The 57,671-nt window shown below is 70.5% G+C and carries 48 protein-coding genes and 4 pseudogenes; 25 read left to right on the forward strand and 27 right to left on the reverse strand.

Annotation, left to right across the window (positions count from 1 at the left end; genetic code table 11):
- Positions 1-187 precede the first annotated feature (187 nt).
- The 7 genes and pseudogenes from ACFYZE_RS32235 to ACFYZE_RS32265 all read right to left on the reverse strand — a co-directional run bounded on the left by ACFYZE_RS32235 (position 188) and on the right by ACFYZE_RS32265 (position 7,407).
- Positions 188-352, reverse strand: coding sequence for a hypothetical protein (locus ACFYZE_RS32235; RefSeq protein ID WP_389002191.1), 165 nt, complete (start codon positions 350-352; stop codon positions 188-190).
- A 49-nt stretch (positions 353-401) separates the two neighbouring features.
- Positions 402-557, reverse strand: a pseudogene (locus ACFYZE_RS32240) (AzlC family ABC transporter permease); the annotation flags it as partial.
- A gap of 620 nt (positions 558-1,177) precedes the next feature.
- Positions 1,178-1,378: a hypothetical protein gene (locus ACFYZE_RS32245; RefSeq protein WP_389001941.1), complete on the reverse strand. Its 201-nt coding sequence runs from the start codon at positions 1,376-1,378 to the stop codon at positions 1,178-1,180.
- Positions 1,379-1,777: 399 nt separating this feature from the next.
- Positions 1,778-3,928, reverse strand: coding sequence for an RNA polymerase recycling motor ATPase HelR (gene helR / locus ACFYZE_RS32250; RefSeq protein WP_389001944.1), 2,151 nt, complete (start codon positions 3,926-3,928; stop codon positions 1,778-1,780).
- Positions 3,929-3,964: 36 nt separating this feature from the next.
- Complete coding sequence (locus tag ACFYZE_RS32255; protein ID WP_389001946.1) at positions 3,965-5,176, reverse strand: glycosyltransferase; 1,212 nt, start codon at positions 5,174-5,176, stop codon at positions 3,965-3,967.
- Positions 5,177-5,413: 237 nt separating this feature from the next.
- The gene (locus tag ACFYZE_RS32260) at positions 5,414-6,748 is read right to left on the reverse strand and encodes an MFS transporter (protein ID WP_389001949.1); all 1,335 of its coding nucleotides are present in this window, start codon (positions 6,746-6,748) and stop codon (positions 5,414-5,416) included.
- Positions 6,745-7,407 (reverse strand): ArsR/SmtB family transcription factor, encoded by a 663-nt coding sequence (locus ACFYZE_RS32265; protein WP_389001951.1) that lies wholly within the window; start codon positions 7,405-7,407, stop codon positions 6,745-6,747. Before ACFYZE_RS32265 ends, ACFYZE_RS32260 begins: the two co-directional genes overlap by 4 nt.
- Before the next feature lie 114 nt (positions 7,408-7,521).
- Here ACFYZE_RS32265 and ACFYZE_RS32270 point away from each other — a divergent pair, with 114 nt between their 5' ends.
- Positions 7,522-8,427, forward strand: a complete 906-nt coding sequence (locus tag ACFYZE_RS32270; protein WP_389001954.1) for an aminoglycoside phosphotransferase family protein — start codon at positions 7,522-7,524, stop codon at positions 8,425-8,427.
- Between the two features lie 192 nt (positions 8,428-8,619).
- On the opposite strand, the pseudogene ACFYZE_RS32275 reads toward ACFYZE_RS32270, so the two are convergent.
- Positions 8,620-8,821: pseudogene (locus ACFYZE_RS32275) on the reverse strand (VOC family protein); the annotation flags it as partial.
- A 50-nt stretch (positions 8,822-8,871) separates the two neighbouring features.
- Positions 8,872-9,333 (reverse strand): hypothetical protein, encoded by a 462-nt coding sequence (locus tag ACFYZE_RS32280; protein ID WP_389001957.1) that lies wholly within the window; start codon positions 9,331-9,333, stop codon positions 8,872-8,874.
- Positions 9,334-9,384: 51 nt separating this feature from the next.
- Between ACFYZE_RS32280 and ACFYZE_RS32285 the strand changes: the two genes are divergently transcribed.
- The 3 genes from ACFYZE_RS32285 to ACFYZE_RS32295 all read left to right on the forward strand — a co-directional run bounded on the left by ACFYZE_RS32285 (position 9,385) and on the right by ACFYZE_RS32295 (position 11,924).
- A complete protein-coding gene (locus ACFYZE_RS32285) occupies positions 9,385-10,575 on the forward strand; it encodes an alginate lyase family protein (protein WP_389001960.1) in 1,191 nt (396 codons plus the stop codon).
- Positions 10,576-10,653: 78 nt separating this feature from the next.
- Positions 10,654-11,625 (forward strand): aminoglycoside phosphotransferase family protein, encoded by a 972-nt coding sequence (locus ACFYZE_RS32290; RefSeq protein ID WP_389001962.1) that lies wholly within the window; start codon positions 10,654-10,656, stop codon positions 11,623-11,625.
- Positions 11,626-11,768: 143 nt separating this feature from the next.
- Positions 11,769-11,924, forward strand: a complete 156-nt coding sequence (locus tag ACFYZE_RS32295) for a hypothetical protein (protein WP_389001965.1) — start codon at positions 11,769-11,771, stop codon at positions 11,922-11,924.
- Positions 11,925-11,975: 51 nt separating this feature from the next.
- Here ACFYZE_RS32295 and ACFYZE_RS32300 read toward each other — a convergent pair whose 3' ends face one another.
- Positions 11,976-14,366 (reverse strand): ATP-binding cassette domain-containing protein, encoded by a 2,391-nt coding sequence (locus ACFYZE_RS32300; protein WP_389001968.1) that lies wholly within the window; start codon positions 14,364-14,366, stop codon positions 11,976-11,978.
- A gap of 706 nt (positions 14,367-15,072) precedes the next feature.
- Entirely contained in the window at positions 15,073-15,810 is a 738-nt protein-coding gene (locus tag ACFYZE_RS32305; RefSeq protein ID WP_389001971.1) for a helix-turn-helix transcriptional regulator, read from the reverse strand.
- Positions 15,811-16,041: 231 nt separating this feature from the next.
- On the opposite strand from ACFYZE_RS32305, the gene ACFYZE_RS32310 reads away from it, so the two are divergent.
- The 4 genes and pseudogenes from ACFYZE_RS32310 to ACFYZE_RS32325 form a co-directional block, all read left to right on the forward strand.
- Positions 16,042-16,869, forward strand: a complete 828-nt coding sequence (locus ACFYZE_RS32310; RefSeq protein ID WP_389001974.1) for a ZIP family metal transporter — start codon at positions 16,042-16,044, stop codon at positions 16,867-16,869.
- 336 nt (positions 16,870-17,205) lie between these two features.
- Positions 17,206-17,832: a hypothetical protein gene (locus ACFYZE_RS32315; RefSeq protein WP_389001977.1), complete on the forward strand. Its 627-nt coding sequence runs from the start codon at positions 17,206-17,208 to the stop codon at positions 17,830-17,832.
- A gap of 282 nt (positions 17,833-18,114) precedes the next feature.
- On the forward strand, positions 18,115-18,483 hold the full coding sequence (locus ACFYZE_RS32320) for a hypothetical protein (protein WP_389001980.1): 369 nt from the start codon (positions 18,115-18,117) through the stop codon (positions 18,481-18,483).
- Positions 18,449-18,598: pseudogene (locus tag ACFYZE_RS32325) on the forward strand (DUF664 domain-containing protein); the annotation flags it as partial. The gene ACFYZE_RS32320 and the pseudogene ACFYZE_RS32325, both read left to right, overlap by 35 nt.
- 160 nt (positions 18,599-18,758) lie before the next feature.
- Here ACFYZE_RS32325 and ACFYZE_RS32330 read toward each other — a convergent pair.
- Positions 18,759-19,709, reverse strand: coding sequence for a hypothetical protein (locus ACFYZE_RS32330; RefSeq protein ID WP_389001983.1), 951 nt, complete (start codon positions 19,707-19,709; stop codon positions 18,759-18,761).
- Between the two features lie 82 nt (positions 19,710-19,791).
- Positions 19,792-20,298, reverse strand: a complete 507-nt coding sequence (locus ACFYZE_RS32335; RefSeq protein ID WP_389001986.1) for a hypothetical protein — start codon at positions 20,296-20,298, stop codon at positions 19,792-19,794.
- Between the two features lie 271 nt (positions 20,299-20,569).
- Between ACFYZE_RS32335 and ACFYZE_RS32340 the strand changes: the two genes are divergently transcribed.
- The 7 genes from ACFYZE_RS32340 (at position 20,570) to sbnA (ending at position 30,530) form a co-directional block, all read left to right on the forward strand.
- Positions 20,570-21,157 carry an RNA polymerase sigma factor gene (locus ACFYZE_RS32340; RefSeq protein ID WP_389001988.1) on the forward strand — a complete coding sequence of 196 codons (588 nt, stop codon included), beginning with the start codon at positions 20,570-20,572 and terminating at the stop codon, positions 21,155-21,157.
- A 1-nt stretch (position 21,158) separates the two neighbouring features.
- Positions 21,159-21,908, forward strand: coding sequence for an anti-sigma factor family protein (locus tag ACFYZE_RS32345; protein ID WP_389001990.1), 750 nt, complete (start codon positions 21,159-21,161; stop codon positions 21,906-21,908).
- 369 nt (positions 21,909-22,277) lie between these two features.
- Positions 22,278-24,752: a Pls/PosA family non-ribosomal peptide synthetase gene (locus ACFYZE_RS32350; protein WP_389001993.1), complete on the forward strand. Its 2,475-nt coding sequence runs from the start codon at positions 22,278-22,280 to the stop codon at positions 24,750-24,752.
- A complete protein-coding gene (locus tag ACFYZE_RS32355) occupies positions 24,749-27,343 on the forward strand; it encodes an amino acid adenylation domain-containing protein (protein ID WP_389001997.1) in 2,595 nt (864 codons plus the stop codon). Before ACFYZE_RS32350 ends, ACFYZE_RS32355 begins: the two co-directional genes overlap by 4 nt.
- 20 nt (positions 27,344-27,363) lie before the next feature.
- Positions 27,364-28,368, forward strand: a complete 1,005-nt coding sequence (locus tag ACFYZE_RS32360) for a TauD/TfdA family dioxygenase (protein ID WP_389002000.1) — start codon at positions 27,364-27,366, stop codon at positions 28,366-28,368.
- Positions 28,365-29,435 carry a 2,3-diaminopropionate biosynthesis protein SbnB gene (gene sbnB, locus ACFYZE_RS32365; RefSeq protein ID WP_389002003.1) on the forward strand — a complete coding sequence of 357 codons (1,071 nt, stop codon included), beginning with the start codon at positions 28,365-28,367 and terminating at the stop codon, positions 29,433-29,435. The genes ACFYZE_RS32360 and sbnB overlap by 4 nt, the downstream gene beginning before the upstream one ends.
- A gap of 51 nt (positions 29,436-29,486) precedes the next feature.
- On the forward strand, positions 29,487-30,530 hold the full coding sequence (gene sbnA / locus ACFYZE_RS32370) for a 2,3-diaminopropionate biosynthesis protein SbnA (protein ID WP_389002006.1): 1,044 nt from the start codon (positions 29,487-29,489) through the stop codon (positions 30,528-30,530).
- Positions 30,531-30,576: 46 nt separating this feature from the next.
- Here the strand turns inward: sbnA and ACFYZE_RS32375 are convergent, their stop codons facing one another.
- From ACFYZE_RS32375 to ACFYZE_RS32385, 3 genes are all read right to left on the reverse strand, one after another.
- Entirely contained in the window at positions 30,577-31,320 is a 744-nt protein-coding gene (locus tag ACFYZE_RS32375; RefSeq protein ID WP_389002009.1) for a 4'-phosphopantetheinyl transferase, read from the reverse strand.
- Positions 31,321-31,467: 147 nt separating this feature from the next.
- Complete coding sequence (locus ACFYZE_RS32380; protein ID WP_389002012.1) at positions 31,468-32,379, reverse strand: YegS/Rv2252/BmrU family lipid kinase; 912 nt, start codon at positions 32,377-32,379, stop codon at positions 31,468-31,470.
- Positions 32,380-32,438: 59 nt separating this feature from the next.
- Positions 32,439-34,034, reverse strand: coding sequence for an FAD-binding oxidoreductase (locus ACFYZE_RS32385; protein WP_389002015.1), 1,596 nt, complete (start codon positions 34,032-34,034; stop codon positions 32,439-32,441).
- Between the two features lie 114 nt (positions 34,035-34,148).
- Between ACFYZE_RS32385 and ACFYZE_RS32390 the strand changes: the two genes are divergently transcribed.
- From ACFYZE_RS32390 to ACFYZE_RS32405, 4 genes are all read left to right on the forward strand, one after another.
- Entirely contained in the window at positions 34,149-34,748 is a 600-nt protein-coding gene (locus tag ACFYZE_RS32390; RefSeq protein ID WP_389002018.1) for a TetR/AcrR family transcriptional regulator, read from the forward strand.
- Positions 34,745-36,343, forward strand: a complete 1,599-nt coding sequence (locus ACFYZE_RS32395) for a glycerol-3-phosphate dehydrogenase/oxidase (protein ID WP_389002021.1) — start codon at positions 34,745-34,747, stop codon at positions 36,341-36,343. Before ACFYZE_RS32390 ends, ACFYZE_RS32395 begins: the two co-directional genes overlap by 4 nt.
- 119 nt (positions 36,344-36,462) lie before the next feature.
- Complete coding sequence (locus ACFYZE_RS32400; protein ID WP_389002023.1) at positions 36,463-37,341, forward strand: MBL fold metallo-hydrolase; 879 nt, start codon at positions 36,463-36,465, stop codon at positions 37,339-37,341.
- Positions 37,342-37,480: 139 nt separating this feature from the next.
- A complete protein-coding gene (locus ACFYZE_RS32405; protein WP_389002026.1) occupies positions 37,481-38,206 on the forward strand; it encodes a FadR/GntR family transcriptional regulator in 726 nt (241 codons plus the stop codon).
- Between the two features lie 26 nt (positions 38,207-38,232).
- On the opposite strand, the gene ACFYZE_RS32410 is transcribed toward ACFYZE_RS32405, so the two are convergent.
- The 8 genes from ACFYZE_RS32410 to ACFYZE_RS32445 form a co-directional block, all read right to left on the reverse strand.
- Positions 38,233-40,089, reverse strand: coding sequence for a GMC family oxidoreductase N-terminal domain-containing protein (locus ACFYZE_RS32410; protein WP_389002029.1), 1,857 nt, complete (start codon positions 40,087-40,089; stop codon positions 38,233-38,235).
- Positions 40,086-41,474 carry a hypothetical protein gene (locus ACFYZE_RS32415; protein WP_389002032.1) on the reverse strand — a complete coding sequence of 463 codons (1,389 nt, stop codon included), beginning with the start codon at positions 41,472-41,474 and terminating at the stop codon, positions 40,086-40,088. The genes ACFYZE_RS32410 and ACFYZE_RS32415 overlap by 4 nt, the downstream gene beginning before the upstream one ends.
- A 287-nt stretch (positions 41,475-41,761) precedes the next feature.
- Positions 41,762-42,805 carry a zinc-dependent alcohol dehydrogenase family protein gene (locus ACFYZE_RS32420; protein ID WP_389002035.1) on the reverse strand — a complete coding sequence of 348 codons (1,044 nt, stop codon included), beginning with the start codon at positions 42,803-42,805 and terminating at the stop codon, positions 41,762-41,764.
- A gap of 212 nt (positions 42,806-43,017) precedes the next feature.
- The gene (locus ACFYZE_RS32425; RefSeq protein WP_389002038.1) at positions 43,018-45,273 is read right to left on the reverse strand and encodes an FUSC family protein; all 2,256 of its coding nucleotides are present in this window, start codon (positions 45,271-45,273) and stop codon (positions 43,018-43,020) included.
- Positions 45,274-45,475: 202 nt separating this feature from the next.
- Positions 45,476-46,849 (reverse strand): VWA domain-containing protein, encoded by a 1,374-nt coding sequence (locus tag ACFYZE_RS32430; protein ID WP_389002041.1) that lies wholly within the window; start codon positions 46,847-46,849, stop codon positions 45,476-45,478.
- Positions 46,846-47,703, reverse strand: coding sequence for an AAA family ATPase (locus ACFYZE_RS32435; protein ID WP_389002182.1), 858 nt, complete (start codon positions 47,701-47,703; stop codon positions 46,846-46,848). The genes ACFYZE_RS32430 and ACFYZE_RS32435 overlap by 4 nt, the downstream gene beginning before the upstream one ends.
- A 145-nt stretch (positions 47,704-47,848) precedes the next feature.
- A complete protein-coding gene (locus ACFYZE_RS32440) occupies positions 47,849-48,307 on the reverse strand; it encodes an SRPBCC family protein (RefSeq protein WP_389002044.1) in 459 nt (152 codons plus the stop codon).
- Between the two features lie 465 nt (positions 48,308-48,772).
- Positions 48,773-48,988, reverse strand: coding sequence for a hypothetical protein (locus ACFYZE_RS32445; RefSeq protein ID WP_389002047.1), 216 nt, complete (start codon positions 48,986-48,988; stop codon positions 48,773-48,775).
- Between the two features lie 572 nt (positions 48,989-49,560).
- Here ACFYZE_RS32445 and ACFYZE_RS32450 point away from each other — a divergent pair.
- Positions 49,561-49,806 (forward strand): annotated as a pseudogene (locus ACFYZE_RS32450) (transcriptional regulator); the annotation flags it as partial.
- A gap of 7 nt (positions 49,807-49,813) precedes the next feature.
- A complete protein-coding gene (locus tag ACFYZE_RS32455) occupies positions 49,814-50,239 on the forward strand; it encodes a DUF2255 family protein (RefSeq protein WP_389002050.1) in 426 nt (141 codons plus the stop codon).
- Between the two features lie 62 nt (positions 50,240-50,301).
- Here ACFYZE_RS32455 and ACFYZE_RS32460 read toward each other — a convergent pair whose 3' ends face one another.
- A complete protein-coding gene (locus tag ACFYZE_RS32460; protein ID WP_389002052.1) occupies positions 50,302-51,468 on the reverse strand; it encodes a glutamate--cysteine ligase in 1,167 nt (388 codons plus the stop codon).
- 383 nt (positions 51,469-51,851) lie between these two features.
- On the opposite strand from ACFYZE_RS32460, the gene ACFYZE_RS32465 reads away from it, so the two are divergent.
- Positions 51,852-52,133 carry a hypothetical protein gene (locus tag ACFYZE_RS32465; RefSeq protein WP_389002055.1) on the forward strand — a complete coding sequence of 94 codons (282 nt, stop codon included), beginning with the start codon at positions 51,852-51,854 and terminating at the stop codon, positions 52,131-52,133.
- A gap of 218 nt (positions 52,134-52,351) precedes the next feature.
- Complete coding sequence (locus tag ACFYZE_RS32470; RefSeq protein WP_389002058.1) at positions 52,352-54,124, forward strand: SpoIIE family protein phosphatase; 1,773 nt, start codon at positions 52,352-52,354, stop codon at positions 54,122-54,124.
- Positions 54,125-54,244: 120 nt separating this feature from the next.
- Here the strand turns inward: ACFYZE_RS32470 and ACFYZE_RS32475 are convergent, their stop codons facing one another.
- Positions 54,245-54,802 carry a hypothetical protein gene (locus tag ACFYZE_RS32475; RefSeq protein ID WP_389002061.1) on the reverse strand — a complete coding sequence of 186 codons (558 nt, stop codon included), beginning with the start codon at positions 54,800-54,802 and terminating at the stop codon, positions 54,245-54,247.
- Between the two features lie 229 nt (positions 54,803-55,031).
- Entirely contained in the window at positions 55,032-55,697 is a 666-nt protein-coding gene (locus ACFYZE_RS32480; protein WP_389002064.1) for a hemerythrin domain-containing protein, read from the reverse strand.
- Between the two features lie 300 nt (positions 55,698-55,997).
- On the opposite strand from ACFYZE_RS32480, the gene ACFYZE_RS32485 reads away from it, so the two are divergent.
- Together ACFYZE_RS32485 and ACFYZE_RS32490 are read left to right on the forward strand one after the other, a co-directional pair.
- A complete protein-coding gene (locus ACFYZE_RS32485) occupies positions 55,998-57,059 on the forward strand; it encodes a type III polyketide synthase (RefSeq protein WP_389002066.1) in 1,062 nt (353 codons plus the stop codon).
- Positions 57,060-57,080: 21 nt separating this feature from the next.
- Entirely contained in the window at positions 57,081-57,659 is a 579-nt protein-coding gene (locus ACFYZE_RS32490; protein ID WP_389002069.1) for an isoprenylcysteine carboxyl methyltransferase family protein, read from the forward strand.
- Positions 57,660-57,671 lie beyond the last annotated feature (12 nt).

Consider the following 57,671-nt stretch of genomic DNA (forward strand, 5'->3'; position numbering starts at 1 on the left):
CTACACCCCTGTCGGTCGTGGTGGCACATCACCATGCACAGCATCCTTCAGCAACACCGAGCGTCACCGCACCACAAAAGTTGGGCCAGAACCGGACAACCGGAGGCACATCTCCTGTTATTCCGGCCGAGGCCCTTCATGACTGCCCTTCACGGGGTGATGTGCGGCACACGGTCGGGCGGTCGGTTCACAGGGCATTGAGCAGGACGACGTAGACAACGGTGCCGATACCGACGCTGAGGATGGTGCGCCGGCCGAGGCCCAGGTGTACGCCGATGGTGACGGCGACGGCGAGCAGGGCGTACCGGGCGCCGTGCGCGTCCTTGGTTACGTGCCGCGCGCAGGGAGGCATTGACGGCGTAAGCCTCGTCGATCATGGCGTACATCGCATACGCCTTGGCCACCGGGTGCTTCACCAGGTGCAGCGGGAACGAGAACGCGTAGAACACGTGCCGGAAGTTGACCAACAGGACGGTCACCGCCACCGCGGCGAGCGGGGTGACGGCGGCCACCATGCCGACCAGCAGCAGTTCCAGTGAGCCGGCGAACGTCGACATGGACAGGGCGGGAGTCAGCCACCAGGGGCAGTCCTGCCTGCAGGATCAGCAGGCCCGGCGCGATGCCGAGGGGAAAGATCCCGAGGCAGGCCGAGAAGGAGTCGAGCACGCCCTCGGTGATCTGCCGGCGCCGGGTCGTCGCACTTCACGATGAAGACCGTCAAGCCCGGCCCGTAGGGGACCGGAGCCGACGATCGCGCGCCGCCCGTCTGCGGTCAGGCGGTGAGCCCGGCGTCGCGGCAGCGCCTCCGCCGCCTGCCGGTGGGCCACAGCCGAGGCCGGCGCCGGGTACGCCGCCACCTCTCTGCAGCCATTCCTCACTCTCGGTGGAGCCGCCATCGCCCTTGTCCCGGTCATCGCGATCGGTGTCGCAGTGCCGTGGGTCAAGCACAGGCGCGGACGGCCTACCGAGGCGCGGACGGCCTGCGTGACCGGTGGTGCCCCGTCAGCGGGCGCCGACGAGGCGACAGGCCTACTGGGCTTCGACGCCGGCCACGGCGCTGGCTGCCGGGCATCGAGCGCAGGCGGCTGAGCCACGCCGTGAAGGGGACCGCTCACCACCGGATCGCCGCCGAACCGCGCGCCAGGCGGGACGCCGTCGATCGGCTGCCGGCTCCTCGCTACGCGGAAGCCACGACTTGGCCGGACATGACCTGGGGAGGGTTGGGGAGCAGCGACGCGAGGTTGTCCCGTACGAAGGCCGCCGCCTTCTTGATCGATTCCTCGGCCCCCTCCTCGTTTTCGAAGACAGTGGTCGAGACCATGACTCCGTCTCCGGCGTCGACCCAGTAGTAGGCGAGGAGCCCCGGGATCTGGCGCATGAGTGGCACGAAACCCTCACTCACCCTACGCCCTGCCTCCTCCGGATCGGTCACCCCTTCGTACCGCCTGATGGCTGCGTACACGTTGCTCTCCTCACGAGTCCGGGGCATCATCTGCTGCCCGCAGACGCCGTACCCCTGCGACCCCCGCTCCGCTCACGATTCGTCGGTCAATCACCGGAAGGGGCCGGCCCGTGGTCCGAATGGCGGCCTTCACTGTCGCGGCTGCGCCTGCGGCATGGCACGCGCGAAGCGCCGTCTCGCAGCAGGCCGGCGAAGCCGACGTACACCGTTGGTGCTCCCCAGCCCAGGAACGAGCGGCAGGGCGCGGGCGGCGAGCCCGGGCCCTGCCGTCATGCTCACCGACTCGGCCGGGAGCGGGCGTTCGTCCGGCCGGGGTCAGGAGCTCGTGAGGATGACGAGTTGCCGGGTCGCTCGGGTCATCGCGACATAGCGGTCGACCGCTCCCTCGACGCCCTTGCCGAACCCCTCCGGGTCGACGAGGACGACCAGGTCGAACTCCAGCCCCTTCGCCAGCTCCGGCGTCAGCGACCGGACGCGGGACGTCTCCCGGAACGCGGGGTCGCCGATGACGCAGGCGATCCCGTCGGCATGCGCGACGAGCCAGGCGTCGAGGACCGGGCTCAGATCCGAAACGGACCCGTGCACGACGGGGACGCCGTTGCTGCGGATGGAGGTCGGCACGTTGGCGTCGGGGAGTACGGCCCGAATGACCGGCTCGGCCTCTGCCATGATCTCTTCCGGCGTCCGGTAGTTGATGCTCAGTGAGGCCAGGCTGATCCGGTCGAGCCCGATCCGCTCGAGCCGTTCCTGCCACGATTCTGCGAATCCGTGTCTGGCCTGGGCGCGGTCCCCGACGATGGTGAAGCTCCGGGACGGGCACCGGAGCAGCAGCATCTGCCACTCCGCGTCGGTCAGTTCCTGAGCCTCGTCCACGACGATGTGCGCGAACGGGCCGGCGAGCAGGTCGGGTTCGGTCCGCGGCAGCGTGTCCTCGTCGACCAGGCTGTTCTGCAGGTCCTGCCCGGTCAGCATCGTCATCAGCATGCCCTGCCAGTCGTCGTCGGTCCTGAGCAGGTTCTCGGTGACCTGGGCCCGGTACTCGCGCTCGGCGGCGACCGCGGCCTCCTGCCGGCGCCTGTGCCGGGACGCCTCCGGGTCGCCGAGCCGCTGCCGTGCCGCGTCCAGGAGGGGCAGATCGGACACCGTCCAGGCCTGGGGGTCCGCGCGCTGCAGCTTGCGGACCTCGTCGGGACCGAGCCAGGGAGCGCACATCCGCAGGTAGGCCGGTACCGACCACAGGTCTCCGACGAGATCGGCCGCCTCGAGCAGCGGCCACGCACGGCCGAGGGCCGCGTTCAGCTCCTCGTCGTGCCGCAGCGCCCTGCGGAACAGGTCGGGCGAGACGTCGCCGTCGTACTTGTCCCTCAGGATCGCGACCAGCTTCTCCCAGACCTGGTCTCGGGCCTCGTTGTGCGGAGTGCCCGGCTCGGGCGCCTCGAAGGCCTCGGCCCAGTCGTCGGCGGTGAGCCGGATGTCGGACCAGTCGACCGTGACCGTCATCCCCTCGGTTGGCGGCTCCTCGTAGAACCGAACGGCCCGCTCGATCGCCCTCACCATGTCCGCGGTCGACTTCAGGCGGGCCACCTCCGGGTCGGTCTCGACCACCGCCCCCGCTCCCTCGGCGACGAGGTCCCGCAGGACGCAGGTCTGCACGCCCTCCTCGCCGAGGCTGGGCAGGACGTCGGAGACGTACGCCAGATACGGCCGGTGCGGACCGACGAACAGCACACCGCCGCGGCGGTGTCCCAGGCGGGGGTCGGAGTAGAGGAGGTGGGCGGCGCGGTGGAGGGCGACGACCGTCTTGCCCGTGCCCGGACCGCCGTCGACGACGAGGGCGCCCCGGGATCCGGCCCGGATGATGGCGTCCTGGTCGGCCTGGATGGTGGCGAGCACGTCCCGCATCCGCTCCGACCTGTTGGTACCCAGGCTGGCGATGAACGCGGACTGGTCGTCGAGCGCCGCGTGCCCTTCGAGCCCGTCGGCGGTGAACACCTCGTCCCAGTAGTCGCTGATCCGGCCGCCGGTCCAGCGATACCGGCGGCGACTGGCCAGACCCATCGGATTGGCGTGGGTCGCCGCGAAGAACGGCTCGGCCGCCGGGGAGCGCCAGTCGACCAGCAGCCGGCGGCCCTCGTTGTCGGTGAGGCCCAGTCGTCCGACGTACACGGGGTCGGGGTCGTCCGCGCGCACCATGTGCCCGAGGCACAGGTCCAGGCCGAAGCGGCGCAGGGTGCGCAGCCGGCCGTTCAGCCGGTGGACCTCGATGTCCCGGTCCATCGCCTGCTGGCCCGTGCCGCCGGGCGCCTTGAGTTCGGCGTCGAGGCGGTCGGACAGTTCGGTGATCGTCAGATCGAGGCTCTCCGCGATGGCCGCGAACTGCCGCTCGTCGCGGGCGATCAGCGCCGGGTCGGCCTTGGGGGAGAGGTGGTCAGGAAGGTCGAAGGCGCTGGTGGTCAGGGGGTTCACGTCATCAGCTCCGATGTGGTTCGCCAACGGTCCTGCTCAGCCCGCCGCGTCGAGCAGCAGCTTCGCGGCCACCGTCGCTCCGTCGGGGCGGATCGTCCCGGCCACGGCGGCCGCTCGTGCGCGGGTCTCGGGGGTCAGGGCCGTCCTGAGCGCGGCCGACAGCGACTGGACGGTCGGGCTCGGACCGTTGTGTGCCGCGCCGATGCCCAGCTCGGCCACGCGGCCGGCCCAGTACGGCTGGTCCACGATCTGGGGCACGACCACCTGGGGCGCGCCGGCCCGGGCGGCCGTCGTGGTCGTGCCCGCGCCGCCGTGGTGGACGACGGCGGCCACCCGTGGGAACAGCGCCTGATGGTTGACCTCCCCGACGACGAAGCAGTCGTCCCGGTCGTCGATCAGGGCCAGGTCGGCCCAGCCGCGCCCGACGAGGACCCGGCGGCCCTGCTCGCGGACCGCCTCGATGGCCACGCGGGCGACGTCCGGCGAGCCGTGCATGCGCATGCTGCCGAAGCCCACGTACACCGGCGGTTCGCCGGCCTCCAGGAACGTCAACAGCTCGCCCGGCAGCGGGCGTTCGTCCGGCAGCACCCACGCGCCGGTCGGCACGACGTCCAGGTCCGTGAGGTCCAGCCGCGGCTCCAGGACCGGGTCCACCGCAAGCCACGGGTGGTCGGTGTGGACATGGTCGCGGACGTTGTCCACCGGCGGCAGGCCGATCGACGCCCGGTGGTTGTTGAGCGCCTCGCCGTACAGCGCGTTCACCTTCTCGGCGTCGAGGGCCCAGAGCACCCGGTTGTCGGTCTCGCCCGGCGGGAACGGCTTGCCCGGCCGTCCCGGCGGCGGGTAGTGCGCCGACGGCAGCGAGAACGGATGGAAGCACGCGCAGACGTAGCGGATACCCAGCTTCTCGGTCACCGACCGCGCGCCGGCCGGCATCAGGCCGGTCGCCACCAGCGCGTCGCATCCCTCGGCCGCCTCGGCGACCGGGCCGAAGTGGGCGTCGACCAACTCGGCCGCGACCCTGAAGGCGTCCTCGGGCGTCGGCGGCTTCGCCCCGCTCACCAGCGCGCGCACCGACGGGCCGAACGGCACGTGCTCGATACCGAGACCGTTCAGCAGCTCGGCGAACTCCTCGTCCGGTGGAGCGCACACCAGCGCCTCGGCGCCGAGCTCCCGGAGCGCCACCGCGAGGGCCGCCACGGGTTCGACGTCTCCGCGCGACCCATAACTCATCAAAAGAACACGCACTTCGCGATTCCCCCATTTCCGCAGCATCTGACCTTCGGCCGACGATTCTGCGGTACGACGGGGGCCTTGCCGCAAGCCCCCCGGTGCGCTATACGTTAAGAGTGGCAAGGAGTGGCCTCCTTGCCTTTCCCCTTTTGTCGTCCACTGCGGATGGACAAGCCCCTCGGGAAGCGGCGCCACGCCGGGTACGGCGGTAGGGCCGCCCCCAGTATCTCTGCCCCTCCCGTCGCGCAGGCGTCATGCCGTGAGACGCGCACTGGTCGACTGCGCGTCCTCCTCAGGCGGTTTCTGGACGCCTCGTCCGCCCACGCGGTCCATCTCGCGCCATTCCGGCCGCAGCCCGGCCAGGTTGGTGGTGAGGAAGTACGCGGCTCCACCGGCGAGGAGCACCGGCACAAGCCCGGCGGAGGCCACCGCCGCCCCAGCGATGAGTCCACCCAGAGGGATGCCGGCCCAGGCCAGCGAGTCGCCGAGGGCGTTGACCCGGCCCAGCATCCGGCGCGGCACCCGCTCGAAGAGCACGGCCCCCAGCACCGGGTTGAGGAAGCCCGCACCGAAACCACTGACCGCGAACACGGCCAGTACCGCTCCCATCGGCGCGTCGAAGGCGAGGACCAGGAATCTCGGCGCCCCGGCCAGCAGGAATCCGGTGAAGAACACCACCCGACGCCGCAGCCGGTGCGCGGCCATCGCGGCGACCAGGCTGCCACCGACCGCAGCGGCCCCGCCCACGCTGCCCACCAGGCCGATCGCGGCGGGCCCGTTGCCGGACTCTCTGGCCCAGACGGGGATGAGCACCGTGGTGAACCCCGCGTCCAGGAGGTTGGTGATGCCGACCATGACGATGACGGTGAGCAGCAACAACTCGCCGCGAAGGAAGGTGAAGCCCTCGCCGAACCGCCGCCAGTATCCCGGCCCCGTCGCCCCGGCTTGCGACGCGGTTTCCTCGAACGCGTGCCCTATGCCGCGCGGCAGCGCGACCGCGATGATCAACGATCCGAGCGCGAAGCAGCCCGCGTTGACGACAAGTCCCGAGAGCGGGCCGAGCAGCGCCACCAGCGAGCCACCGGCCGCGGGGCCGATGGTGGCTGCGAGCCGCTCGGTCACACCGGCCAGACCGGTGGCTCGTTCCAGTGGCACCCGGCCGCGCTCGGCTGCCTCCGGAACCATCACCTCCTTGGCCAGGTCGCCGGGGCCGCGGACCGCGCCGATGAGGGCGACCAGGGCGAGCAGGAGCGGAAAGGAGAGCAGATGCAGGGCATGGAACAGGGGAATCGCGGCGGCGGCGGTGGCGCTGGCCAGATCGGTGGTCCAGGAGACGGACCGCGGACCGATCCGGTCCACGAGTGGCCCGGTGAACGCCTTGACCACCACGTACGGGGCCATCTCGCAGAAGGCGACCAGTCCGGTCCGGGTGGCGCTGCCAGTGGTGACGAGCACGAACCAGGGCAGTGCGACGGCCGAGACCCGCGTACCGGTGAGCGACACGGCGATGGCGGCCAGTACCCCGCCCAGCGGGCGTAAGGACCGCTTGCCGGGTATGCCGTCGGAGCCCGCAGCACTCTGCGTCACGATGTCCCCGCTCCTGTCGCTGTCCCAGAACCGGGATGCAACTGCGGTGGGGGCGCGTCCAGTTCGGGCAACAGATACGTGACGACACCGACCCGCTCGGCTCCGTCGGGGGCAGTCGCGGCCGCCTCCGGCGTATCACGGCGATAGCGGGCGATGACGGCCCTCAACTCCTCGCGCAGGGCCACGGCTTCTTCGGGTGTGAGCCGCAGAGCCCAGTCGCTCATGTCGAAGGTGTCCCGCCACGCACGTGGCATGGTCTGCAGTTCGTTGAGCATCTTCTGGGCGCGCAGGGTGTAGGTGGCGGCGACGGACTGCAGATAGGCCAGTGTGGCCTCGGGCTCTCGATCGGCCAGATCCCGGTCGTTGAACTCCGTCATCCGATGCACCGAACGCCACCAGCGCTCGCGCGCGTTGCCGCGTGCCGTGTCCTCCTCGACGAAGCCGGCCGCCCCGAGCCGGCGCAGGTGGTAGCTGGCCGTGCCGGAGTTCACGCCGAGTCGTTCCGCGAGACGGGTGGCGGTCGACGGGCCGTGCTTCCGGAGCAGCCCGACCAACTGCACGCGCACCGGGTGCGCCAGGGCGCGCAGCCCCTTGGCATCCAGAACGACCGCGTCTCCTTCGAGTCGAAGGGCGCCCGGCCCGGCACTTGTGTCAGTCATGTCGCGCACTCTAGACCGCAAACGGTTCTTCGCGAAGACTTCTTCGCGAAGAACCGTTTGCGGTTTCGGTCAGGCCTAGGATGCGAAGGACTGCACCGACCACCTGCGGGGGACGTGTTGAGAGAGTTGGCCTGTGTCGCGCCGGAGGTCCGGGAACGGCTTGTCGCGCGGTTCGGAGCCGAGGTTCTGGCCTGGTGCGATGAGTTGCCGGCTCTCGTCGGCGAACTCGCGGCTCGGTGGAACCTGGATCCCGTCGCGACCGGCGGGGGAGGCACCTCACGGGTGTTCCGCTGCTTGAGACGTGACACGGGCACCTCGGCGTGGCTGAAACTCACACCGCAGCCCGCCATCGCCCGAGAGGAAGCCGAAGCGCTGCGGGCGTGGGCGGAGACGCCGTCGGTTGTCACCCTGCTGGCCGACGACCCCGCCGCCGGTGCCCTGTTGCTGGAGGACGTCGAGCCGGGAGTGCCGGTGCGGCAGCTCTCCTGGGACTTGCCCGGGGTCGCGACGCTGCTGCGGGACCTTCGGGGCGCTGCTCATGTGCCGGGGGAGTACTCGGTACTGCTGCCTCTCTCACACCGGATCAACTTCGTGTTCGACTTGACCGACCGAAGGCTGGCGGCGGCGGGCGTGGACGGTCTGTTCGCCCCGGCGGTGCTCGACCAGGCCAGGGCGGCGGCCCTGGAACTCGCCACCAGTGGAACCGCGGGACTCGTCCATGGTGATCTGCACGCGGCCAACGTCCTGTCCGGTCCGGGCGCCCGCATGGTGGCGATCGACCCGAGACCCACGTGGGGCGACCCTGACTTCGACGCTGTGGACTGGGTACTTGCGGGAGTCACAAGCTTCGCTGTGTTGGAGCAGAGGATCGAGCAACTGGCCAGCATGGTCCCCGGCCAGTCTCCCGATCGGGTGCTGCGATGGTGCCGAGCCCTGGCCGCCGTCAACGCGGTCCCAGGAGTGTGCGCGGGGCGGGACGACGCGGAAACTCAGTTCCTCCTGCTCCTGGCCGGCGGCTGATCGGCTGTGGACACGTCCAGCCACAGACGGGCAAACAAGCACGTGAAGCCTCTGGCAGTGCCGGATGTCTTGGTCGAAAATCCGTCTACCAGGGGCTTCACTTCTGCGCCAGGTCAACTGTGAGGCTGCTGAAGCAGGCTGAAGTCTCTCACTGGTTACCGGTCTGGTACGGGCTGACCCCGACCAGCACTGTCAGCTGGTTGTCCTGAAAACAGGAACATTGCTGCGTCCGTGGTCTCGACCGCTGAGCTCGGCGTCGAGCGTCTCCTGCCACACGCATGACTTCGGCGTACACAGAGTCCTGCAGCCGCTACCACATCTCGTCTTCCGCGACATCCTCAACGCGGCTGACCACCCACCAGATATTGCCGAACGGGTCGTTATTGGACGCCCCTGAGCCGGACCGCAGAAAGGCGATTCCTCCAACTGGTCGTGAACACGACCTCAGTCAAAATCCAGAGGGAAGATGGCATCGTTGAGTTCACCGTCGAGATCGCCTCCGACCGTAATGTTGTTGGTCTGATTGATGGTGATGCTCTTATTGCCATCGCCGACCTGACAGGTGATCTGCTCGGCCAGTTCGGTCCCGACCGAGTTGGTCAGGTCGGTGTCCGCCTCGGGCTCTGAGCACGCGCTGGCCGGTGAGGCGCCACCGAGCAGGGCGACGGCCGTCACGGCCGTTGCCACTCCAATTTGAATGTGCTGACGCACGTTTGCCTCCATGGTCCTGATTTTCAAGCTGACAGGTTGATCATCATGAAGTATGACCAAATTATCGCGTCGCTTTGACGCGCATTCGGGTGAAGTAAATGCCGTCCGCTTGCAGGTGTATCGCCCCAAGTGACGCGACTCCGCGGTGGTTGATGTATTGACATGTTCATGGATGATCTCTATGGTCCAGACCATGCTCCCTCATTCGGAACTGCGTACTTATACGTGAACGAAAGAGGTCATCGGATGGCACGAACCAGAACCGCACTGCTCAGTGTTCTCGCCCTGCTGGCCGTCCTGCTGAACCTTCAGATCACGGGCCCGGCTGCGCAGGCGACGGCCGCACCGACCACCTTCACCCACCCCGGTGTGCTGGTGAGCAGGGCCCAACTCGACTACGCCCGCTCGAAGGTGCAGACCGGCGCGCAGCCGTGGAAGGCCGCGTACGACGCCATGATGGCCAGCTCCTACGCCTCGCTGTCACGTACCGCCAAACCGCGCGCCGTCGTGGAGTGCGGATCGTCGTCCAATCCCAACTACGGCTGCACCGACGAGCGTCAGGACGCCATCGCCGCCTACACCGACGCGCTCGCCTGGTACTTCACCCGGGACAGCAGATACGCCAAGAAGTCGATCGAGATCATGGACGCATGGTCGGCGACCATCACCGATCACACCAACAGCAATGCCCCGCTGCAGACCGGCTGGGCCGGATCCACCTGGCCGCGCGCCGCTGAGATCATCAAGTACACCTACGACGGCGGCTGGCCGGGCGCCGGCCGCTTCGCGACCATGCTGCGCACCGTGTACCTCCCCGAGGTGATCAACGGCGCAGCGACCAAGAACGGCAACTGGGAACTGGTCATGACCGAGGCGGCGATCGGCATCTCCGTCTTCATCGAGGACCGGGCCGGCTATGACAAGGCGGTCAGCACCTACCTGGCCCGAGTCCCCGCCTACATCTACTTGACCAGTGACGGGGACCTGCCCACCCCGCCCGCGAACAGCAGCATCGACACCAGCGCCGAGATCATCAAGTACTGGCAGGGCCAGAGCACCTTCGTCGACGGCCTCGCCCAGGAAACCTGCCGCGACTTCGGGCACACCGGCTGGGGCCTCGCCTCCGTGGCGGACATCGCCGAAACCAGCCGCATCCAGGGCCAGGACCTCTATCCGAAGATCCAGGACCGGCTGCGTCACGCCCTGGGCTTCCACACCTCCTACGAGAACGGCACCGCGGCACCTTCCTGGCTGTGCGGCGGCTCGGTCAAGACAGGCCTCGGCCGGGTCACGGAGGTCGGCTTCAACGCCCTGCACAACCGGCTCGGCATCAGCATGTCCAACACCCAGAAGTACACCGAAGCACACCGGCCGTCCGGCACGGACAACTACTTCAACGCCTGGACGACCCTCACGCACGCGGACAACCCGAACTGACCATCGCCGGCAGCGGTTTGGCCGAAAGCTGTGTCCCGCGCCCGGCGTCCGTGTCACGCAGCCGCGTAAGGTTCCCGAATGATCGATGTACCGGAAGCGTTCGCGCGGACCACGGTGGAGCGTGAAGGGGAGGCGGGAACGGCATGGCTCGCCGAACTGCCCCGGATCGTGGATCAGTTGCTGCGGCGCTGGGGATGTGGACTGGACGGCGAGGTCGTGCACGGGGGTGTCGGGATCATCGTCCCGGTCCGACGGGGAGACGGCGCCACAGCAGTCGTGAAGGTGTCGTTTCCTCATCCCGGCAACGTCCATGAGCCGGATGCGTTCGTGGCCTGGGGCGGGCGCGGAGCCGTCCTGCTGCACGAGCGCGATGACGATCGTTTCGCGATGCTGCTCGAGCGGGTCCACACGTCGACCTTGGCGGAGGTCGAGGAAGGCGATGAGGTGGTGACGGTCGCGGGGCGGATCTGTCGCCGCCTGGCTGTTCCCGCCCCGCCCGGCCTGCCCCGGCTGCGTGAGCGGGCCGATGTCTGGGAGGAGCAGCTGCGCAAGGACGCCGCGGAACTGGCTGACGCTTTGCCGCGTCATGTCGTGGACGCCGCCGTGGCGACCGTCCGAGATCTGGGTCGTGAACAGCCGGACCTTCTCGTGCACGGCGACCTCCACGCCAGGAACATCCTGCGCGGCGACCGCGAGCCCTGGCTGGCCGTCGATCCCAAGGGGTATGTGGGAGATCCCGCCTACGACGGCGGCACACTGCTCAAGTCGCGGGCCCTGACGCTCCTCGAGGCGGACGACCTGCGTCGGGCTGTCCACCGCGTTCTGGACGTCTTCGCCGAGACGGCGGAAGTCGATCGCGCGCCTGTCCGGCGCTGGGCCCAGTTCCACGCCGTTCAGGCAGCGTTCTGGGGCCGCCGCCATGGATTCCGGAGGGCCCGCGGCGGGCCGCGACGGGACTGGCTCACCGAATTCGTGGACCACCTGGCACTGTTGCTCACAGAAGGCGCGCAGCCGCGATCCGGCAGTCCGGGTAGGGCGCATCAGGACTGATCGGACGGCAGCTGCTCGCTCATGGCTTCGGCGAGTTGGGACTCCGTAGGATGTTCGGGCTGCCGGCGTCAGACGTTCGGCCGTCGCCGACAGCCCGAACTTCGGGCTGTCACCGCCAGACGGACCTCAGCTGCCACACGTGCGTGCCGCTGGGTCACCTCACCGCCGACGACACCGGCGCCCACACCCCGCCGAGCGGCTACGCCTGCGCCGCCCCGGGACCTGTTCCGCTGCCCGTGGACGGCGATCCGCGCAAGACGAAGCCGGTCCTGGTGGTCGATCCGACCCCCGGCACCTGACCCGATTCGGCCTGGGGAGAGTCCGCCCCACGGTGACCGCGGGCGCCCCGCTCAATTGCCGACGTAGTCCGCGAGGTGCTCGCCGGTGAGGGTGGAGCGGGCGGCGACGAGGTCGGCAGGTGTGCCTTCGAAGACGATCCGGCCGCCGTCGTGGCCGGCGCCGGGGCCGAGGTCGACGATCCAGTCGGCGTGCGCCATGACGGCCTGGTGGTGCTCGACGACGATGACCGACTTGCCGGAGTCGACGAGCCGGTCGAGCAACCCGAGCAACTGCTCCACGTCGGCGAGGTGCAGGCCGGCGGTCGGCTCGTCGAGGACGTAGACGCCGCCCTTCTCGGCCATGTGGGTGGCCAGCTTGAGCCGCTGCCGCTCGCCGCCGGACAGCGTGGTGAGGGGCTGGCCGAGGGTGAGGTAGCCGAGCCCGACGTCGGCGAGCCGGTGCAGGATGGCGTGCGCGGCCGGCGTGCGGGCCTCGCCTGCACCGAAGAACTCCTCGGCCTCGGCCACCGGCATCGCGAGCACCTCGCTGATGTCGCGGCCACCGAGGTGATACTCCAGCACCGATGCCTGGAACCGCTTGCCCTCGCACTCCTCACAGGTGGTGGCGACACCGGCCATCATCGCCAGGTCGGTGTAGACGACGCCGGCGCCGTTGCAGGTGGGGCAGGCGCCCTCGGAGTTGGCACTGAACAGTGCCGGCTTCACGCCGTTCGCTTTGGCGAAGGCCTTCCGGATCGGGTCGAGGAGCCCCGTGTACGTTGCGGGGTTGCTACGCCGGGAGCCACGGATCGGGCTCTGGTCGATCGACACCACACCCGCGCCGGCAGGGATCGACCCGTGGACGAGGGAACTCTTGCCGGAGCCGGCGACGCCGGTGACGACGACCAGCACCCCGAGGGGGATGTCGACGTCGACGCCCTTCAGGTTGTGCGTCCTCGCACCACGGATCTCAAGAGCGCCGGTGGGCTTCCGCACCGTGTCCTTGAGCGCGGCCCGGTCGTCGAAATGGCGGCCCGTGATGGTGCCGCCGGCACGCAGGCCCTCGACGGTGCCCTCGAAGCAGACGGAGCCGCCTGCCGTACCGGCGCCCGGGCCGAGGTCGACGACGTGGTCGGCGATCGCGATCACCTCCGGCTTGTGCTCCACGACGAGCACCGTGTTGCCCTTGTCCCGCAGCCGCAGCAGCAGGTTGTTCATCCGCTGGATGTCATGGGGATGCAGGCCCGTGGTGGGCTCGTCGAAGACGTAGGTCACGTCGGTGAGTGGGGAGCCGAGGTGGCGGATCATCTTGACGCGCTGCGCCTCGCCGCCCGACAGCGTGCCCGACGGCCGGTCGAGCGAGAGATAGCCGAGGCCGATCTCCGCGAACGAGTCGAGCGTGTGCTGGAGCTTCGCGAGCAGCGGGGCCACCGACGGCTCGTCCAGGCCGCGGACCCACTCCGCCAGGTCGCTGATCTGCATCGCACAGGCGTCGGCGATGCTGATTCCCTTGATCTTGGACGACCGGGCCGCCTCGCTCAGCCGGGTGCCGCCGCAGTCGGGGCAGGCGGTGAACGTGACCGCCCGGTCCACGAACGCCCGGATGTGCGGCTGCATCGCTTCGCGGTCCTTGGCGAGGAAGGATTTCTGGACCCGAAGGATCAGCCCTTCATAGGTCATGTTGATGCCGCTGATCTTCATCCTGGCCGGCTCGCGGTGGAGGAAGTCGTGCAGTTCGGTCTCGGTGTAGTCGCGGATCGGCTTGTCCGGGTCGAGGAGACCCGAGTCCTTGTAGAGCCGCATGTTCCAGCCGCCCGCGTTGTAGCCGGGGATCGTGATCGCACCCTCGGAGAGCGACTTGGTCTCGTCGTAGAGCTGGGTGAGGTCGATGTCGGTCACCGTGCCCCGGCCTTCGCAGCGCGGGCACATGCCGCCGGTGATCTGGAAGTCGCGCCGCTCCTTCACGGTCTTCCCACCGCGCTCGAGTGTGACCGCGCCCGCCCCGCTGATCGACGCGACGTTGAAGGAGAACGCCTGGGGCGAGCCGATGTGCGGCTGCCCGAGCCGGCTGAAGAGGATGCGCAGCATCGCGTTGGCGTCGGTCGCGGTGCCGACCGTCGAGCGGGGGTCGGCACCCATGCGCTGCTGGTCGACGATGATCGCGGTGGTCAGCCCGTCGAGGACGTCGACCTCGGGCCGGGCGAGCGTCGGCATGAAGCCCTGCACGAAGGCGCTGTAGGTCTCGTTGATCAGCCGCTGCGACTCCGCGGCGATCGTGTCGAACACCAGAGAGCTCTTGCCCGAGCCGGAGACACCGGTGAACACCGTCAGCCGGCGCTTCGGTATCTCGACGCTGACATCCTTGAGATTGTTCTCGCGCGCGCCGAGCACGCGGATCAGATCGTGGCTGTCGGCGAGGTGCGGCGCAGCCGACTGCGTGTCCGTCCTCGTGGCCATGCTCATGGTGTCTCCATCTGTCGGGCGGGCCGCCTTCGCGGTCTCCGTGGGATCGCCTGGCTCGATCAGACCGGCTTCGAGCGTAACGGCTGGCCTTCCTCGTGCCGGGCTGATCGGCGGGGCCGACCGTGGTCGATGCATCCCGCCGTGTCCACGTCGCGATCCTCGAAGGAAAGGTGGAATCCGTGGAGGTCACCCTAGGTGAACCTCGATGACCGGCGCTTCTCGAATCCTGATCGGTCACGATGGCCGGCCGACGGTTCCGGGCCGTGGGGACGGAGATCGGAGCGGATCGGGGGCAACCGGTGGTATGTGCCCGTCCTGGAGGAGTACGTCGTTCGCGTTCGCAGACGGCGACGCCCACGGCTCCTATTTCACCAATAAATGTTGGTCTTATTGAGGGCGGGTCGTCAAGACACCGAGACGCATGAGGTGAGGGAACGCCTGTGCGCGTAACAGGCTGGAGTTGCAGGGGTCCTGTGGCGCCTCACCGGCTGCGCCACCCGACGCCGCCATCGGCCCCAGTCGGCGTTGCGGGCGCGCGAGCTCGTGGCGGGCGTGCGGAGGGCGTCGAGGTTCCAGCAGGTACTCCCGTGAGCACGTAGGGGGCTTCCCAGGCGGGACCTGGCGCGGGATCCCCCGGCCGGTGACGGGCAGCCGCACGGCATCGACGAAGGATGCTTCAGGGTGCAGGCCGCGTCCTACCGCCGGCTCACCGCGCGCAGGTGGTTCCCGGTGCCGAGGGGCCTTCGGAGGCGCCGTCCGCGCGCAGTTCGACGCAGCACGCGTCGGGTCGCGGGGCGAGCACCGCTGTGGTCTTGTCGCTTCCCAGGCCGTGCAGATAGCCGGCCAGGAAAGCCTGGTTGACGGCGCAGACCAGTTCCGGAGCCTTGGCCGCCAGGGGGTGGAAGGGGCAGTTGCGCAGCCGCAGCAGGGCGGGAGCGGCACGCTCCGGCTCGTACCCGAACTCCTCGAGCGTGTCGGCGGCCAGGCTCAGCCCCCGCTCGGCGCCGAGCCGGCCGGGGCGTGTCCGTGCGCGTTCGGCGCCGCCCAGGCTTTCCCCGCGCCGGTATGCCACGCGGAGCGCGGCGTCACGGGCGGATTCGGCCTCGGTCTCGGTCAGCACGGCCTCGGTCAGGACGTCGGCGAGCATTCCGTAGCGACGCTCGGGGATGCTCACCGAGATGGCATCGCTCACCGGCTCGTAGACCTTGGGCCTGCGGCCGACCTTGCGAATGCCGACGGGAGATTCGTAGTGGGCGTGGAGCAGGCCGACGGCCACCATCTTGTCCAGGTGGAACGCGGCCAGCTTGCGGGAGATCCCGACGCTGTCGGCCACTTCCTCGCGCGTGACCGGGCGCCGCTCCTGCCGGATGAACTCGAACATACGGCGGCGCAGATCGTCGCCGAGGGCGGCGAGGGTGGTCAGCGAGGTGTGATCCAATCCCACGACTCCATCATATGGCCAAGGAGATTAGGTGAAACCGTCGAAATCCCGCTTCTTTCGGTGGTGGCCTCCTTGGGTTGGGACCGGCCGTCCGAGGGAGGGCCCGAACGGCTTGCCGCACCACTCGGTAATGAGATCGCCAAGCTTCTTTGAAGTCGGACCCCTGGAGTTGTTAGGTAAGGCTCGCCTGACTTAAGTTCAGCGCGTCCCCGCACGTCAGACCGGAGCTTCCCCATGTCCAGCGCGAACATCGCCCTGCTCGGTGCGATCGCAGGTTTCACCATCTATCTCGGCCTCCCGATCGGCCGCCTGCGCACCCCCACCCCCCGTCTCAAGGCGGCCCTGAACGCCGTGGCCATCGGCATCCTGACCTTCCTCGTGTGGGATGTCCTCACCCATGCCTGGGAGCCGGTCGACGAGGCGCTGGCCAAGCACGAGTGGGCAACGGTCGCGTCCGGGGGCGCCACCCTGGCCGCGGGCCTGACGATCGGACTCGCCGGGCTCGTGCACTACGACGCCTGGATCGCGCGCCGTCGGTCCGCCGCGGCGCGGCCCGCGGGGCCCGGTGCCGCCGCCACCGCCGAACTGGCACCCAAGACGCGCAGTCAGGCCGGCTCCCTGGCACTGATGATCGCCACCGGCATCGGCCTGCACAACTTCGCCGAGGGCCTGGCCATCGGCAACTCCGCCGCCAAGGGCGAGCTTTCCCTCGCCCTCCTGCTGATCATCGGGTTCGGCCTGCACAACGCCACCGAGGGCTTCGGTATCGTCGCCCCCCTGGCCGCCGAGGGCGAACGCCCCTCCTGGCTCACCTTGCTGTGGCTCGGCCTGATCGGCGGCGGCCCCACCTTCCTCGGCACACTCGCCGGCCAGCACCTGGTCGAGGACACCTTGTCGATCGCCTTCCTGGGCCTCGCCGCCGGGTCCATCCTCTACGTGGTCATCGAACTGCTGGCCGTCGCCCGCAGGACCGGACTCAAGACCCTCACCACCTGGTGCATCCTGCTGGGTCTGCTCCTCGGCTTCGCCACGGACGCGGTGGTCACGGCCGCCGGCGCCTGACCCGCCGACCGTGCATCCGGGGTGCAGGCGTCGCCTGAATCCGCCTGCCGTGCACCCGGGGTCCGGGCGCATCCCGCAGGCATCCCCGTAGCCGCCATCCGGGAATGTCACGGGAGGGCGGGCCGACGCCGTTCCCCCGAACAGGTCCGCGAGGTGAGTGAGCGTCGTTCGGCCACCTCATCAGGCACGATGCGACGACGGTGGGACCGCTGGCGAATTCGTCGGGTGATCGACCGGTTGCACAGGGTCACGACTTCTTACACGGTGGTCCAAGATCCTAGGTTCACCGAAAGGACACCCATGTTTGGTCTGCCCACACGACGTACCGCTTGCACCGTGCTCTGCGCCGCTTTCATGGTCGGTGTCGCCGGCCCCGTAGCAGTGGCGGGTGACTCGGCCGGCGAGCGCAGCCATGTGGCCTCTCCGCACACACCCGTCGCCGGCGCGGACGCGCTTGCGGCACAGCTCAGAAGCCTTCGCGACCCCCGGCTCGCCCCGGTGGCCGACCTGGCGAACGCCGTACTGGAGGCCGACAACGGCCGACTGCCCGCCGCCGAGGCCATGAGGCTCGGCAGCGCCGCGCAGGACGCCCTCGCCCAGCTCCGCTCAGAAGCTTCGGCAGCTGTGGCAGCGGACCCGGCTAGTGATGCGCTGGCCGCCTTGCAGAAGGCGATCGACGACCTCGTGCAGGCGATCGGCTCCGGCGACGCCAGCCAGGTGTCCGCGGCGGTCGCCGCCTTCGTGACCGCTCTGAACAACTACATCGAGGTGGTGCTGAACGGCAGCGGTCTGCCCACGCCGACGCCGACCCCCACGCCGACGCCGACCCCCACGCCGAGCCCGACCCCCACGCCGAGCCCGACCCCCACGCCGAGCCCGACCCCCACGCCGACCCCGCCCCCCACGCCGACCGTGCCCCAGCCGCCGCTGCCGAGCGCCTCGGCCTCCGCGCCGGCCTCGTAGGCCATCTCGTTCCCGACACGCTGACGGACAGCCCGCCTCCGGCATCGTGAGGTGCCGTCCCGAGGAGCGGTGCCGACGGCCGCGGCGGGGACGCCGGCACCGCGCAGCGTGCACCTGGTCACCTGTGCCCGACTTTCTGCGACGACCCAGTCCTGCGGCAGCCCGGCGCGGAACCGTTCGCCGCTGGTGGTGTTGGTACGTGCTCGGCCAGGCGTTGTCGCACCCCCGGTGTAGTGTCCGGGCCGGAAGTCGGGCTCATGCTCTGGTGGCCGGAGGGTGGGGATGACGAGTACGACAGGCGAGCACGTGGTGGCGGTGCCCCGGCGCATCGGGGCTTCGGCGGGGGACGTCTTCCGGATCCTGGCCGACCCCGGACGGCACCCGGACCTCGACGGCTCGGGGATGCTGCGCCGTGGTGGCTCCGGCGCCATGGGTTCGGGCGTCGGGGACGTCTTCGTGATGCGGATGCACTACGAACGGTACGGCGACTACGAGATGAACAACCACGTCGTCGAGTACGAGCCGGACCGCCGCGTCGGCTGGGAGCCGAGACCCGGTCGCGGGCACCCGGACGCCTCCGGGCCCGGGGCCGTGTGGGGCCACAGGTGCTGCCTGACCCGTGGAGATCTGGCCGAGCTGGCGGTTGCCTGACGTGCGGCACATCCTGATCCACGTGCTCACCGAAGTCGCCTGCCACAGCGGTCACTTGGACGCGGCCCGCGAACTGATCGACGGCACGACGTGGCTCGGTGACAACCCATACGCCGCTAGGGGGTGTCCGTCCGTTCGGTCCTCGGCCCGCGGGAGACCATACAGATCGACTCGTTGTGGGGTGCCTGGCAGCCGTCGGCGGCGTGGGTGGCCGCGGTCGCCGCCCCTGCCGGGGCGAGCGGTTGCCCCGACCGTGACGGCCCGGGGAGGCCAGGTCACGCGGCGGCCCTGCTCCTCGCCTGCTCGAACTCGGTCAGGGGGTCGCCACCGGTGTGCCAGGGCCAGCCGGTGACTGTGCCACGGAGTGCCTCGAAGACCGGACGGGCTTCCTGCCACCGGTCGGCGGCCGTCAGCGCGTAGGCGAGGAGGTTCAGGTCGGCAAGGGCCGCCGCATGGCGGAAGAAGTCCGGCTGGAGCCAGGTATGGGCCGCACGGTCGAGAGCCTGAGCCGCAGGTCCGTGGGACCAGTGGCTGCGCGCCACCAGCGCCTCGATTCCGCCTCGTGCGAGGACGGCGTGGTACTGGAGGACCTGGGCGGTCAGTTCCGTTGCCGCGCAGGGCGCGTTGGCGGGCATGCGGGCGCACAGGGTGTCGACGAACTCCAGCACCTGGATGCGTGAGCCCGCTTCCTCGGGGCTGAGATAGCGCAGCATGCTCAGGTACGCCTCGCGGTTCCAGGGGTCGCGTGCCAGCACCTCGCCCCACACGGCGAAGACCTGCTGCTGCACCCAATGCTCAAGGCGGGACACTCCCAGCAACACCACCCACGGAGTGGGGTCTTCCGGTGCGAGCTCGGCGGCCCGGAAGCAGCTCTCGGTCACCTTGGCCGGGTCCTCCAGGCGCCCCTGGGAGCAGCCTTGCACGAGCCGCGTCCATGAGTGCAGGACGAGGGCGCTCGCGTTGCGGGGCTCACGCGTCGCCCAGGCCGCCGGCAGATGCGACGCGGACAGGTAGTCCGCCAGGACGGACATGCGGTGGGTACGGCGGTCCCAGTCGTCCGCGTCCTGGTTCATGAGGCGGGACATCTGGGCTATGCACAGGTCCGTCGTCGCGATCGTGCCGGTCTTGGTGGTCGCCAGAAGGGACTTCAGAAGTCGGCGCAGGGGCTCGTCGTCGAGCTCCGGCGCCAGACGTGCCCTTCCGCGGCGACTTGAGAGAAATGCCATGTCGGTAGGCTAAGGACGACGAGCTGTCACACAAGGTGTGCGCCGAGATCGTTATCAGTTGCCGTGCGGCCCGGCGTCACGGTCAGGAGTAGGTCCAGCGCCACCTGCTGCCGCTGGGTGCGCAGGTGATGCTCGCACCGCCGGCGTCCGTCGTCGATGCTCCGTGGTCGCTGTTGCGGCAGAACTGGCCGGCGGAATAGCAGTTCCCCGAGTTGGAGACGATCGAACAGGTACCCGAAGCGCTCTGGCTGTCGCTGCCGCTACCGCTGTCGGACCCGGAGCTGCTGTCGGTGGCTGCTTGCGCGGTGACGGTCACCTTCACCCTCACCTGCACCGTCTTCGTCACAGTCGGCCTCGGCGCAGGCGTCGCGGTGGCTGTCGCTGTGGCCGTCGCGGTGACGGTTGCGGTCGGCCGCGGCTCACCGGCCGCGGTCTTGACGCTGTTGCCGTCCTGACCGCCGGCGCCGGCGCCGATACCGAGGAAGAAGGCGAAGCCGATCGCGGGCAGCACGTACCGCTTCCGTGCCCACTTCGGGGCCGGACGGACCGGCGGAGCAGGCGGTGGCGGAGGTATGTACGGGTTGGCCATGTGTCCCCCCAGGACGACTCAGAAGCGACGACGGTAGCGCCTGGGGTGCGACTCGCGGGAGAGGTGTGAAGGAGTAGTGATCATTTTGTGACGGCCGGAGGTGGCGTCGGCTGCCCTCTCCCCGTGCTCGCCGCCGTGACTGACGCGCCGGCAGTGCACGCAGGCGACAGCATTGACGCCTGCACGCCCCGCGACGCACCCGGGGCGAGGCGCCGGCGCCGCCCGGGACGGCCGTGCAATCCCGTGGCGACTGCGGACCGTATCTACTGGTGTGCAGGGGTTCCGGTTCTCCGTGGGCCGTCTCCCGGACGAGGCTCTGCTGTCCGGGCCGGCCACCGGTGATCCGGAGCTCGCCATCGGCTTCGTGCGGACGTTCCAGCACCGGGTCTTCGGTGTCGCGATCGCCGTCCCCGGGGATCCGCAGCTCGCTGAGGACATCGCCCAGCAGACGTTCGAGCGGGCGTGGTGTCATGCGCAGATCCATGACTCGCGTCGCGGGTCGGTGATGACCTGGCTCACGGCCATCGCCCACAACCTTGCCGTCGACGCCGTCCGTTCCGGGCGGCCGGAGCCGGCGGCGCCCGAGGATCTGGACGTGATGCTGGACGTCGTCAGCGAGACGTCCGAGCGGCGGGCCCTCGCCGACGAGGCGTCGTCCCGGCTGCGGGCGGCGGTGGCGGAACTCCCGCGCGAACAGGGCCGTGCCCTGGTGGTGGCGGGCATCTGCGGGATGACGGCCGGGCGGATCGCCGAGTGGGAGAAGATCCCGCCGGGCACCGCCAAGACGCGCATCAGGGCGGCTATGGGAAAGCTGTGCACCACCCTCACCTCTCCGAAGTGGGGTGACCATGTGCCGTGACGTGACCTGTGAGCAGCTGCGGGAGGATGGTCCCGAACTGGCTCTCGGTGTGCTTCCCGCGCGTGAGCGGGCCGGGGCGGTCGCCCATCTGGACCGGTGTGCGGACTGCCGGGAGTACGTCGAAGAGCTGACCCTCGTCGGTGACCGGCTGATCGGGCTGCTGCCGTGTGCTGAGCCGCCGGTCGGGTTCGAGACCCGGGTGGCGCAGGCGCTGACGCAGGGCACGTCGGCGCGCGAGGGGCGCAAGGGGCGTGAGCAGGCCCGCGGGTCCGGCTTCCCGCGCCGGCGCCTGTGGGGACGGGTACGGCTGAGGGCCGCCGCTGCCATGGCCGCGCTCGCGCTCGCCTTCGGGTTCGGGGGCTGGGCGGTCGGCACGGCGATCGAGGGCGCCACGACCGGGCCCTCGCACCCCGCCGAGGCGGGAGCGCGCATGCTCTGGGCGGGGCTGACGTCCCCGCGGGTCAGCCAGTCGACGGGTGAGGTCTTCGCCCATCCCGGTGCTCCGGGCTGGGTCTACATGACCGTCGACCTCGCCGACGCCGGCATTCCGTACAGCGGGGCGGTGTCCTTCCAACTGGAGCGCGACGACGGCTCCTCGGTCCGGGTCGGCAGCTTCACCCTGCACGACGGATACGGCTACTGGGGCGGCCCGGCCCCCGTCGACCCCTCGGCCCTGACCGGCGCCCGGCTGATGTCGTCCGATGGCAGGGTGCTCGCCACGGGCCACTTCGGCGCCTCGCACCAGGCGTAGGGGGTGGGCGCCACGTGCGGTGGTGAACGGCCGAATTGAGCTGCCGCCGAGGTCCAGCCGGGCACTTTCGACTCGCCAGGGGTGCGGCACGGACCCTGCTCCATCCACCTCGTTCCTTCTGCTGCACGAGACGTGTGCCCGGAATGTGAGAAAAACTTACAAACATCCAATACGCCAACACGTGTCATTCGTATACAAGGCATGGGGTCAGAATCGAAACTCGCCTCAGGCGCACGCGCAAGCGCGGCACCCGACATCCGACCAGAGGGTCATGCCGCCGTCGACGAAGCACCGGCCGACGCGGGGCCTTCCCCGCCTCTCCGGCCGACTCGAAGGGGAGAGCCGGCCGAACCGCTCGTCGCCGACGACATGGAGCTGGCTCTCGCAGACGTGCTGGCCGAGGTCGTGGGCATCGAGCAGGTGTCGGCCGACAGTCACTTCTTCGACGACCTGGGTGCCGATTCCCTGGTGATGGCGCACTTCTGCGCGCGGCTGCGCAAGAGGGCCGACCTGCCCTCGGTGTCGATGAAGGAGATCTATCAGCACCCCACGATCCGGAGTCTGGCGGCAGCGCTGCCCGCAACCGCGCCCACGCCCGGAGCCCCCGCGCCCACCCCCCAGGCTCCGGCCCGCGAGCCGCAGACCACGGGCGCCCCGCTCGGGGACACAGCCGGCCCGGCGGACTACGTGCTGTGCGGAGTCCTTCAGGCCCTCGCCTTCCTCGGCTACACCTACCTCCTGGCGATGGCCACCGCCTGGGGGTACGAGTGGATCTCCGCCAGTCATGACCTGCTCGATGTGTATGCGCGGTCGGTGCTGTTCGGCGGTGCCGCCTTCACGGGGTTGTGCGCCCTTCCCATCCTGGTGAAGTGGACGCTCATCGGCCGGTGGAAGCAGGGGCAGATCCGGATATGGTCCCTGGGGTACGTCCGCTTCTGGGTCGTGCGGACTCTGATCCGTACGGACCCGCTGACGTTGTTCGTCGGCTCGCCCCTGTACGTGTTCTATCTACGAGCGCTGGGCGCCGACATCGGCCGAGGTGTTGTGATCCTCTCCCGCAACGTGCCCGTCTGCACCGATCTGCTCACCATCGGTGAGCGCACGGTCATCCGCAAGGACTCCTTCTTCCCCTGCTATCGCGCCCGTGCGGGCGTGATCGAATCGGGCTCGGTCACGATCGGCAAGTCGGTGCTGGTCAGCGAAGCCACGGTGATCGACATCCGGACGGCGCTGGGCGACGGAGCCCAGCTCGGCCATGCCTCCTCGCTGCACAGCGGGCAGGCGGTGCCGGAGGGCGAGCGCTGGCACGGGTCCCCCGCACAGCGGGCCGAGGCCGACTTCCAGGTCGTGGGCGAGACGCCGCACGCCACGCTGCGCAGAGCCCTGCACAGCGCACGGCAACTGGCGACCGCCTTTCTTGTCTACGTACCGCTCGCGGTCGGTGGCAGCATCATGTTGCTGGTCGCGATTCCGCAACTCCACATGGTCATCGAGCCGGGCCCGGCCGTCCTGACCAACGGCACCTTCTACCGGGATGTGGCAGTGGTCGCCGCCGTGATCGTCCTCGGCGGCGTGATCCTCGGGCTGTTGCTCGTCGGCGTTCTTCCCCGTGTGCTCCGTCGCGCCGTCGTACCAGGCCGGGACTACCCGTTGTACGGATGGCGACACTCCGTCCACCGAGCCGTTTCGCGGCTCACCAACAGGCGAAACCTGACCCGTCTGTTCGGTGACAGTTCCTGCATCGTGCACTATCTGCGCGCCATCGGCTACGACTTCTCCCACATCGAGCAGACGGGGTCGAATTTCGGCACGGAAGTCAGGCACGAGACGCCGTTCATGAGTTCCGTCGGCAGCGGGACCATGGTCGCCGACGGCCTGTCGATCGTGAACGCCGACTTCTCCAGCACCGCCTTCCAGGTGTCCCGGGCCTCGATCGGAGCGCACAGCTTCCTGGGAAACCGGATCGCCTATCCGGCGCGGGCACGCACGGGCGACAACTGCCTTCTGGCGACGAAGGTCATGGTGCCCGTCGACGGAGAGATCCGGCAAGGGGTGGGCCTGCTGGGCTCACCCAGCTTCGAGATCCCAAGGACGGTCCTGCGCGACAGCCGGTTCGACCGGTTCAGGAGCGGAGAAGAGCTGCGCCGCGGCCTTGCGGCGAAGAACAAGCACAACGCAGCCACCATGGGCTGGTTCCTGCTGGCGCGGTGGATCTACCTCACGTGTGCCGCTCTGCTCGCCGCCGGGGCGGCCGACACCTACGCCCGGCTGGGCGCGCCCGCCATCGCACTCGCCGACGTACTCGTTGTCGTCTTCACCGCGGTGTACTTCGTGCTGGTCGAGCGTCTCGTCGTCGCGGCGCACCGTCCGGGTGCCCTGTACTGCTCGATCTACGATCCCCGGTTCTGGTGGCGTGAGCGGTACTGGAAAGTGCCGTCCGAGATCTATCTGCACTATTTCAACGGCACTCCGTTCAAGAACGTGATCTGGCGGCTCCTGGGCGTCCGGATCGGGCGCCGGGTGTTCGACGACGGCTGCTACGTGACCGAGCGGCAGATGGTGACCATCGGCGACGCGTGCGTCCTCAACGCGGGAAGCATCATCCAGTGCCACTCGCAGGAGGACGGCACGTTCAAGTCCGAGCGCATCACGCTCGGTCGCGGCTGCACGATCGGTGTCGGTGCCCTGGTCCACTACGGCGTGACGCTGGGCGACGGGGCGGTGCTCGCCGCGGACTCCTTCCTCATGAAGGGAGAGGTGGTCCCGCAGAACTCCCGGTGGGGCGGGAATCCGGCCCGCGAGCTCGAACGGGGCCACGACGACGTGGTAGGGAGCATCCGATGACCCTCGCACCCGACGCCCGTGTGTTCCAGCCCGGGGACGAGGAGTTCTGGCGGTCCGTCCTCACCCGCGGCGGGTTCACCACCGTTCCGCGCTGGACGCTCACCCCGGTGACGGGCGTGGCACAGCACGAGGTGCCGATCCCCCAGGACGTCATGGCCGCAGTGCGCCGGCTGGCCGACGACATGGCCGTGCCGCTCAGCTCGGTCCTGCTCGCGGCCCACGCCAAGGTACTGGCCGCCCTGTCCGGCGAGCACGACGTCACGACCGGCTACGTCGCCGAGCCGGGCGCCAGGCCGTTGCCGTGCAGGCTGACGACCGATCACCCCCACTGGAGGGCACTGGTACGCGAAGCCCGGCGTGCCCAGACGGACCTGCTGGCGCACAAGCAAGCCCCGGTCGAGGACCTCGAGCGCGAGTTGCAGCTGCCCGGTCCCCTGAGCGAAGCCTCGTTCGCCGTGTTCCCGGCCGACCGCGAGGTCGATCCCGCACGGGCATGGGCCGCTGAACTCCGTGAGCTCCCCGCCGGCACCGTGTGGCAGGTCATGTCCGCGTGGAGCGACAGCGGACACACCCTGCGGCTGCGGTACCGACGCGATGCGGTGGACGCCCCGTGCGCCGCGCGTATCGTGGGCTACCACCTGACCGCCCTGGCCTCGATGGCCGCCGATCCCGCCGCCCCGCACGGGCGGCAGAGCCTGCTGTCCGCCGAGGAGGTTCGCCTCCAGCTCGACGGACTCGCCGGGCCGCGGCGAAAGCTTCCGCAGCGCTGTGTCCACGCCCTGATCGAGCAGCGTGTACGGGACCACCCGAACAGTGTGGCCCTTGTGCACGGGACCCGGCAGTGGACGTACACCGAGCTCAACGAGCGTGCCAACTGCGTGGCTCGCGCCCTTCTCGGGCTGGGGGCGGGGCGCGAGGACGTCGTCGCGGTGGTGATGGAACGCAACGTGGACTGGGCGGCCGCCGTCCTCGGAGTCTTCAAGGCCGGGTGTGTCTACCTCCCCGTCGAGCCGCACTTCCCCGCCGACCGCATCGCGACCATGCTCTCGCGTGCCGGGTGCCGGCTGGTGCTGACCGAGCCCGGCAGCACCACCACCCTGGCGCGAGCCGTGGACGCAGTGCCCGGGGTGCGGACCCTGCTGGTCGAGACGGCCTACGGTGCGACGGACGCGGCCGGTGACCCGGACCTGGACGTGCCCCTGGACCAGCTCGCCTACATCTTCTTCACCTCCGGCTCCACCGGCGAGCCCAAAGGCGCGATGTGCGAACACGCCGGGATGCTCAACCACATCCACGCCAAGATCGACGACCTGTGGATCGGCGAGGGCCAGGTCGTCGCCCAGACGGCACCTCAGTGCTTCGACATCTCCCTGTGGCAGCTGTTGGCGGCCCTCGTGGCCGGCGGTCGGACACTGCTGGTGCCCCAAGAGGTGATCGAGGACGTCCCGCGATACCTCGAGACGGTCGCCGAGGGCCGCGTCAGCGTCCTGCAGGCCGTGCCCTCCTACCTCGACGCCGTGCTGTCCTCGCTGGAGAAGTGCCCGCGCGAGCTGCCGGACCTGCGGTGCGTGTCGGTCACCGGCGAGGCCCCGAAGAAGGACCTCGTGGAGCGCTGGTTCCGCGTCCAGCCGGGGATCAGGCTCGTCAACGCCTACGGGCTCACCGAGACGTCGGACGACACCAACCACGAAGTCATGGACCAGGCGCCGGACACCGACCGGATCCCGCTCGGCCGCCCGGTGAACAACGTGCAGGTCCGTGTCGTCGACGACAACCTGGCAGTGGTGCCGCTCGGCGCCCCCGGTGAGATCGTCTTCGCCGGAGTCTGCGTGGGCCGCGGTTACGTCAACGATCCCGAGCGCACGCGCCAGTCGTTCACGGCCGATCCCTACCGCACCGGCGACCGGCTCTACCGAAGCGGTGATTACGGCCGCTGGCTGCCCGACGGCAGGCTCGAGTTCCTCGGCCGCCGGGACAGCCAGGTGAAGGTCCGTGGATTCCGCGTCGAGATCGAGGAGGTCGAGAACGCCCTGCTGAAGGTGCCCGGCGTGCGCGCCGGCGCCGTAGCGGTCACCCAGGGCGATCGGGACCGGCGCCTGGTGGCCTTCTGCTGCGGTGAGCACCCGCCCGATGACACCACCGTGCGAGAGCACCTGAGCAGGCAACTGCCCGCCTACATGGTCCCCTCGTCCTTCCACTGGCGCGATCACCTCCCGCTGACCGGCAACGGCAAGGTCGACCGCAAGGCCCTGGCAGCGCTCGCCGGGGAACTCGACCACACCGGACCTCACGACACCTGCGCCGCAGCGGCGTCGGAGACCGGTGAACCACCGCGTACACCGACCGAGGAGCGCCTGGCCGCCGCCTGGGCCACGGTGCTCGGCATCCCGCAGCACCGGATCGGTCGGCACGCCCACTTCTTCGACGACGGTGGCGGCACCTCACTCACAGCGCTCCAACTCGCCATCCGGCTCGACCGCACGGTGTCCCTGAAAGACCTCACGCACCACCCGGTGCTCTCCGATCTGGCCCGCCTGCTCGACGCCCGAGCCGCGCCGTCCCGAGCCGCGTCGTCCCCGACCGTTTCGTGAACCGCTGGAGGCAATGCGAGATGTCGTCCTCATTCACCGCACGACCGGTCGATCTGGACCTTCGGCTCGGCCCCGTACCGATCCTGACCACCGGCCCGACCGACGATCCCGACCGCTGGGCGGCCGAACACCGGGACCCGCTGCGCAGCCTGGTCACCGAGCACGGTGCCGTCATGGTGCGCGGTCTGGGGCTGCGCGACGTGGCCGGAACCGCGTCCGTCTTCACCCAGCTGGCCACCGGCCTGATGGTCGAGACGGAGGCGTTCGCCGCACGGCGCAGCTACGGCACCGGCGTGTACTCGTCGTCGACGTGGCCGCCCAACCGGACGATGTGCATGCACCACGAGCTCAGCTACGCGCTGCGGTTCCCGGGCCTGATGCAGTTCGCCTGCCTGGTCTCGCCCGGAAGTGGCGGTGCGACCGCCCTCGCCGACTCACCGGCCGTGCTCGCCGCCCTGCCCGAGGCACTCGTCGAGCGGTTCGAGCACGAGGGCTGGTTGCTCGCCCGGAGCTACAACGACGACATCGGCGCGTCCTGGACCGAGGCGTTCGGAACCGACGACCGCACAGCCGTCGAGGACTACTGCCGGGCCACGGCCATCGAGTTCGCCTGGCAGCCCGACGGCGGCCTGCGCACCAGGCAACGCCGCAGCGCGGTGATCCGTCACCCGCTCACGGGGCGGCGCTGCTGGTTCAACCAGATAGCGTTCCTCAGCGAATGGACGCTGGATCCGGAGATACGCGAATACCTGGTGGATCTCTACGGGTCGGACGGGTTGCCGTTCAACACCCGTTACGGCGACGGCGATGCGATCTCACGGGACACCGTCGACCTCATCAACCAGGTCTACCAGGCCCACACCGTACGCGAACCATGGCAGGACGGCGACCTTCTGCTCGTTGACAACCTGCGGACCGCGCACAGCAGAGAAGCCTATGAAGGACCGCGCGACGTCATGGTCGCCCTGGCCGACGCGGTGCACCTGGCCGACTGCTCGCCGACCGTGGAGGTGATGACGCGATGACCACCACCTGCTCGCCCGCCACCCGGCTCACCCCGTCCGGGACCCCGCGGGTGCCTCCCTTCGCCGTCATCTCCGGCGCGCAGGTGCAGCGTGCCCTGCAGGGGCGCGAAGAGCACGTCGTGGAGCTGGTGCGGGTCGCCTATCGGCTGCACGCCGCAGGCGACTCGGTGAACCCGCCGTCCTCCTTCCTGCGTTTCCACGACCGTCCGTCCTCCCGGATCATCGCGCTGCCCGCGTCACTCGGTGGGGAGACACGGGTGGACGGCCTCAAGTGGATATCCAGCTTTCCCCAGAACGTCACGGTCGGCGTCCCGCGGGCATCGGCGGTGCTCATCCTCAACGACCATGACACCGGCTACCCGTTCGCCTGCCTGGAGAGCTCGATCATCAGCGCCTCCCGGACAGCGGCGTCGGCCGCGCTCGCAGCCGACTGGCTCAGCCGGAGACGGCCTCGCCCGACCCACCTCGGCTTTGTCGGAGCGGGTGTGATCGCCCGTTACATCCACACGTTTCTGGCCGGCACCGGCTGGTCGTTCGAGAACATCGGCGTGTTCGACCTGTCGCCGGACAACGCGACGGCCTTCCGTTGCTGCCTGGAGCAGTCGGGGGCCGCGGGCCCCATCACCGTGCACGACAGTGCGGAGCAGGTGATCCGCCTCAGCGACCTGGTGGTCTTCGCGACGGTCGCCGCGCGTCCCCACGTCCATGACCCGGCGTGGTTCGCGCACGGTCCGGTGGTGCTGCACATATCGCTGCGCGACCTGGCCCCCGAGATACTGCTCGCCTCGGCCAACATCGTCGACGACGTGGAGCATTGCCTGCGGGCCGACACCTCACCGCACCTGACCGAACAGCTCACCGGGAACCGGCAGTTCCTGGACGGCACGTTGGACGACGTGATGTCCGGGCGCGTCACACCGCCGCCGGACCGCCCTGTGATCTTCTCACCCTTCGGTCTGGGAGTGCTCGATCTGGCCGTCGGCAAGTACGTCTACGACCAGGTCGCCGAGTCCGGAGGACTGAACGTCATCGAGGACTTCTTCCACGAGCTGAACCGCTACGGATGAGCGGACCGCGGCAGCGCGTGCAGAGCCGCCCTTCGATCCACGGAGGCCATCGTGCCAGTCATATCCGACCCGTACAGCTTCAACGAGGAGGACCTCTACGTCGACCTGCGGTCGATCTGCGGGCAGCCGCTGTTCCTGAAGTGCGAGGGGTTCAACTTCGCCGGTTCCATCAAGCTGAAGCCCGCCAGGGAGATGGTGGAGGCCGCGGAACGGGCAGGGGCCATCACACCCGACTCGGTCCTGCTCGAATCCTCGTCGGGCAACATGGGCGTGGCCATGAGCGTGATCGCGGCCAGCAAGGGCTACCGGTTCCTGTGCGTGACCGACTCGCGCTGCAACCTGTCGACCCGGTTGTTGATGGAGGCACTCGGCGCCCATGTCCACGTCGTCACCGAGCCCAGCCCGCACGGCGGTTTCCTAGGCGCCCGCCTCGACTACATCCGCAGGCAGTGCGCTCTGAGCGGGAGGTACGTGTGGCTGAGCCAGTACACCAACGCGAACAACTGGAAGGCGCACTATCACCGGACGGCCCCGGCCATCGCACGCTCCTTCCCCGGCCTTGACGTGCTGTTCGTCGGAGCGGGCACCACCGGAACGCTCATGGGCTGTGCCCGCTGGTTCCGGCGCTGGCACCGCCCCGTGCGGATCGTCGCAGTCGACACCGTCGGCTCGGTGACCTTCGGGGGAGCGCCGGGGCGCCGGATGCTTCCCGGCCTGGGGATGAGCATGCAACCGCCGCTGCTGAACACGTCGTACGTGGATGAGGCGATAGAAGTCGAAGAGGCCGACACCATCCGGGCCTGTCACCGCCTGGCCAGGCACGGTTTCCTCTTCGGGGGCTCCACGGGCACCGTGGTCAGCGGGGCGGTCGACTGGCTGGCCAGATGTGACACGCCGGACCTCACCGCGGTGGCCATCGCCCCGGACCTGGGTGAGCGCTATCTCGACACCGTCTACCAGGCCAACTGGATCCGGGATCTCTACGGCGACGCCGTCCTGGGCGACGATGCCGTGACGAGCGATGCGCAGCTGCGTGCCGATCTCCCAGAAACCAGGCCGGCAACGCCGGCTCGGTCGCCGGGCAAACGGCCGTAGGCGCCGGACGCGGAGCTCTCGGCACCTGACAGGACCGACGTTTCCCCTAGACGGTCAGGGCGGTGTCGTTCCGGCTGTCACCGGTCTCCCAGGCACGAGGCGAGCGGCCTGGCCCGCACGCCACGGTGACGGCCGTCAGCACAAGGCCGGCGCCCACGACGAAACACCCGTCGAAACCAGCCGGCGCCCTCTCGTCGACGACGCGCTCGAGCAGATGCCCCTGAAAGCTCCCGTCGGAAGGGTGCACGGTGACGAACACATCGGTGAAGTCGAGCCACGCACGAGTCAGCGAGAACCACGCCTTGTAGACGCTCTCCTTGGCGCTGAAGAGGACCCGGTCCCAGCAGACGGGCCCCGAGGGCAGATCCTCCAGAGCCGCCCGTTCCGCCGGGTCGGTGATCGCTTCCAGAACACCGGTCGGCAACCCCTCGTGCGGCTCGCCGTCGATGCCCACCGCCGCCAGGTCCTGCTCCAGCGCCACCGCCGCCGCGCAGTAACCAGGGCAGTGCGTGATGCTGCCGACGATTCCGCGCGGCCACACCGGTTCGCGATGCGCCCCGACCAGGATCGCCGATTCCGGCAGCTCCAGTGCGCGCATGGCGCGCCGGGCGCAGGTCCTGCCGGCGGCGAACTCCCACATCCTGGCTTGCGGGACCCGCCCCAGAGCCCTGACCTCCTCGGGCAGGGCCCGTACGTCGTCGTCCCGCCCCACGATCTGCGCGGCACGGGCGACAGCCGGCAGCAGCCCGCCCATCGACACCACGGGCTGGGGTACGGAAGGGACGGACATGGCACACCCACCCCTCACACGCGCACCGGCCCGGCCGGACGCCGGGACGTGCCGGGACACGGCAACCTCTGCTTCTCCACAGCACGACCCCATTGTTTTCCCATTTGCCCCATTGTCCAGCGGCCGGGGCGGTTTCGGAGCCGGGAGTCAGCGGGCCGCCTGCGAGCCGGGTCCGGATCCCTGGCACAGCACGGCGAGTGCTCCGGGCAGCACCCGGGCCGTGACGGGAAGGACGGCGTCGACCTCGCCGTCGGCGCCGCACGGCACTTCCCGGTCGGCCTCGATGCGAACCTCTCTTCCCTGCGCGATCCGCACTTCGGGCCGGTGGATGTGCGCCCCGGACTTGAGCTCGTTCATCAGGGTGAAGAAGAGCCGGCGCGGTGCTTCGCGGATCATGACCACTTCGAGTAGTCCGTCGTCGATGCGGGCTCCGGGGGCGATGATGCGGCCGGAGCCGTAGTAGGGCGAGTTGGCGGCGACGACGGTGTAGCCGCGGTGCGAGAGTTGCTCGCCGTCGACGGTGACCCGGTAGGCGGCCGGGCGCCACGTGGCCACGGCTCTCAGTCCGCCCGCGTAGTAGGAGGCGGCGCCCTTCAGGACCGTGGAGCGGTTGGCGTGACGGTTGGCGAGGGCGTCCACCCCCGCGTACACGCTGCCGAGGACGACACCGCGGCCATGGGCGGACTCCACTTCGACGGTGTCCACCGACCGGGGAGCGCCGTGCAGCAGTACCCGGGCCAGTGCCTCCGGGTCGGTGGGCAGCCCGAGCGCGCGGGCGAAGTCATTGCCTCGGCCGGCCGGGATCAGGCCGAAGAGCGTGCCGGTGCCGCTGAGGGCCCCGCCGACACCGCCGACGATGCCGTCGCCGCCGACCGCCAGGACCACGCGGTTTCGCTGCCCGGCCTGGCGGGCGAGCTCACCGGCGTGGGCCAGGCTGCGGCTGTACTCGGTCTCCAGCTCGGCCCCGGCCTCCCTCAGCAGCCGGGCCACGTGGAGCAGCACCGCGACCCCGGTGGATCCGCCGGCGGTGGGGTTGACGATGGCGGTGAACTGTCGCATCGGTGTGCCTCCAGAGGCGCCTGACGGCTTTGGACGGGTCGGGGGTGGGCCGGAGTATGTCAGTCGGAGGGCAGGAGGACGCCGGGATTGAGCAGGCCTGTCGGGTCCAGCCGGCGTTTGACGGCCTGGAGGGCGCCGATGCCGAGCGGACCGGCCTCCCGCAGGTACCAGTCGCGGTGGTCCGTGCCCACGCCGTGGTGGTGGCTGATGGTGCCGCCGGCCGTCAGGATCGCCTCGTTGGCGGCGCGCTTCGCCCGGGCCCAGTGCGCCAGGGCATCCTCGCCCTGAGCGGAGACCACCGTGAAGTACAGGGAGGCGCCGTTCTCGTAGACGTGGGAGATGTGGCACATCACCAGCGGTGGCGTGCCGGACCGGGTGAGTGTGCCGGTGAGCGCCTCGCGGACGGCGGCGTACAGTCCGGGGAGGCGGGACCAGAAGGCGGCCGTCTCCAGCGTCTCGGCGAACGCCCCGGCGTCCAGCAGCGCGTCCCGCAGGTAGGGAGCCGAGTAGCGGCCGTGGGCCCAGCGCTCTCCCGGCTCCCCGCCCAGACAGGTGCCGCCGTTGTCGCGCAGCACGGCCGCGGCCCGTTCCCGGCGGTAGGCGGTGTCCTCCTCGGTGCCCTCGTACCCCGCGATGGCCAGACATCCGGCGTTCTGCGGAAGGCCCGAGGTGCCGATGGCGTCGGGCTGGGCGAGGCCGATCAGCGACTCCGTCTCGTCCGACAGGCGCAGCACGGTCGGCCGCGGTCCGTCCTGGGCGAGGTGCCGCAGGGCGGCTGCGCCCGCTTCGAAGGAGTCGAAGCGCCACCCTTCGTAGACGCGGCTGTGGGGGAGGGGACGGATCCGGACGGTCACCGAGGTGATGACGCCGAACGCGCCCTCGGAGCCGAGGATCAGCTGACGCAGGTCGGGCCCGGCCGCCGAGCGCGGGGCGCGGCCCACCTCGAGAGTGCCGGACGGGGTGGCCAGGGTGAGGCCGAGGACCATGTCGTCGAAGCGGCCGTACCCGGCGGAGGCCTGGCCGCTGGAGCGGGCCGCGGCGAATCCGCCGATCGTCGCCCACTCGTAGGACTGCGGGAAGTGGCCGAGCGTGAAGCCGTGCTCGGCCAGGAGTGCCTCGGCGTGCGGGGCGCGCAGACCGGGTTGGAGGGTGGCCGTGCGGGAGACCGGGTCGAGGTCGAGCAGGGCGTCCATACGGCGCAGGTCCAGCGCGACGAAGGGCCGCCGCGGCTCGGGGGCGAGTCCGCCGACGACGGAGGTACCGCCACCGAAGGGGACCAGGGCCAGGTCGTGCGTGGCGCATGCCGTCAGCACCGCGAGCACCTCGTCGTGGCTCGCCGGGAGGACCACCGCTGCCGGGAGGTCGCTCACGTCGCCGTCCCGGATGCGCAGCAGATCCGGCGTGGACTTGCCGCGGGTGTGCCGGATGCGGGACTCGGCGTCGGTGCGCAGATGCTCGTCACCGCCGACGGCGGTGAGCAGGGCCCGGTGCGCGGCCGGTTCGAGGAACGGCTCGGGTACGGCGATCTCTTCCAGGGCGATCGGCTCCGCGCCGCGCGGCTCGACCCCGAGCAGGTCGCGCAGCAGCCCGATCACCGAATCGGGCAGCGGTGTCGCCCTGGCCGGGTCACCCCAGCCGCTCCACAGCATGTCCATGGCGCTTGTCCTCACCGGTCGTCGCGACAGGGCCCGTCGCGAGTCAGTCGTCGCGGCAGTGCGGTCGCGGAGGAGCCCCGCCCTCGCACCGCCGAGGGCGTTACACTGTGACACATGACGCCTATTCGTCACAACGCCTCGGACGGCGATTCAGTGCTCGACGCGGTCCGCGACTGTGTCCTGGCCGTCGGCGTGCGGCGCACCACGCTGACCGACGTGGCCCGCCGCGCGGGCGTCTCCCGGATGACGCTGTACCGGCGCTGGCCCGATGTGCGCTCGCTGGTGGGTGACTTGATGACCCGGGAGTGGATCCAGGCGGCCACCGGCGCGATGCCGGACCCGAGGCCGGGGACGACCACGCGCACGCGGATCGTGGACGGCCTCGTCGACGGAGTGGACGCCTTCCGGAGTCATCCCCTCTTCCGCAAGATCGTCGACGTCGATCCCGAACTGCTCATTCCCTACGTACTGGACCGGCGCGGGGCGAGCCAGGAAGCCCTCCTGGAACTGCTCGCCGACGCCCTGCGCGAGGGGCACGCGGACGGGTCGGTACGCCCCGGGCACCCCGTACGGCAGGCCAGGTCCCTGCTCCTGGTCGCCCAGTCCTTCACCCTGTCGCTGCGCACCATGACCGAGGAGGACGACGCCGAACTGAGCACGGAGGCCTTCTCCGCAGAACTGCGGACCATCCTCGAGAGGACCCTCACACCATGAGCTCCAGCAGCAGTCCGGCCTCCTCGCAACGAGCGGTTGCCGGCTCGTCCCTGACCGCGGGCCGCCGCCTGCGCGAACTGGCTGAGACCGTCGGAGGCGCGCCCGTGGACGTCCTGGTGGTCGGCCTCGGCGCGACCGGCGCCGGGGCGGCCCTGGACGCCGCCGCCCGCGGACTGACGGTCGTCGCCGTCGACGCCCACGACCTGGCCTTCGGCACCTCCCGCTGGAGCTCCAAGCTCATCCACGGCGGACTGCGTTACCTCGCCTCCGGCCAGCTCGACGTCGCCCACGAGAGCGCCCTCGAACGCGGCGTCCTGATGGAGCGCACCGCTCCGCACCTCGTGCGGGCCCAGCCGTTCGTGCTGCCCCTGACCCCGTTGGTCTCACGAGGCCAGGCGGCGTTGGCCTGGGCCGGGTTCCGCGCCGGCGACACGCTGCGTCTGGCCGCACGCACGGCGCGGGCCACACTGCCTGCACCGCGCAGGCTCTCCGCTGCGGAAACCCGTCATCTGGCTCCCGCACTGCGCGGCTTGGGGCTCCGCGGCGGACTGCTGTCCTGGGACGGCCGGGTGACCGACGACGCCCGCCTGGTCACCGCGATCGCTCGTACGGCGGCTGCGCGGGGCGCACGGATCCTCACCCGGGTGCGGGCGCTGGAACTGACCGCGTCCGGTGCCCGGATACGCGACGAACTCACCGGCGAGGAAGGCGACATCCGCGCCCGTGCGCTGATCAACGCCTCCGGCGTGTGGGCGGGCGGCCTGGTGGACGGGGTCCGCATACGGCCCTCGCGCGGCACCCACCTCGTCCTGCGTGCGGACCACCTGGGCTTTCTGCCGGCCGGCCTGCACATCCCGATCCCCGGCGAGACCAACCGCTTCGTCCTGGTCCTGCCGCAGGGCGACGGCCGGGTCTACGTCGGACTCACCGACGAACCAGTGGAAGGCGACGTACCGGACGTGCCCGACGTGCCGGAGACCGACATCGGATTCCTGCTCGACGTCCTCGGCTCCGCCCTGGAAGTCCCCGTCCACCGAGAGGACGTGGTGGGCGCTTTCTCGGGACTGCGGCCCCTGCTGGACAGCACTCCGGGCGGGGACCCGGGCGCGGCGCCGAGCACCGCCGACATCTCCCGCAGACACGCCGTGCTCACCTCGCCGGAGGGAGTGGTCACCGTGGTGGGCGGCAAGCTGACCACGTATCGCCGCATGGCCGAGGACGCGGTCGACGCCGCTGTCGCCACCCACGGGCTGTCCGCCGGTGCCTCCCCGACCAGCGCCCTCCCTCTGGTCGGCGCCGCGCCGCCCCGGACGCTCGGCGCCCTCCGTGCGCCGCGACGCCTGGTCAACCGCTACGGCACCGAGGCGCCGGCCGTCCATGCGCTGACCACGGCCGACCCCCGGCTCGCCCGGCCCGTCCTGGAAGGGCACCCGGTGACTCGCGCGGAGCTGCTGTGGGCCGTACGCCACGAAGGGGCACTGGACGCGGCCGACCTCCTCGACCGTCGCACTCGCATCGGGTTGGTCCCCGACGACCGAGCCACCGCGCTGGAAGCCGCACGGGAAGTCCTCGACGAGTCCGGGGCCGGCGACTGACCGGGTGGCGTGCCCGACCCGCCCGCGAAGGGCGCGGCGGGTCAGACACGGCCGGGCTCGGTGGCGTCCCCGCGGGGGTCTACATTCGGCGTGCGAGGGCGACGCACCGGAGGGACTTCATGGACACAGACGAGCACTGGGTCGAACGCGCCGGAGGGGTTCCCCGGCCGCGTCCACTCGACGTCCGATGGATCCATGGCTCGCCGTCGGCCAAGCACAACACCGACCCGGACATCCAGGTCCACAGGTACGACGAGCACACGTTCATTCTTCGGCAGAACATGGCGATCAACTACGAAGCGCCGTTCCTCTTCCTGCTTTTCGGCCATGCTCAGGCGGTGTTGATCGACACCGGTGCCACCGCATCCGCCGAGTTCTTCCCCTTGCGCCGGACGGTCGACGAACTCGTCGCGGACTGGCTCGTGCGACACCCGCGGGACGGGTACCACCTGCTGGTCCTCCACACGCACCCGCACGGCGACCACGTCGCGGGCGACGCCCAGTTCGCCGACCGTGCCGCGACCACCGTGGTGGGAGCGGACCTGGCCACCGCCTGGGCGTACTTCGGATTCGACGAGGATCCCGACGCCGTGATCGAGGTGGACCTGGGCGGTCGTGTGCTGGAGTGCCTGGCCACCCCGGGCCATCATGAAGCCGCGGTGACGTTCTATGACCGGTGGACCGGGTTTCTGCTCACCGGTGACACGGTCTACCCGGGCCGGCTCTACGTTCAGGACTGGACCGCCTTCGCCCGGACCGTCGATCGCCTCATCGACTTCTCCGACCGCCGCCCCGTCATCCACGTGCTCGGCTGCCACATCGAGATGACCCGGCAGCCGGGCGTGGACTACCCGATCCGCACCACCTACCAGCCCGACGAGCCGCCGCTGCAGATGACCACCCGTCACCTTCATGACATTCGTGCGGCCATCACGGAGATGGGCGACCATCCCGTCCGCCGCGCCTTCCGCGACTTCGTCCTGTGCCCGAACACCTGAACAGCAGGGGCCTGTCACATCCTGTCGGCCCGCCCGATGGCGGGCGACAGGTGGGGCCTTGACCAGGCGTCGTGCCACTGTCTAGCGTGCTCGTAGTGGCTGAGCCACTGGTCCAGCATGAGCAAAGTGGAGATGGTCCGTGGCGGCAGAGAGCATTCCGCGTCAGACGGTGGTCGACCTCCTGGAGTCCAGGCTGCGCGAGGACATCTTCAACGGGACGCACCCTCCGGGGAGTCTCCTGCCGTCGGAGCGGGAACTCGCGGCCGGATACGGGGTCACCCGAACGACCCTCAAGCACGCCCTCTCTCGTCTCGAACAGGCGGGCCTGCTGAGCACGCGGCATGGCGTCGGCACGCGGGTCCGTGACTTTCTGCGGGTCGGAGGGGCCGACCTCCTGCCGATGCTGGCGTCCCAGGACAGCGGCTGGCTGGTGGAGATCTTCGAAGTGCGGCGGCACATCGGCGCACTCATCGCTCGTCGCGCGGCAACCCGGCGCACCGCGCGGCAGGCGCGCAGGCTGGCCGAGTTGCTGGAATCGGTCGACGCGGCAGTCGACGCCGACGCCGCGCAGCTCGCCGATGTGGAAGTCCACCGCGAGCTGGCTCGGTGCACCGGCAACAGGGTGTACCTGCTGCTCATCAACACGCTGTTCAACGCATACCTGCCCGTTCGGGGCGCCCTGCGGGCGCCCTTCGAGGACCCGGCCAGGGCGGCTGCCCGACTCGGCCCGCTGGTGCGGGCCGTGATCGACCGCAGGCCGCAGGACGCGGAGCGGGCAGCGGAGAAGTATCTGCGTGACACGGAGAAGGTCATGCTGGGCGTGCTCGGGAATCGGCGCTCCGGACAGTCCGCCCGTGTCTCCTGACCTGCCCGCGACCACGGCAGGCTTGGTCAGGCGGATCGGGTGGCGGCCGAGGCCAGGGCCGAGGCGGTCGCCATGATGGTCAGCTGAGGGTTCACCTCCGGGCAACTCGGCAAGGCGGATCCGTCGGCGATGAGCACACCCCGCACTCCGCGCAACCACCCATGAGGGTCCGCGGGGGCGACCTGGTCGTCCGCACCCAGGGCGATGGTTCCCGTGGGGTGGAAGGCCGAGAGGTGGAGTTGACGAGGCGTCATGTCGGAGAGTGCCGCTTCCAGTTCCCTGACGGAGCGGACTCTCGGCCTCGTGGGGAGTCCTGTGAGGACCTCGTCGGCGCCTGCCGCGAAGAGTACTTCGCCCATGGTGGCGACGGCGCGCAGCAGCGAGGAGCCGTCCCTCGGATCGAGGTCGTAGCGCAGCAGCGGGTAACGGGCGCCCAGGACCTTGCCGGCGGGCCGGTCAGCGATCATCGCTCCCAGGACGGCGAGGCGCTCCGCCCCCTCCAGCTCGGCGCGGAGGTCGCGTCCGGCGCCGGGCAGGACGAAGGAACCCATTCCCGGTGGCGGTGCGGTGGCCTCGATGAGGATGCCGTCGTGGTGCAGTTCCTCGACCGCGACGCTCTGCAACACCGCGGGGCGGTCACTGACCGCGTCAGGGAAACGGCCCGCGACACTGGTGGCCGGATGCACGGCGAGATTCCGGCCGGTCCGCGGATGTTTTCCGAGCCCTGAGCGCCTGAGCAGGAGGGGGGATTGCAGAGCGCCCGCCGCGACGACGACCATGGGGCTGAGGATTTCGAATCGAGAGCCGTCGGGACGCCTCGCGGCGATTCCCGCGCACCGCGGGCCGCCTGGGCGGTCAGGGTCGGTGAGGATGCGTTCCGCTCGGGCGGAGGTGACGATCCGGGCGCCGGCAGCGCACGCGTCGGGCAGCACCGAGAGCTGAACACTCTGTTTGGCGCCGGTCGGGCATCCCACGACACACTCGCAAGAGCCCCGGCATCCAGGCGCGTTGCGGCGCACCGGGGCGGCCCGCCAGCCCAGACGGCCGGCGCCGTCCAGGGCCAGGAGGCCGTTGCGGCCGAGCACGTCGAGCGGCTGTCGTGCCACACCGAGGACGCGTTCGACGTCGTCGAGGTGTACGGCGAATGCCGACGGGTCTGCGATGTCGAGGCCGAAGGTGTCGTGCCAGCGTGCGAGGACGCGATGAGGTGTGCGATAGCAGGTGCCGGCGTTGACGACGGTGGTGCCGCCCACAGCGCGTCCGGTGGGCAGCAGTACAGGCGGTCGGCCCCACATCACGGTCGCGCCGCCGTCGCGGTAGAGGTCGGTGAAGCGGTCCAGCGGCACGCGCCGTGCGAAGTCGGCGGTGGTGTGCCTGCGGCCCTCTTCCAGGATGACGACGCGCATCCCCGCGCGCGCCAGGGTGCGCGCGGCGATCGCGCCACCGGCCCCCGACCCCACGACGACCGCGTCTGCCGTGGACCGGTCCGGCCACTGTGGGGAAGGCACGCAGTCCAGAGGAGGGTCAACCGGTGCCGAAGACGCCGGGGGTGTGCCGGCGGCTCTGTGCAGCATGCGCTCGGTGCTCCCGGCGAGCACGGCGGGGACTTTCAGGGCGTCCAGCAGGGGCAGCAGCGCGGGCCGTGCGGTGAGGGAGGCGAGGACCGCGTCACGGTCGCCGACCGGGAGGCGGTCCAGTCGTGCCCCGGTTCTCAGCGTGGCATAGGCGTCCACGGCGGCAGCCCCGCACTTGATCCCCACCCGGGCCGGCAACGGCAGCGACGCGAGCAGGGAGTCCAGCCGGTGCGGGACGGCGGCGAGCCACTGCTCCGAACCGTCGTCGGCGAGCAACGCGGCGACCAGGCCCCGGAGACTGCGGCTCATCGCTCGCCCACTTCCGCATGGGCGGTCCCGGTCAGTGTCCACCGCGCCTCGGGACGCCAGCCGCCCCACCACCGCTCCACGACGATGCGGGCGTCGGCGCGTTCGCTGTTGCGGCACACCGGCCTGCTGTCGTCGGGGTCGGTGTACTCGAGGGCAAGCGTGCGTTCCTCGGGTTGCGTGACGGTCACGCGGATGCGACGCAAGCCGGCCCGCCCGGTGACCGACCACACCGGCAGACCGATGCGGGCGCGGAACCGCCCGAGTCCCGCCCACCCGACGGCGGAGCGCAGTCCGCGTCGCGGCCAGGTACGTCCGTCCTTGCGCAGGCGCAGGAACACCAGTGGCGGCAGCTTCCTCAGCCCGGGCCGCATCGCCACCGCGGCGACGACCTCCAGCACGTCTCCGCCACCGAGATCGGCATGCAGCCAGGCCCAGCGACGCGCGTTGCCGTGCCCATAGATCCGCGCGGTGGCCCCCGGCGCGTCGCAGAGGTCGAGTCGACCGCCGGGATGCTCCACGACACCGGTGAACCGGGATCTCGACGCGGGGAGCATCTGCGCGGCGGGAAGGAGTGGGCGCCGCCAGGCCCACCGGGGAAAGGTGTGCAGCGGCGCGCCGTGGGAGGTTTGTTCCACGTCCCAGCGGAAGCACCCGGCCGTGCCGCACAACCGTCCCGGCCGCACCGTGACCTCGGTGGTGCCGAACCCCTGCGGGGACGCCACCCAGGGCTCGGGCCCGAACCGTGCGTACTCCACGGGCCCTTCGGGAGGGAAGACGGCGACCCAGCCGTGAGCGAACGCCGTCGCCCCGTCAGTGGGCACCGTGAGCTCATGGTGCAGCCACAAACCGGTACCGGTGACGGGATCGGTGAGGGTGGTGTACCAGACCTCCGTCCGCCCCGGCGAGCCGTCCCAGCGCGGTGTGTAAGCGGTGGCGCTCTCGTCGCGGCGGGGAAAGCGCCAGCTCGCCAGGAACGGCACGAGCCGGCTCGCGAGAGGGAACCGCAACCTGCCCTGCCCGACCTGGTGCCCGTCTTCGTGGACGCTGTACGGGAGCACCGTCATCGACGCCACCGGATGGCGCAAGGAGACCGACTTCCAGCCCATCAGCAGGTACTTGCGGTCACCGACGGTGAAGCCGACACGGTAGACGATCCTGCGCCGGGCCAGCGGCGAGATCTCCATCTCACCGACGGCGTCCGGGTCGTCGACCAGACCTTCGATGCGAACCCGCCCGGACACCAGGGCGGTCGTGGTCCCGAGCGGCCTGAGGGCGGACGCCGCCCGCACGGCGAGGTCAAGCCGGACCCGCCGAGTCCCCGTGTCGCCGGCGAGTCGCACGGTGCCGCACATCATCTCGGCAAAGGCTGTGCTGCGTGATCTCATCCGGCAGGTCCCCCGTGGAGTGACGTGGCTGAGTGGCTCAGCCACTGAAGCACCGGACCACTCCGGTGTCAATGGGCTCCTGAGGGGCCGAACGGCCCGTCGCGCGCAGCCTGTTGGCGTATGGCCGGCGACGGACCCCTACCGTTTCCTGGAGCCGCCGGTACGATCGCCCGCGGCGCGCGGCACCGCGGCGCGCATCGGGTCGCGTCCTTCGGCGGACTCCGGGACGAGTCCAGCGGTGGTGAGGGGGTCCGGCAGAGCGACAAGCTCTGCCGGACGGACCGGGATCAGAAGGTGATCCGAACCTTGAGGGCCGTGCGCTCGTCCATGGCGCGGTAGCCGTCCGGAACACCGTCCAGGTCCACCGTCCGATCGAAGACGAGGCCGGGGTCGATGGCACCGGAGAGCACGTCGGGCAGCAACTCGGGGATGTACGCACGCGCGGGGGCGACGCCGCCGCGCAGCGAGACGTTCCGGTCGAACATCTGACTGATGTCGACGCCCGCGCTGCCGCCGTGCGGTACGCCGACGTAGCCGACCGCGCCGCCGTCCCTGGCGATGGAGATCGCGGTACGCATGGACTCCTCGGTCCCGACCGCCTCCAGCACGGCGTGCGCACCCTGCCCGCCGGTCAGCTCCCGCACCGCATCGATCGCCGCGTCACCGCGCTCGGCAACCACATCGGTCGCGCCGAAGGCGCGGGCGATGGCGATGCGCGCGCCGTGGCGGCCGAGCGCGACGATCCGCCCGGCGCCGAGCCGGCGGGCGGCGAGCACGCCGCACAGGCCGACCGCACCGTCACCGACGACGGCGACGGTGGCGCCCGGCCGTACCCCGGCGGCCAGGGCGGCGTGGTGGCCGGTGCTCATCACGTCGGAGAGGGCGAGCAGCGCGGGCAGCAACTTGTCCTCGCCCGCCGTGTCCTTCGGCAGCGCGACCAACGTACCGTCGGCGAACGGCACCCGGACCGCCTCGCCCTGGCCGCCGTCCGAGCCGACCTGCCCCCAGAAGCCGCCCTGCGGGCATGAGGTGTGCAGCCCCTCCCGGCAGAAGTCGCAGGTACCGTCGGACCAGACGAACGGCGCCACCACGAAGTCGCCCGGCCGGAATCCCGCCACTTCGGAGCCGACCTCCTCCACCACGCCGAGGAACTCGTGACCGATCCGCTGCCCGGGCTGCCGGGACGCCACCCCCCGGTACGCCCACAGGTCGCTGCCGCAGATGCAGGCGGTGACGACGCGCACCACCGCGTCGGCGGGGTGCCGGACGACCGGATCGGGCACCTCCTCGATCCGGATGTCGTTGGGGCCGTGAATCACAGTGGCGCGCACGAGAAGAACTCCTGACGTTGCGGGCAGGCACAGGGCTGTGCCTTTCCGCCAGCGTCGCCTCGTAACGTCCCTGTGTCCAGCCGACCACGGCCGGGGCAACGCCTTCGGCGACGCCGGCGAGCGGGTCGAGACCGCGCTCGCCGCTGGAGGCCGTCGCCCACGCAATCGTGGAAGCCGCCGCACCAGGGCACGGTCCCGAAAGGGCGCCGCCGTCACGGTTTTCGCGCCGCCACCGGCACACCGAGTGGGCGGGCCAGGCCGACCACCGCCTCGTCCAGGCGCTGCAGATGCCGCAGCACCCGGTCGGTGATCCGCCCGTACCGTGGTGTGCCGGCGGTGTCGGGTTCCAGCAGGGAGGCGATGCTCGGCCCCGTCTCGACCTTGTCGGTGGCGTGTTGGTCCGCCACGTGCGCGCTGATCGCCGCGATGTTGTCCGTGATGCGGTCACACGCCCGGCGCAGCCGCGGGTCCGCCGTGATCGAGGGATGTGTGGCCAGGAGCTCGGCGGTCGCGGCCAGGGAGCGCGCATGGTAGGCGCATGTCTCCAGGACCGCGACGACGTACTGGGCCGTGTTCCGCCGCGCCCGCAGCGGTGTGATCGGGTGGGTCAGCGGCTGCGTGGCCTCCCGCAGGTCGCCGAGTGCCTCGTCCAGGTCGCGCGCCTGGTTGAGCAGACCGGCGGCCCCGGGCCCGCCGCTGAGCTGGTCGACGGCGGCGTCGGTGACTTCGGCGAGCCGCTCCAGGACAGTGGCGAGCAGATCGTTCGTGTGGCGGTCCGTGCCCACCGGAAGCACCATGGCCGCCGCGATGATCCCGCAGGCCGCGCCGAGCGCCGTCTCCTCCACCCGCAGTACCAGCACCGACAGGCTGTAGGTGTGCAGCAGTGCGTACAGCAGACCCAGCGCCGCGGTCACGAAGAACGACATCAGCGTGTACGACAGCGGGGCCGTGTAGAACATCGCGAAGACGAACAGCAGCACCAGCGCCAGCGCCGTCCACGTGTGCTGCCCCACCAGCCCTGCCAGGACGATGCCGGCCACGACGCCGAGGACGGTGCCCACCAGCCGGCGGTAGCCCTTGACCAGGACCTCGCCCGTCGACGAGGTGTTCATGAAGACGATCCAGCAGGTCAGCACCGCCCAGTACCAGCGATGGCTGGAGAGGAACTCGCCACCGACGATGGCCAGGGCCGAGCCCACGGAAACCTGCACGGCGGCACGCGTGGTGGGCCGCCGCAGCCCCCTCGGCTCCTGCTGTGTCTCCCGCTCGCTCTCCTGGGCGCCCTCGATGGCGGCGTCCTCGGCGTCCAGCTCCTCCCTCGAGCGCGTCGTGGCGGGTGTGTCGTCGGACTCGTCCTGCGCTCCCTCCAGCGCGACCCTGAGCCCCAGCACCGCTCGCGCGGCCTCGCCGACGCCCCGGAAGACGTCCTGCACGGCTCTCGACGCCGACGGCAGGTTCTCCTCGTCCCGGTAGCCGAGCAGCCGGTTGCGCAGATGGGCCACTCCCGTTCCACCGCGCTGCCCGACGGGCCGCAGCATCAGCAGGCGCAGCGTCAGCAGTTCGCGGCGGAGCGTGTCGATCGCCTCGTCCCGCACCGGCAGGTGGCCGCCCGAGGGCACGTGCGCGCCGGGCAGGTGCAGGGTGAGTGTGTCCGCCCGCTGGGCACTGCGGGCGTTCAGGAGCAGCAGCCCGAGCCGCTCGGCGGCGATCTCGGCGTCCGCGATCCGGCGCTGCAGCACCTGCGCCACGGCTTCGTCGGATGTCCCGTCGTCGAGTCGGCCCTGGATCATCATGGCCGTCTCGTGCAGCCGTGCGGTGCCCTCTCGCACCTCCTCCAGAGCCTTGTCCACGTCGTCGGGATCCGCGTCCAACAGCTCCAGCTGCGCCGACACAAGCTGGGCGACGCGCACGCGGAAGGCCTCGCGCAGTCGTTGCAGGATGCCCGCGGGCGTCTCGTACACGACCACGAACCGTACGAAGGCGCTGCACGCGAACGCGAGCACGATGACGCCGTACAGGCCCGGCAGCGTCGACACCGTGGCGCCGACGAACAACGACAGGAAGTACACCTGGAAGCCGATCAGCCCCAGCGCGGTGCCCCGGTCACCGAACCGGCGGCTGTAGACCGCGCAGAAGATCAGGACGATGAAGAACACGTCCCCCGCCACGACGCGCGCACTCAGCAGCGCCCCCAGGGACACGGACGCCAGGGCCACCGGCAGTCCCATGGCGAGCGTGACCGCCTGCCTACCGCGCTGCTTCTCCCGGATGGCGAAGGTGGCCACCATGGCCGCGATGGCCCCGGCCACCAGATGCGGCGCGGGGGCGCGCAGCACGCCGAGCACGGCCAGGGTCAGAGCGATCGCGCCCGCTGTCCGCGACCCGGCGGCGAGTCTGAGCAGCCCGGGATCCGACGCGGTGATGCGATCCCGCAGCCGTGCCGCGACCGACCGTCCCGCTGCCTTCACGCCGCCGTACTCTCCCCACTCCGCTGGATGATCTGCTTCCCCAGCATGCCACCGCCGAGGGCGCCGCACCGGTTCCGGCCGCGGCAGGCGGCCGGTCCCCGCCCTCGCCGTCGTGCCGTCGACCGCAACTCCGCCTGCGTGCCCGTCCCGGCGCACTGCCAACCAGGTCACTTCGTCCCGGTGCTCGCCGCCTGTCGCCTCGTCACACCGGCAGCAGCCGTGCGATGAGCGCGCTCAGCTGCCTCGCGTTGCGGCACTCGTACATCGCGATGACATCGGCGTAGGCGGGTGCCGCCGAGTCACCCGTGCCCCACTGGGAGCGCGGCTCGGGGTTCAGCCAGTAGACGCAGCGAGCTCGCTCGGCGATGTGCCGTAGTGCCGGCAGATTCGGATCGGCCATGTTGGTACGGGCGTCACCCAAGACGAACACAGTGGTGCGCGAGCCCACGGCGTCGCCGTACCGCTCGGTGAACTCGCCGAATGCGACTCCGTAGTCGCTGCTGCCGTGCCAGCCCGTCAGTGCCGCTTCCGAGCGGATCCGGGCGCCCAGAGCGTCGGGATCGGCCGCGCCGTGCACCAGCATTCTGCTCACCTCGTCGATCTGATTGACGAAGGCGAATACCCGCACCTTGCTGAACTGGTCATGCAGTGCCTGCACCAGCAGCATCGTGAAATCCGAGAACCCCGACACCGAACCCGAGACATCGCACAGCAGCACCAGCTCGGGCCGGACGGGACGGCGCCTGCGCAGCACGGGCCGTATCGGCACACCGCCCGTCGACAGGGATCCGCGCAGGGTGCGCCGCAGATCGATGGTGCCGCGGGCGGCACGCCTGCGGCGCGCGGCGAGCCGGGTGGCCAGTTTGCGTGCGAGTGGCTGCACGACCCTGCGCAACTCGGCGAGTCGATCCCGCCCGGCGGACAGGAAATCGACCCGGTCCGCCGTGGTGACCACGGCCCGACGCGCGATCTCGTCCCGGCCGCGCCGCTCGGCGACACGCCGCCGCGCCTCCGTGGCGACCTGCCCCCGGAAGACCTCGATGCGCCGGCGGATCTCGTCCTCGAGCAGCCGGTCGGTGAAGCCCGCCCCTCCTTCTTCCCGTGCCCGGATGCTGTCGCGGACGCGCGCCAGCAGCGTCTGCGGGCGGAGCCGCTCGAGCGTCTGGTACGACGACCAGCCGTCCGACCCCGGCGACGATCCGTACCCGCCGAAGCCGTCCACCGCCTCGACCGCCAACCGCGCCATGAGCCCTTCATCGTTGGCGGCCAGTGCCTCCGCGAGCCGGCTCCGCAGTCCCTCCCGATCCGCAGGAGCTTCGGTGGCGTGGACCCCGACGCGAGCCGGGAAGTACACGTCGAAGACGGCATCGAACACCGGCCGCTGCCCCTCGCTGTGCAGCAGCGTGGCCGCCAGCCCCTCACGCAGCAACTCGCGGTCCGCCAGGCCGAGCACTTCCACCACCCGCGCGGCATCCAGGGTCTCGCCCGTGCCGATGCCCACGCCGTGCGAACGCAGAGCGCCGACCAGACCCGTCAGCCGCTCGGCGACACCGGTCGCCGGTGCGGAGGCGCTCACACGGCGTCCAGGTCGAGCTTCGACGCCGCCTTCAGGACGTCCTCTTGATGCTTGAGGACCACGCCGAGGGTCTCGCGCACGACGGTCTCCTCGAGCGTCCCGGCGCCGAGGGCGAGCAGGGTGCGCGCCCAGTCGATCGTCTCCGCGACCGAGGGAACCTTGCGCAGGTCCATCTCGCGCAGTGCCCTGACCACCCGTACCAGGGACTCGGCCAGCGCCTCGTCGATGCCCGGGACCTTGAGCCGGACGATGCGACGCTCCAGCTCCTCGTCCGGGAAGCCGATGTGAAGGAAGAGACAGCGGCGGCGCAGCGCCTCCGACAGCTCGCGGCTCGCGTTCGATGTGAGGACCACGAAGGGGCGCCTGGCCGCAGTGATCGTGCCCAGTTCGGGGACGGTGACCTGGAAGTCGCTGAGCACCTCCAGGAGCAGGCCCTCCACCTCGACGTCCGCCTTGTCCGTCTCGTCGATCAGCAGCACCTTCGGTTCGTCCCCGCGGATGGCGGTCAGCAGCGGACGCGCGAGCAGGAACTCCTCGCTGAAAATGTCCGTGCGCGTCTCGTCCCAGGCTTCGTCACGGCCGGCGCTGATACGCAGCAGCTGCTTGGCGTGGTTCCACTCGTACAACGCCCGCGACTCGTCAATGCCTTCGTAGCACTGCAACCGCACCAGCCGTGCCCCGGCGACCTGCGCGACGGCCTTGGCGAGTTCGGTCTTGCCGACCCCGGCGGGCCCCTCCACCAGCAGCGGCTTGCCGAGCCGATCGGCGAGGAAGACCGTCGTGGCCACCGCGGGCGACGCCAGATACCCGGTCTCGGCGAGGCGCGCGGAGACCTCGTCGACGGATGCGAACAGCAACGGAGCCTCCATTTTTGCGCGGTACACGTCCGTTGCTATCTAAGCGCTTGCTCAGTGTGTTGTCACCCGTGACGATGCATGCATTGCCAGTGGCCGAGCCCTGTACGGAGGCCCATCCAGGGGGCGATCCGCCGGGAGGCCGTCAGGCGGGCCGCGCCAGGCGGGCCGTCAGAACACGGGCGCGCGCCTGCTGGACCGCTCCCGCCTGAGAGGCGGCGAAGCGCAGCAGGCCAGGGGGCGTCCGCAGATGCAGGGTGTCCGTGACGACGCTGCCGGCCTCGTGGTGGTCGATGGCGAAGCGGTAGCTCATGCGGACCCTGCCGGGACTGCGGACCTCGCCCGAGATCTCGGCGGTGTTCGGGAGACCGTCCGGGACGGCGACGAGCGTGACGTCGATGATGTTGTCGTGCCGCAGGAGGCCCAGGAACCGGAAGCGCTCCACGGCCGTGTAGTGCACGGTTCCCCCGCTGCGCCGCACGTCGCGGACGGCGACGAGGAGCGGCGACAGGCCGACGTAGTGCGAAGGTTCGGCCAGGTGCGAGAAGACCTGCTCCGGCGGCGCGGCGATCTGGAATGTGTGCTTCAGCTCGGCGGACGGCACCTCGGACCCCTCCTCGAACAGCGCGGTGGCACGGTGATCCTCCCATCGCCGACGTGAGCGCGGCGGCCGGAGTGGAAATCCCCTCCGGCGGTGGGGCGGCCCGCGTCCGTGTTCCTCACCGTTGCCGCGCGAGCCACGAGGCGCTCGTGCTCCCGCTTGCCGGTGTAGTGCGCGTTGCCGAGCAGCGCTGATCTCGACGGACGCCTCACCGTGGTGGCGGGCGGCAGCAAGGGGGCCCGGCCGGCGACGGCACGCAGGCTCCGAAACGTCGGGGCACGCGTCGTCGCCGTCGCCCGCACCCAGCCGGAGACGGCCGATTCCCTCTTCGTGCGGGCCGATCCGGGCACCCGCTACGGTGTCGCCGCGGCGGCCGCGGCAGTGGCGGAGCTGGTCGGCGTACCGACGCCGGTCCATCGCCGGCGTAGCGGCGGCAAGCCGGGCCGGCCATCACTCGCTTCCTGCTGGTCACAGCCGCCGGTTTCGGTGCTGCCATGGGGGCTGGGACGCGGTGCTGGTGTCGTCGTCCTCTCGCCCGGCGTGGGGCTGGCAGGTGGAGCACAGCTCGTGGCGGCCCCAGTAGGTGATCACACTGCCCCAGCCGTTGCACACTTCGCAGCCGAGGGCGGAAGCGGAGTCGGCGTGGGGGTTGGGGTCGGGAGCGGCGTTCGCTCCGTGGCTCATGCGGCTCTCCTGGCATCGAGACTGTCGGCGATGGGTGCGCGCCTTCGCTACGCGATGTCCACTTTATACCGTTTGCCGCCCGATTGTGTCCGTTTTCACAATTTTTATGACCGCTTATGCGTGACGGGGGCGGCGGCGTCAGTGCGTGACCCGGGCAGCGCGCACCGTAACCGGTGCCCCGCATGGGGCAGTGCTTGCCGTCGGCAGCGTGCGGCCCGCTCTGTTCAAGGCGTCGGTACTCGGCACCGTCGAGTGCGAAGCAGGGTCACCGTGGTCCGCGTGGCCCGGTGGCATCGGCCGGCGTTGCTGCTGCGTACAGCCCTCCTCGACATGCACGGCCCGGTACTCGAGCGCATTCTGAGAGCGGCCCGATCAGGTGCCGAGAACCGGCCGACCGGAGAGGTCTGTGATGCTGCTCGTCCTGCTCCTGCCCGCCCTGTTGATCATCCTCCTCGTACGGGCGGCCCCGCATCTCATGGCCCGGCAGAGCCGGGACGTTCTGCACGATGCACAGCGTCGGGTGCGGTGCCGGCTTCCGCGCCCACCCCCGCGTTGAACCCCACCGACAACCTCCCGCAGCCGTAGCCCTCTACACCGACTTCACCGCCATCCCGGCCCACCGGCGCAACTACATGCGGCTGCTGTTCACGAACCCGGTGGTCCGGCAGCTGCACCAGGACTGGGCCCACGACGCCCGGGAAGCCGTCGCCGCGCTGTGCATGGAGGCGGCGGCCGACCCCGACGATCCCGAGCTCGCCCAGCTCGTCGGCGAACTGTCTCTCCAGGACCCCGAGTTGCGCACCTGGTGGGCCGAACACGGACGCGATGACGACCTGGACACCCGAAGACCTCGCCCTTCTCACCGGGTCCGACTCCCTTGTCCTGACTGCCGGGGACGACGGTCACTCCGGCGTCGGGATCGGCATGGTCGTGGTCCGCGGCCGGCTGTATGTCCGAGCCCACCGAGGGGTCCGGTCCCGCTGGTACCAGGCGGCGCAGCAGCACAGCCACGGACAGATCCGGGTGGGAGCCGTCACGCACGACGTCCTTCTGGAAACCCGTGAGACCGGACCCGCCTGCGAGATCGACGCCGCCTACCGGAACAAGTACGGACAGGCGGCCGGCGCCCTCGTCGTGAGCCCCGCGGCACACGTCGCGACGATACGGATCGACCCGGCGCCCTCTGCCCGGCGAGACCGCTCGCCAGGTCGACCCACGACCGAAGACATCGTGTCTCCCGATCAGGAGTGAGCACGGGGGAAGTACGAACCGACGTCGACGGCGTACTCCTCAGTGCCGTCGGCATTCATCGTTCAGTCCGGCACCCGGTCGAAGGAGAGTGACGGGCTCGCGGCCGGTGCCGTGGGCCGGGGCCGGTGCGGACGCCGTGGGCCTACCGCACCGCGGGTCTCTGCGAGCAAGAGGTCGATGCTGGCGAGCAGGTCCTCGGCCTCGGCCGCCCGCCGCAGCCGGTGCGCGGCGCTGCCGGTGGCCAGGATCTCTGCCAGCAGCCCTTGGACGACCGCCCAGTCACCGGACGCTTCCAGCGCCGGGCGCAGCCTGACCAGCATGTGCTGCAGGGCCGTGCGGGCCGGGACGGCGCGGCGGGTGACCGGGTCGACCAGGGTTCCCTCGAGGCCGGAGCGGGCGGCCCGCCAGGCTGCGGCGCGCAGCCACTCGTGGTGGCCGTCGCAGGCCCGGCCGCCCTCGCGGGCCCGCCGGTCGCAGGCATCCTGGACCAGCGCCCGGAAGAGCCCGCTGATCAGGACGACCGTCTCCGCTCGGGGGCAGGCGTCGCAGATCCGCAGCTCCAGCGTCTGCTGGTGGGCGGAGGGGCGAACGTCGTAGTAGACCATTCCGGCGTCACTGATGACGCCCGAGCGGATCAGGTCCTCGATCGCGGCGTCGTATGCGGCGGCGTCCCGGTAGCAGCCGGCCGGGCCCGCGGTGGGCCAGCGCTGCCACAGCATGGTCCGCCAGCTCGCGTATCCGGTGTCCGTGCCGAGCCAGAACGGTGAGCTGGCCGAGAGCGCGAGCAGTGGCGGCAGCCACGGCGAGACCAGGCACATGGCGCGCACGGCGGTGTCCCGGTCCGGTACGTCGACGTGCACCTGCGCGCTGCAGATGAGCTGCTCGTCGGCGACTCTGCGGTACTCCTCCGCCATGCGCCGGTAACGGGGGTCGGCGGTGACGTCTCCCGAGGCGATCCGGGCCAGGGGGACCGTACCGGCCGCCGCGACCGCGAGGCCCAGTGAGGAGGCCGCCGCGTCCAGACGGCGCCGGGCCCCGGTCAGGTCCTTGTACAGGTCGTCCAGCGTGTGGTGCACCCGGCTGTTGCTCTCCACCATCGATCGATGGAGCTCGCTTGTGAACCCCGGTCGGCCGAGCCGCTCGAGTATGTCCCGGGCGCGAGGCACAAGTCGGCCGCTCTCCACGTTGATCACGTGGAATTCTTCCTCTGCCCCGATGCGCAATGCCACGGCTCTTCCCTTTGCCCTGAGGCTTGTTCGATCGCCGCTGTTGCCATTCCTGTGGGCCGTGTGGCCTCTGGACACTCTCCAAGTGCCCCGTTGTCGCTTCCGCACGCCTCCTGGCCGCACTCTCGTGCCGCGGAGTGCTCACATGAGCAATCCGTACCTCCAGTAGTAGGAGGCGGGGGAGTGTCCCGAAGTGGAGGAGTGGGGCTGGGTGTGTCAGTCGCGAACGCCCCCGGGCGCGCACCTGTGATGAGGTGAAGCCGGAGGGGCCTTCAGTCATATTTTATGCTGTTTTGTACTTTCGTTGACGGTTTCTGCCCTTTCGAGGGCATGGCACCCACTGGGAGGGGCACTCGCGCCGGGTGGCAGGGGCACGGCGTCACCGGGTGGCGGCTTCCGATCGCTGGTGGGACGAGGACGACGGCCGCCGGCCGCCCGGAGGAGAGGTGCACGCTTGGGAACCCGGAGCCAACCAGACACTGTGCGGTCGCTCCCTCCACCGGTCGCGACTCGCCACCTTCCGGGGCGTCGACTGGCTCGACATCCTCCCGGAGACGGGTGGCGACGCGGACGCCGTCCGCCGGGTCCGTCCCCGCTGTGCCTCCGTGGCGGGACGGCGTGACGTCGACGCCGGCCGGGGCTGGCGGCGGACGAACCCCCGGCCGTGAGATCAGCGGCTCTCCTCCACGACGTCCGGTGTCACCCGCATGCCGGGGACGGAAGACGCGCCCCTGCCTCGGCTGCCCCGGCGCATGACCGGCTCCGGTGATGCGGCTGATTCACCTGCAGAGGGGGTATTCGGGAGAAGGAACCAGGACGCGGCAGCACGCCGCGTGCGGACGGCCGCGGGCGAGTGGCGCGCCTGTCGATGACCAAGGAGGCGCAAGTGGCGGGGCCAGAGGTGACCGAGAGCGTCGATGAGCGGTACCTGAGCCGTGCCGACTCGGCGTCGGCCGGGGCGCTGGCCGCCATCGGCGCCGGGGCCTATGTGGTGGACGACAAGGGCTGCATCATCGCGGTCAACGCCCGAGCCGAGCAGTTGCTGAACCGGCCCGCCAAGGATCTTGTCGGCGGTGACGCGCACGATCTGCTGCACAGGGACGCCCATGGCCAGCCGCTGCCGACGAGCCGGTGCCGCATGCGGCAGGCCTTCCACGCCGGGCGCAGCGCCCAGTCCGAAGGGGACTGGTTCGCGCGAGGAGACGGCTCCCTGCTGCCCGTCTCGTGGATGATCACGCCGTACGACCTCGGCGACGACGAGGTCGGCACGCTCGTTCTCTTTCACGCCCCCCACCACCTGTCGGCAACCGGTTCGTGGCCGGAGCATGCCGCCGCGCCGCTGCCGGAGCTCGAACGGCTGGCCCTGCTGGCGGAGACCACCACGCAGCTGACCTCCACCCTCGATGTCGACGAGGCGCTGCGCCGGCTCGTGGCGCTGGTCGTGCCACGGCTGGCGGACTGGGTGGTCATCGACCTGATCACCGAGCGCGACGAGGTGTGGCGCACCGCCGTGGTCCACGCTGAAGGCGACACGCTGGTGCACCGTGAGGACCTTCAGGGACCGATGCCGCCGGTGCCGGCGGAATCCCCGATGCCGCTGTCCCGAGCTCTGCGCGGGGTCGCCTCCACCCTGGCCGGCCCACAGACCTACCAACGGCCACCCGACTCCGGTATAGCGCTCGAACAGCGTCGCCTGTTCGAGGCCACCGGCATCCGCTCCGCGGCCATCGCCCCCATCCGCAGTACCCGAGAGGTCCTGGGTGCCCTGACACTGGGCCGCGCCGACCGGGCGGGGGACTTCACCACGGCGGACCTCCCGCTGATCGAGGACATCGCACGCCGCGCCGCGGTCGCCCTGGACAACGCCCGCCTCTACCAGCGTCAGCGCAAGGTCGCCGAGACCATGCAGAACCATCTGCTGCCCCAGCTGCCCCGCGTGCCCGGGTTGGAGATGGTAGCCCGCTATATGCCCGCACCCGACGCTTCACAGGTAGGCGGTGACTGGTACGACGCCTTCTGCCTGTCCGACCGCTCCACCGCCCTGGCCGTCGGGGACGTCGTAGGCCATGACCTGGAGGCAGCGGCCGGTATGGCACAGGTGCGCAACATGCTCCGCGCCTACGCCTGGTCCCAGAAAGAACCTCCCAGCCGGATCGTCGACCGGCTCGACGAGGCGGTCATGCACATCGCCGACGTGACCATGGCCACCATGATCTTCGCCCGGCTCGAAGAGGCGGAAGACGGTCACTGGGAACTCTCCTGGACCAACGCCGGCCATCCGCCGCCCCTGCTGATCAGCCAGGACGGACTGGCCCACTACCTCACCGACGGCCACGGCATTCTCCTGGGCACCGGAGCGGGCAGACCCCGGCCCGACGCCACGGCCCTGCTGCCGCCCGGATCCACCCTTCTGCTGTACACCGACGGCCTCATCGAAGCACCCGGCCACTCCCTCGACGAGGGCCTTGACCGACTGCGCCAACACGCGGCCGCCCTCGCCCATCGCCCCCTCGCCTCCTTCACCGATCAGCTCCTGCATCGGGTCCGCCCTGCCGAGAACGACGACGACGTCGCCCTCCTCGCCCTGCGAATTCCCACGGGAGCGCTCGCACCGGGGCGCGGCCGGCAGGCGACGGTCGGTGGAGTTCAGCCCAGGTAGAAGTCCGCCGCCGGCGTCGTGAACAGCGGGTTGTCCAGGAACGACGCGGGGCGGCGCCGGCCGCTGTGGTAGGCGCGCCGGGCGCCACGCCTGCCGGATCCGCGCCCGTTCAGTCCTGGTTCAGGTCCCGGTGGGGCGCGGCTGCCCGCCGTCGGTCAGCAGGTCCTCCAGCAGCGCGCGGTAGTGGACCAGGGCGTTGCGCAACTGCTCGGTGTCGGCCCCGTGGCGGGTACTGAGCTCGTCGATCGCGTGGGCGGCGCGGTAGTGCTCCAGCGTGCGGCTGTGCTCGACCGGGAGGTCCCTCAGCTGTTCCTCGAATTTCTCCGTCGGGTAGCCGCGCTCCTGCATGAGCGAGGTCACCAGGCGGTCCGCGTCATGCACGGCCTCCTCGGGCCGGTCCACGAACTCTTCCTGCACGGTGGCCCACTCCCGGGTGTAGCGGTCGCGGATGCTGATGGGCAGCGGCTTGACGTCCAGTTCGTCGTGCCGCTGCTCACGTTCGACCAGCTCCCGCTCGGTGGCCCGTCGGCTGCCGGTCTCCTCAACCGTCCGCTGGTACTCCGGGCCGAAGAGTTCACGAAGACGGTGACGGCGCATGAGAAGAGAAGAGCCGAGTGCGATCAGGGCGATGAGCGCCACGACCGGAATGATGATCGCCAGAAGTGTCCCAGTTGGCATCGGGCCCACGTCCTTGAGCCAAGCGCCCGAACAATTCCATTTATGCCATTCTCGGGCGGGTTTCTGTGAAACAGAAGGCGTCGGCCACGGTGACGTGACGCGAGTCGAGGTGCGGGCGGCAGGGGCGACGTCGGCGCCGTACGCACCGGGCGGGGCGGTCCCGCCACGGTCGCGTGACTGAGGAGCGTGCCGCGCACCGGTGCCCGTGCGCGGCCGCTCCTGCTGAGCGTCAGGAGGCCATACGGTGGCGGACGGCGTCCAGGGTGCGGTCGAGGGGACCGAGGACTGGCGCGACCAGCTTGTTCGCGGCCTCGTTGTTGACCCAGCGGTGCGGCCGGGTCGGCGCATACGCCTGGGTGAGCTTGACCTCGGCGCCCAGCATGCGCAGCCGAGCCGGGCCGACGGCCTTGCGCAGCGCGGCGAATTCCTCCCGTTCCTCACGTGCCGCGTGCCGGGCGACCGCACGCCGGACCTGGTTCAGCCGCCGCAGATACCCGTCCCCGTTCGGACCGGTACGCCAGAGCGCGACCAGCAGCTGCTTTGCTTCCTTCTCCTCGGTGAGGCGGCGCTGGGCCAGCTCGCTGCCGTGCCGCAGCGCCCGGCGCGCGACCGGATGGACGTGCGCCTCTTCGGCGGCCTCGTGCACGGCGAGCAGGCGCATCAGCCGGTCGAAGTTCCGGCGGCGCCACGGCCCTGGCAGCGCGGCCTGCAGGAAGCCGAGCCTGATCTGCCGATGCTGACGTGTGAGCACGTCGACGACGTTCTCGCCGCCCAGGGTGCGCATCATCTGCAGGGACCGGGCGGGAACGGTCTTCGCGGCCTTCGCCGTGGCCTTTGCGGTGAGCAGCGGCTTCGTCGCCGTGGTCATCCCGGCCGTCTTTCTGCGCATGCCCATGATCCCTCCTCACTCCTGTGCCAGGAGTTGCGGGTACCCCCGCGCTGTCATCCTCACGCGCTCCCGTGCGGACCGGCTGACGGTCGAGCCGGACCCGGCGACCGCATCGCATCGGCATTGAGGCGGCGTGCCCCACCGCCGAACCACGGCGATCCAGACGCGGGAGTGGGTACTCGTCCTCCACTCGTGTTCCTGGGGCTGGGATCACCAGGGGCTGGGATCACCAGTCCGCCCGCGGCAACCCTGCCTGCGGACCAACCCGGCAGCCGGATTGCCGTCACACGTCGATCGGAACCTGGTATGAGCCGCATCGTCGCCGTACAGAAGGTCCTGGCACCCCATCGCTACCGTCAGCGCGACATCACCGATCAGGTGCGGTCAAGCCTGCCGGGGGCGGACCGGTCCCTGCTCGACCGAGTGCACGCCGCGGCAGGAGTGCGGTTCCGCCATACCGTGCTGCCCTTGGACGCCTACGCCGGTCTGGACGGCTTTGGCGCGGCCAACGACGCCTTCATCGATGCCGCGGAGCGGATGGGGGCCGAAGCGGTCAGGGGCGCCCTCGCCTCCGCCGGGCTGGCACCGGGGGCGGTGGATCTGATCGCCGTCGTCTCCACCACCGGCCTGGCCGCTCCTTCGGTGGATGCCCGGCTGATGGGTCCCCTGGGGCTGCGACCGGACGTCAAACGGCTTCCGCTGTTCGGACTCGGGTGCGCCGCGGGTGCGGCCGGGCTCGCCCGTGTACATGACTACCTGCGGGGCTGGCCCACGCACACCGCCATCCTGCTGTCCGTGGAGCTGTGCTCGCTGACGTTCCAGCGCTCCGACCCCTCGCCGGCCAATCTGGTGGGCAGCGCCCTGTTCAGCGACGGCGCCGCCGCTCTGGTGGCGCAAGGGAGCAGAGCTCCGGACGGACCAGGGCCCCCGCTCGGCCCCGAGGTGGTGGCAAGCCGCAGCCGCTTCTACCCGGCCACCGAGCGCGTCATGGGCTGGGACGTCACCGACCGCGGGTTCCGTATCGTGCTGGACCCCGGAATCCCGGGCATCGTCCGCGCACACCTCGCGGACGACATCGACTCCTTCCTCTGCGCCCACGGTCTGGCCCGGCACGACATCGGAACCTGGGTGTGCCATCCCGGCGGCCCCAAGGTGCTGGACGCCATCGCGGACACGCTGAACCTGCCGCCCGGGGCACTGGACGTCACCTGGAACTCCCTCGCGGAGGTCGGAAACCTGTCGTCAGCCTCCGTCCTGCATGTTCTCCAGGACACCCAGCGACGCAGACGGCCCCCGCCCGGCACCTGGGGCCTGCTGCTCGCCCTCGGCCCGGGCTTCTGCGCCGAACTGGTCCTGCTCCGCTGGTGAAACGAACGGAGGAATGTCCGGGTGACCTGGTACGCGCTGTTGATCGGGGCCGTCGCCGCCGAGCGGCTCGCCGAGCTGACCGTCGCCCGTCGCAACACCCGCTGGAGTATGGCCCGCGGGGGCACTGAGACGGGGCGAGGGCACTACCCGGCACTCGTCGCGCTGCACATGGGTCTGCTCGTGGGCTGCCTGGTGGAAGTACGGGTCGCCGGACGGCCATTCATTCCGGGCGTCGGCTGGCCGATGCTGGCCCTGGTGGTGGCCGCCCAGGGACTGCGCTGGTGGTGCATCGGCACGTTGGGACGGCAGTGGAACACCCGGGTGATCGTCGTGCCCGGCCTGCCCACGGTGACGAAGGGCCCCTACCGCATCCTGCGCCATCCCAATTACCTCGCTGTGGTCGTCGAGGGAGCCGCGCTGCCGCTGGTGCACGGTGCCTGGCTCACTGCGGCGGCGTTCACGGTGTGCAACGCCGGGCTCCTGGCCGTACGCGTCCGCTCCGAGGAGGCCGCCCTCTCGGCAGCCGCTCGGCAGGCGCCCCCCTCGGACGAGCGCCTCGCTGCCCGACAGGGCGACGCGGGCCGAGCCCCGCCGCGGTGACGGCTCCGCGCG

This window comes from Streptomyces sp. NPDC001796 (assembly GCF_042892355.1).
GTDB lineage: Bacteria > Actinomycetota > Actinomycetes > Streptomycetales > Streptomycetaceae > Streptomyces.

Bases quoted from the DNA above. Each gene is read 5' to 3' on its own strand.
- ACFYZE_RS32235 (WP_389002191.1), bottom strand. From the start codon at position 352: ATGCCTCCCTGCGCGCGGCACGTAACCAAGGACGCGCACGGCGCCCGG.
- ACFYZE_RS32245 (WP_389001941.1), bottom strand. From the start codon at position 1,378: ATGCGCCAGATCCCGGGGCTCCTCGCCTACTACTGGGTCGACGCCGGA.
- ACFYZE_RS32265 (WP_389001951.1), bottom strand. From the start codon at position 7,407: ATGACTGACACAAGTGCCGGGCCGGGCGCCCTTCGACTCGAAGGAGAC.
- ACFYZE_RS32280 (WP_389001957.1), bottom strand. From the start codon at position 9,333: ATGGTCTGGACCATAGAGATCATCCATGAACATGTCAATACATCAACC.
- ACFYZE_RS32285 (WP_389001960.1), top strand. From the start codon at position 9,385: ATGGCACGAACCAGAACCGCACTGCTCAGTGTTCTCGCCCTGCTGGCC.
- ACFYZE_RS32290 (WP_389001962.1), top strand. From the start codon at position 10,654: ATGATCGATGTACCGGAAGCGTTCGCGCGGACCACGGTGGAGCGTGAA.
- ACFYZE_RS32300 (WP_389001968.1), bottom strand. From the start codon at position 14,366: ATGAGCATGGCCACGAGGACGGACACGCAGTCGGCTGCGCCGCACCTC.
- ACFYZE_RS32310 (WP_389001974.1), top strand. From the start codon at position 16,042: ATGTCCAGCGCGAACATCGCCCTGCTCGGTGCGATCGCAGGTTTCACC.
- ACFYZE_RS32320 (WP_389001980.1), top strand. From the start codon at position 18,115: ATGACGAGTACGACAGGCGAGCACGTGGTGGCGGTGCCCCGGCGCATC.
- ACFYZE_RS32330 (WP_389001983.1), bottom strand. From the start codon at position 19,709: ATGGCATTTCTCTCAAGTCGCCGCGGAAGGGCACGTCTGGCGCCGGAG.
- ACFYZE_RS32335 (WP_389001986.1), bottom strand. From the start codon at position 20,298: ATGGCCAACCCGTACATACCTCCGCCACCGCCTGCTCCGCCGGTCCGT.
- ACFYZE_RS32350 (WP_389001993.1), top strand. From the start codon at position 22,278: ATGGAGCTGGCTCTCGCAGACGTGCTGGCCGAGGTCGTGGGCATCGAG.
- ACFYZE_RS32355 (WP_389001997.1), top strand. From the start codon at position 24,749: ATGACCCTCGCACCCGACGCCCGTGTGTTCCAGCCCGGGGACGAGGAG.
- ACFYZE_RS32360 (WP_389002000.1), top strand. From the start codon at position 27,364: ATGTCGTCCTCATTCACCGCACGACCGGTCGATCTGGACCTTCGGCTC.
- sbnB (WP_389002003.1), top strand. From the start codon at position 28,365: ATGACCACCACCTGCTCGCCCGCCACCCGGCTCACCCCGTCCGGGACC.
- ACFYZE_RS32375 (WP_389002009.1), bottom strand. From the start codon at position 31,320: ATGTCCGTCCCTTCCGTACCCCAGCCCGTGGTGTCGATGGGCGGGCTG.
- ACFYZE_RS32380 (WP_389002012.1), bottom strand. From the start codon at position 32,379: ATGCGACAGTTCACCGCCATCGTCAACCCCACCGCCGGCGGATCCACC.
- ACFYZE_RS32385 (WP_389002015.1), bottom strand. From the start codon at position 34,034: ATGGACATGCTGTGGAGCGGCTGGGGTGACCCGGCCAGGGCGACACCG.
- ACFYZE_RS32390 (WP_389002018.1), top strand. From the start codon at position 34,149: ATGACGCCTATTCGTCACAACGCCTCGGACGGCGATTCAGTGCTCGAC.
- ACFYZE_RS32395 (WP_389002021.1), top strand. From the start codon at position 34,745: ATGAGCTCCAGCAGCAGTCCGGCCTCCTCGCAACGAGCGGTTGCCGGC.
- ACFYZE_RS32400 (WP_389002023.1), top strand. From the start codon at position 36,463: ATGGACACAGACGAGCACTGGGTCGAACGCGCCGGAGGGGTTCCCCGG.
- ACFYZE_RS32410 (WP_389002029.1), bottom strand. From the start codon at position 40,089: ATGAGCCGCAGTCTCCGGGGCCTGGTCGCCGCGTTGCTCGCCGACGAC.
- ACFYZE_RS32415 (WP_389002032.1), bottom strand. From the start codon at position 41,474: ATGAGATCACGCAGCACAGCCTTTGCCGAGATGATGTGCGGCACCGTG.
- ACFYZE_RS32445 (WP_389002047.1), bottom strand. From the start codon at position 48,988: ATGAGCCACGGAGCGAACGCCGCTCCCGACCCCAACCCCCACGCCGAC.
- ACFYZE_RS32455 (WP_389002050.1), top strand. From the start codon at position 49,814: ATGACGACCTGGACACCCGAAGACCTCGCCCTTCTCACCGGGTCCGAC.
- ACFYZE_RS32475 (WP_389002061.1), bottom strand. From the start codon at position 54,802: ATGCCAACTGGGACACTTCTGGCGATCATCATTCCGGTCGTGGCGCTC.
- ACFYZE_RS32480 (WP_389002064.1), bottom strand. From the start codon at position 55,697: ATGGGCATGCGCAGAAAGACGGCCGGGATGACCACGGCGACGAAGCCG.
- ACFYZE_RS32485 (WP_389002066.1), top strand. From the start codon at position 55,998: ATGAGCCGCATCGTCGCCGTACAGAAGGTCCTGGCACCCCATCGCTAC.